The organism is Acinetobacter sp. C13 (assembly GCF_016809775.1).
Taxonomy (GTDB): Bacteria; Pseudomonadota; Gammaproteobacteria; order Pseudomonadales; family Moraxellaceae; genus Acinetobacter; species Acinetobacter pittii.
In genome coordinates, this window is the sequence record NZ_JAFBJL010000001.1 from 1,037,249 (window position 1) to 1,088,576 (window position 51,328).

General features: G+C 36.3%; 51 protein-coding genes and 1 pseudogene. 41 read left to right on the forward strand and 11 right to left on the reverse strand.

Features of this window, described 5'->3' with window-relative positions; translation table 11 throughout:
- Window positions 1-243 precede the first annotated feature (243 nt).
- The 14 genes and pseudogenes from JGE69_RS05050 to JGE69_RS05115 all read left to right on the forward strand — a co-directional run bounded on the left by JGE69_RS05050 (window position 244) and on the right by JGE69_RS05115 (window position 11,219).
- Window positions 244-648: a J517_1871 family lipoprotein gene (locus tag JGE69_RS05050; RefSeq protein ID WP_049836603.1), complete on the forward strand. Its 405-nt coding sequence runs from the start codon at window positions 244-246 to the stop codon at window positions 646-648.
- Between the two features lie 707 nt (window positions 649-1,355).
- On the forward strand, window positions 1,356-2,015 hold the full coding sequence (locus tag JGE69_RS05055; protein ID WP_064784143.1) for a YajG family lipoprotein: 660 nt from the start codon (window positions 1,356-1,358) through the stop codon (window positions 2,013-2,015).
- A gap of 439 nt (window positions 2,016-2,454) precedes the next feature.
- The gene (locus JGE69_RS05060; RefSeq protein ID WP_104074553.1) at window positions 2,455-2,793 is read left to right on the forward strand and encodes a hypothetical protein; all 339 of its coding nucleotides are present in this window, start codon (window positions 2,455-2,457) and stop codon (window positions 2,791-2,793) included.
- A 607-nt stretch (window positions 2,794-3,400) separates the two neighbouring features.
- Window positions 3,401-4,009, forward strand: a complete 609-nt coding sequence (locus JGE69_RS05065) for a hypothetical protein (RefSeq protein WP_199112513.1) — start codon at window positions 3,401-3,403, stop codon at window positions 4,007-4,009.
- A 220-nt stretch (window positions 4,010-4,229) separates the two neighbouring features.
- On the forward strand, window positions 4,230-4,583 hold the full coding sequence (locus JGE69_RS05070; RefSeq protein ID WP_104074710.1) for a hypothetical protein: 354 nt from the start codon (window positions 4,230-4,232) through the stop codon (window positions 4,581-4,583).
- Window positions 4,584-4,591: 8 nt separating this feature from the next.
- Window positions 4,592-4,783: a hypothetical protein gene (locus JGE69_RS05075; RefSeq protein WP_063098800.1), complete on the forward strand. Its 192-nt coding sequence runs from the start codon at window positions 4,592-4,594 to the stop codon at window positions 4,781-4,783.
- 136 nt (window positions 4,784-4,919) lie between these two features.
- Window positions 4,920-5,036 (forward strand): annotated as a pseudogene (locus tag JGE69_RS05080) (glutamate 5-kinase); the annotation flags it as partial.
- 41 nt (window positions 5,037-5,077) lie between these two features.
- Window positions 5,078-5,674, forward strand: a complete 597-nt coding sequence (locus tag JGE69_RS05085) for a hypothetical protein (RefSeq protein ID WP_063098801.1) — start codon at window positions 5,078-5,080, stop codon at window positions 5,672-5,674.
- 189 nt (window positions 5,675-5,863) lie between these two features.
- The gene (locus JGE69_RS05090; protein WP_081309813.1) at window positions 5,864-6,217 is read left to right on the forward strand and encodes a hypothetical protein; all 354 of its coding nucleotides are present in this window, start codon (window positions 5,864-5,866) and stop codon (window positions 6,215-6,217) included.
- A 102-nt stretch (window positions 6,218-6,319) separates the two neighbouring features.
- Window positions 6,320-6,655, forward strand: coding sequence for a hypothetical protein (locus tag JGE69_RS05095; protein ID WP_227602367.1), 336 nt, complete (start codon window positions 6,320-6,322; stop codon window positions 6,653-6,655).
- Window positions 6,656-6,782: 127 nt separating this feature from the next.
- Window positions 6,783-7,199, forward strand: coding sequence for a hypothetical protein (locus tag JGE69_RS05100; protein ID WP_151283150.1), 417 nt, complete (start codon window positions 6,783-6,785; stop codon window positions 7,197-7,199).
- Between the two features lie 465 nt (window positions 7,200-7,664).
- A complete protein-coding gene (locus JGE69_RS05105) occupies window positions 7,665-9,086 on the forward strand; it encodes a GntP family permease (protein ID WP_199112515.1) in 1,422 nt (473 codons plus the stop codon).
- Between the two features lie 33 nt (window positions 9,087-9,119).
- Window positions 9,120-9,905, forward strand: coding sequence for a 3-hydroxybutyrate dehydrogenase (locus tag JGE69_RS05110; protein ID WP_133480398.1), 786 nt, complete (start codon window positions 9,120-9,122; stop codon window positions 9,903-9,905).
- Window positions 9,906-10,232: 327 nt separating this feature from the next.
- Complete coding sequence (locus tag JGE69_RS05115; protein ID WP_069036033.1) at window positions 10,233-11,219, forward strand: AraC family transcriptional regulator; 987 nt, start codon at window positions 10,233-10,235, stop codon at window positions 11,217-11,219.
- A gap of 69 nt (window positions 11,220-11,288) precedes the next feature.
- Here the strand turns inward: JGE69_RS05115 and JGE69_RS05120 are convergent, their stop codons facing one another.
- Both JGE69_RS05120 and JGE69_RS05125 read right to left on the reverse strand, forming a co-directional pair.
- Window positions 11,289-12,632, reverse strand: a complete 1,344-nt coding sequence (locus JGE69_RS05120) for an MFS transporter (RefSeq protein WP_199112517.1) — start codon at window positions 12,630-12,632, stop codon at window positions 11,289-11,291.
- 16 nt (window positions 12,633-12,648) lie between these two features.
- Window positions 12,649-13,860 carry an OprD family outer membrane porin gene (locus JGE69_RS05125; protein ID WP_413784470.1) on the reverse strand — a complete coding sequence of 404 codons (1,212 nt, stop codon included), beginning with the start codon at window positions 13,858-13,860 and terminating at the stop codon, window positions 12,649-12,651.
- 367 nt (window positions 13,861-14,227) lie between these two features.
- Between JGE69_RS05125 and JGE69_RS05130 the strand changes: the two genes are divergently transcribed.
- Genes JGE69_RS05130 through JGE69_RS05150 form a run of 5 tightly spaced genes read left to right on the forward strand, consistent with a single transcriptional unit; the run spans window position 14,228 to window position 19,118 of the window.
- Window positions 14,228-15,478, forward strand: a complete 1,251-nt coding sequence (locus tag JGE69_RS05130; RefSeq protein WP_199112521.1) for a dienelactone hydrolase family protein — start codon at window positions 14,228-14,230, stop codon at window positions 15,476-15,478.
- A 12-nt stretch (window positions 15,479-15,490) separates the two neighbouring features.
- Complete coding sequence (locus tag JGE69_RS05135) at window positions 15,491-16,276, forward strand: SDR family oxidoreductase (RefSeq protein WP_199112523.1); 786 nt, start codon at window positions 15,491-15,493, stop codon at window positions 16,274-16,276.
- A 43-nt stretch (window positions 16,277-16,319) separates the two neighbouring features.
- Complete coding sequence (locus JGE69_RS05140; protein WP_199112525.1) at window positions 16,320-17,558, forward strand: styrene monooxygenase/indole monooxygenase family protein; 1,239 nt, start codon at window positions 16,320-16,322, stop codon at window positions 17,556-17,558.
- Window positions 17,559-17,586: 28 nt separating this feature from the next.
- On the forward strand, window positions 17,587-18,117 hold the full coding sequence (locus JGE69_RS05145) for a flavin reductase family protein (RefSeq protein ID WP_016654099.1): 531 nt from the start codon (window positions 17,587-17,589) through the stop codon (window positions 18,115-18,117).
- A gap of 53 nt (window positions 18,118-18,170) precedes the next feature.
- Window positions 18,171-19,118, forward strand: coding sequence for a transporter (locus JGE69_RS05150; RefSeq protein WP_199112527.1), 948 nt, complete (start codon window positions 18,171-18,173; stop codon window positions 19,116-19,118).
- A gap of 57 nt (window positions 19,119-19,175) precedes the next feature.
- Here JGE69_RS05150 and JGE69_RS05155 read toward each other — a convergent pair whose 3' ends face one another.
- The 4 genes from JGE69_RS05155 to antA all read right to left on the reverse strand — a co-directional run bounded on the left by JGE69_RS05155 (window position 19,176) and on the right by antA (window position 23,633).
- On the reverse strand, window positions 19,176-20,234 hold the full coding sequence (locus tag JGE69_RS05155; protein WP_199112529.1) for an AraC family transcriptional regulator: 1,059 nt from the start codon (window positions 20,232-20,234) through the stop codon (window positions 19,176-19,178).
- Between the two features lie 449 nt (window positions 20,235-20,683).
- Window positions 20,684-21,718, reverse strand: a complete 1,035-nt coding sequence (gene antC, locus JGE69_RS05160) for an anthranilate 1,2-dioxygenase electron transfer component AntC (protein WP_086395106.1) — start codon at window positions 21,716-21,718, stop codon at window positions 20,684-20,686.
- Window positions 21,719-21,723: 5 nt separating this feature from the next.
- Complete coding sequence (antB, locus tag JGE69_RS05165; RefSeq protein ID WP_199112531.1) at window positions 21,724-22,215, reverse strand: anthranilate 1,2-dioxygenase small subunit; 492 nt, start codon at window positions 22,213-22,215, stop codon at window positions 21,724-21,726.
- 2 nt (window positions 22,216-22,217) lie between these two features.
- Window positions 22,218-23,633 (reverse strand): anthranilate 1,2-dioxygenase large subunit, encoded by a 1,416-nt coding sequence (gene antA, locus JGE69_RS05170; RefSeq protein ID WP_000204410.1) that lies wholly within the window; start codon window positions 23,631-23,633, stop codon window positions 22,218-22,220.
- A gap of 221 nt (window positions 23,634-23,854) precedes the next feature.
- Here antA and JGE69_RS05175 point away from each other — a divergent pair, with 221 nt between their 5' ends.
- From JGE69_RS05175 to JGE69_RS05205, 7 genes are all read left to right on the forward strand, one after another.
- Window positions 23,855-24,205 (forward strand): winged helix-turn-helix domain-containing protein, encoded by a 351-nt coding sequence (locus JGE69_RS05175; protein ID WP_014206717.1) that lies wholly within the window; start codon window positions 23,855-23,857, stop codon window positions 24,203-24,205.
- Between the two features lie 470 nt (window positions 24,206-24,675).
- Window positions 24,676-25,461, forward strand: coding sequence for a molybdate ABC transporter substrate-binding protein (gene modA / locus JGE69_RS05180; RefSeq protein ID WP_199112533.1), 786 nt, complete (start codon window positions 24,676-24,678; stop codon window positions 25,459-25,461).
- Window positions 25,458-26,150: a molybdate ABC transporter permease subunit gene (gene modB / locus JGE69_RS05185; protein WP_199112535.1), complete on the forward strand. Its 693-nt coding sequence runs from the start codon at window positions 25,458-25,460 to the stop codon at window positions 26,148-26,150. The genes modA and modB overlap by 4 nt, the downstream gene beginning before the upstream one ends.
- A 4-nt stretch (window positions 26,151-26,154) precedes the next feature.
- Entirely contained in the window at window positions 26,155-26,775 is a 621-nt protein-coding gene (locus JGE69_RS05190) for an ATP-binding cassette domain-containing protein (RefSeq protein WP_199112536.1), read from the forward strand.
- 359 nt (window positions 26,776-27,134) lie between these two features.
- A complete protein-coding gene (locus tag JGE69_RS05195) occupies window positions 27,135-27,905 on the forward strand; it encodes an SDR family oxidoreductase (protein WP_068611467.1) in 771 nt (256 codons plus the stop codon).
- 67 nt (window positions 27,906-27,972) lie between these two features.
- A complete protein-coding gene (locus JGE69_RS05200; RefSeq protein WP_199112538.1) occupies window positions 27,973-28,635 on the forward strand; it encodes an isochorismatase family protein in 663 nt (220 codons plus the stop codon).
- A gap of 503 nt (window positions 28,636-29,138) precedes the next feature.
- Window positions 29,139-29,540, forward strand: coding sequence for a transcriptional repressor (locus JGE69_RS05205; protein ID WP_005069251.1), 402 nt, complete (start codon window positions 29,139-29,141; stop codon window positions 29,538-29,540).
- A gap of 66 nt (window positions 29,541-29,606) precedes the next feature.
- Here the strand turns inward: JGE69_RS05205 and JGE69_RS05210 are convergent, their stop codons facing one another.
- On the reverse strand, window positions 29,607-31,397 hold the full coding sequence (locus JGE69_RS05210; protein ID WP_199112540.1) for a bifunctional metallophosphatase/5'-nucleotidase: 1,791 nt from the start codon (window positions 31,395-31,397) through the stop codon (window positions 29,607-29,609).
- 248 nt (window positions 31,398-31,645) lie between these two features.
- Here JGE69_RS05210 and pqqA point away from each other — a divergent pair, with 248 nt between their 5' ends.
- The 8 genes from pqqA to JGE69_RS05250 all read left to right on the forward strand — a co-directional run bounded on the left by pqqA (window position 31,646) and on the right by JGE69_RS05250 (window position 37,218).
- Window positions 31,646-31,720 (forward strand): pyrroloquinoline quinone precursor peptide PqqA, encoded by a 75-nt coding sequence (gene pqqA / locus JGE69_RS05215; protein ID WP_001982218.1) that lies wholly within the window; start codon window positions 31,646-31,648, stop codon window positions 31,718-31,720.
- Between the two features lie 74 nt (window positions 31,721-31,794).
- Window positions 31,795-32,706 (forward strand): pyrroloquinoline quinone biosynthesis protein PqqB, encoded by a 912-nt coding sequence (gene pqqB, locus JGE69_RS05220; RefSeq protein WP_199112542.1) that lies wholly within the window; start codon window positions 31,795-31,797, stop codon window positions 32,704-32,706.
- An 8-nt stretch (window positions 32,707-32,714) separates the two neighbouring features.
- Window positions 32,715-33,473: a pyrroloquinoline-quinone synthase PqqC gene (gene pqqC, locus JGE69_RS05225; RefSeq protein ID WP_016145249.1), complete on the forward strand. Its 759-nt coding sequence runs from the start codon at window positions 32,715-32,717 to the stop codon at window positions 33,471-33,473.
- Window positions 33,470-33,754, forward strand: a complete 285-nt coding sequence (gene pqqD, locus JGE69_RS05230; RefSeq protein ID WP_004792407.1) for a pyrroloquinoline quinone biosynthesis peptide chaperone PqqD — start codon at window positions 33,470-33,472, stop codon at window positions 33,752-33,754. The genes pqqC and pqqD overlap by 4 nt, the downstream gene beginning before the upstream one ends.
- On the forward strand, window positions 33,751-34,905 hold the full coding sequence (gene pqqE, locus JGE69_RS05235; protein ID WP_199112544.1) for a pyrroloquinoline quinone biosynthesis protein PqqE: 1,155 nt from the start codon (window positions 33,751-33,753) through the stop codon (window positions 34,903-34,905). The genes pqqD and pqqE overlap by 4 nt, the downstream gene beginning before the upstream one ends.
- 15 nt (window positions 34,906-34,920) lie before the next feature.
- Window positions 34,921-35,973, forward strand: a complete 1,053-nt coding sequence (locus tag JGE69_RS05240; RefSeq protein ID WP_199112546.1) for a dipeptidase — start codon at window positions 34,921-34,923, stop codon at window positions 35,971-35,973.
- Between the two features lie 579 nt (window positions 35,974-36,552).
- The gene (locus tag JGE69_RS05245) at window positions 36,553-36,729 is read left to right on the forward strand and encodes a hypothetical protein (RefSeq protein WP_002113575.1); all 177 of its coding nucleotides are present in this window, start codon (window positions 36,553-36,555) and stop codon (window positions 36,727-36,729) included.
- A 252-nt stretch (window positions 36,730-36,981) separates the two neighbouring features.
- Window positions 36,982-37,218 carry a hypothetical protein gene (locus JGE69_RS05250; RefSeq protein WP_002113743.1) on the forward strand — a complete coding sequence of 79 codons (237 nt, stop codon included), beginning with the start codon at window positions 36,982-36,984 and terminating at the stop codon, window positions 37,216-37,218.
- Between the two features lie 80 nt (window positions 37,219-37,298).
- Here the strand turns inward: JGE69_RS05250 and JGE69_RS05255 are convergent, their stop codons facing one another.
- Together JGE69_RS05255 and JGE69_RS05260 are read right to left on the reverse strand one after the other, a co-directional pair.
- On the reverse strand, window positions 37,299-40,406 hold the full coding sequence (locus JGE69_RS05255) for an efflux RND transporter permease subunit (protein ID WP_199112548.1): 3,108 nt from the start codon (window positions 40,404-40,406) through the stop codon (window positions 37,299-37,301).
- Entirely contained in the window at window positions 40,403-41,569 is a 1,167-nt protein-coding gene (locus JGE69_RS05260) for an efflux RND transporter periplasmic adaptor subunit (RefSeq protein WP_199112550.1), read from the reverse strand. The genes JGE69_RS05255 and JGE69_RS05260 overlap by 4 nt, the downstream gene beginning before the upstream one ends.
- A gap of 143 nt (window positions 41,570-41,712) precedes the next feature.
- Here JGE69_RS05260 and adeR point away from each other — a divergent pair, with 143 nt between their 5' ends.
- The 3 genes from adeR to JGE69_RS05275 all read left to right on the forward strand — a co-directional run bounded on the left by adeR (window position 41,713) and on the right by JGE69_RS05275 (window position 44,205).
- On the forward strand, window positions 41,713-42,444 hold the full coding sequence (adeR, locus tag JGE69_RS05265) for an efflux system response regulator transcription factor AdeR (protein ID WP_002113657.1): 732 nt from the start codon (window positions 41,713-41,715) through the stop codon (window positions 42,442-42,444).
- A complete protein-coding gene (adeS, locus tag JGE69_RS05270) occupies window positions 42,434-43,498 on the forward strand; it encodes a two-component sensor histidine kinase AdeS (RefSeq protein WP_101663467.1) in 1,065 nt (354 codons plus the stop codon). The genes adeR and adeS overlap by 11 nt, the downstream gene beginning before the upstream one ends.
- A 119-nt stretch (window positions 43,499-43,617) precedes the next feature.
- Window positions 43,618-44,205: a uracil-DNA glycosylase family protein gene (locus tag JGE69_RS05275; RefSeq protein WP_199112552.1), complete on the forward strand. Its 588-nt coding sequence runs from the start codon at window positions 43,618-43,620 to the stop codon at window positions 44,203-44,205.
- A 17-nt stretch (window positions 44,206-44,222) separates the two neighbouring features.
- Here JGE69_RS05275 and JGE69_RS05280 read toward each other — a convergent pair whose 3' ends face one another.
- Window positions 44,223-45,788 (reverse strand): phospholipase D family protein, encoded by a 1,566-nt coding sequence (locus JGE69_RS05280; RefSeq protein ID WP_199112554.1) that lies wholly within the window; start codon window positions 45,786-45,788, stop codon window positions 44,223-44,225.
- Between the two features lie 225 nt (window positions 45,789-46,013).
- Between JGE69_RS05280 and JGE69_RS05285 the strand changes: the two genes are divergently transcribed.
- The 3 genes from JGE69_RS05285 to JGE69_RS05295 all read left to right on the forward strand — a co-directional run bounded on the left by JGE69_RS05285 (window position 46,014) and on the right by JGE69_RS05295 (window position 48,235).
- On the forward strand, window positions 46,014-46,448 hold the full coding sequence (locus JGE69_RS05285; protein WP_151283135.1) for a GFA family protein: 435 nt from the start codon (window positions 46,014-46,016) through the stop codon (window positions 46,446-46,448).
- A 193-nt stretch (window positions 46,449-46,641) separates the two neighbouring features.
- On the forward strand, window positions 46,642-47,097 hold the full coding sequence (locus JGE69_RS05290) for a hypothetical protein (RefSeq protein WP_151283134.1): 456 nt from the start codon (window positions 46,642-46,644) through the stop codon (window positions 47,095-47,097).
- A gap of 832 nt (window positions 47,098-47,929) precedes the next feature.
- Window positions 47,930-48,235 (forward strand): hypothetical protein, encoded by a 306-nt coding sequence (locus JGE69_RS05295; RefSeq protein WP_002113703.1) that lies wholly within the window; start codon window positions 47,930-47,932, stop codon window positions 48,233-48,235.
- Between the two features lie 64 nt (window positions 48,236-48,299).
- On the opposite strand, the gene JGE69_RS05300 is transcribed toward JGE69_RS05295, so the two are convergent.
- Window positions 48,300-49,457, reverse strand: a complete 1,158-nt coding sequence (locus JGE69_RS05300; protein WP_199112556.1) for a catalase family protein — start codon at window positions 49,455-49,457, stop codon at window positions 48,300-48,302.
- Window positions 49,458-49,640: 183 nt separating this feature from the next.
- On the opposite strand from JGE69_RS05300, the gene JGE69_RS05305 reads away from it, so the two are divergent.
- A partial coding sequence (locus JGE69_RS05305; RefSeq protein WP_203250350.1) for a phage capsid protein occupies window positions 49,641-51,328 on the forward strand: 1,688 nt, incomplete at its 3' end.

Genomic DNA, 51,328 nt, shown 5'->3' on the forward strand with positions numbered 1-51,328 from the left:
GCTTTACCCTTGTAATTTGCCAAAACTTTTTTGCTAAATCTAATCTAATTTGAAAACTTTGGCACTTCAATTCATTACGGATAATTCAAATTTTTTTTAATTATCTTGCTGGGCTAAGGATATGTGTGAGGTAGCTTTATAAAAAGTAAATTGAATTAATTAATTTTTCCATCAATTACCTTTTTGTGGTTTTTTATTTTCTGAACTGTTAAATTTTACTCACAATTAAAATGGATAATTATCATGCAAAAGATAATTGCATTAAGCTTAGTTTTTTTAATAAGTAGCTGTGTAAGTCCAACCGTTCATATGATGGCTAATAATAAATTTAACGAAGAGCAGCCTTCCATGCCTCTAGTCTCAGGCATATGGACGATTTCGATCGGTCCAAGCATATCAACCATAAAACTAGAAGCAGATGGCAATGGAATACTTTGTGACGATACGAGTGGACAGGTTGTATTCAACAAAATTAAGTATGCAAATAATATGATCTACATTCAAAATGGTATGGCCCTACAAGTTAAGATTCTGAACAAAGATATAATTGAAGCTAGAACAATTTTAAGTGCCTCTAATTCAAATATGCTCTACAAAGCTGATAATGACTTAAAGGTAGCTTCATTAAAGTGTGTAAAAGAATTATAGATACTACTTTCCGTATTTATAATTATATTTTCTCCTCTCTTAGATTGAACTTCATCTAAATTCCCTATCATCTTAATATTCTCTTTATTTGTATAGAGTTATTGATATATGATTGTTTTTTTAATATCTGTAAAATAAAATATTTTTTTCTATTCTTTTTCTATGCTGTTAGGTGTATGCACCGTAGGTATGATAATTGCTTTTAATGCAAGCCATATTTTTAACATAATGAATCCTTTTTCATAGCGTTATTTGGAATAGTGGCGCTGACTACTTCAGATTATATTTTCACTGCTAAAGCAACTGAAAATAAGTATAAAAGTGCTCTTTATATCTCAATCATTCTTTCACTTATACTGACGATATTTTCTGTAAGGAAAAATAACGATATTATTGGCATCTTTTCTAGTATTATTACTTTAGTAATAATACTCCAATTGGGTTCTCTTATTCATTATTTAATTCATCATACTAAAAAAACAATTGTTTAATTTCTAACATCTTTCATAGGGGTCAAGATGTGATTAATTACATCTTTTTTTATAAATTGGATGTAGCCTATGTAGAAGAGCCTTTGTCGATGGAACTTTAGTATGGAGTAGCTCTATTAGCTCATCATTAATTAGGATTAGCTGATTATTTCTTTATGTGACATTTAGTAACTATTTTGTTAAATTAAGTGAACTTTATAACAAAAGGTAAAAACCGTGAAGAAAGTATTGGCTACTACTTTAATTGCTTTAAGTTTAGTGGGATGTGCAACTTCAAGAGGTCTAATTGAAATACCCCAAGGCCAAAAACTAAATCAATCTCAAGAAATAGTAGCACAAGGCAAATCGATTATAGTCAATGTTGAAGATGATCGAAAATTTCAAGACAAGCCTGCATCTGCTGATATTCCATCTTTAAAAGGTGAGCAATCTCATGCTACAGCAGAAGAAAAAGCTCGAGCTGTTGCCCGTAAAAGAAATGGTTATGGAAAAGCTTTAGGGGATATCCTTTTAAAGGATGAGACTGTATCGCATTTGGTTGATAAACGTGTTTCTCAAGCATTGCAACAGTCTGGATATAAAGTTCTCGATAATAATACCAATAATGAAGCTAATGCTGATCTGATACTCAATATTAAAATTAATAAATTTTGGTCGTGGTTCCAACCTGGATTTGCTTCAATAAAAATTCATTCTGAAATTGATACCGAGATTTTAGATGCTAAACACCCTAACCGTCCGCCATTTAAAATCTATAGTAAGGTAACTAGATCAGCTCAAGTAGCGAACGAGTCAAAGTGGGTTGAGAATATTGACAACGTGCTCAATGACTACGAAAAGAAACTGATTGTCGAGCTTTCTAAACAAAGTCAGTAACTTTCATTAAGCATTTGATATTTCTTTAAATTAAAAAGCACCTTAGGGTGCTTTTTTGTATCTTAGTATTTTAATCCATAAGTGGTATTAATGTTAAGAGATGTAGAAAAGTGAGGTAAGAATTACAAACAACTTTTGTAATGAATTGTGGTAGATTTTTAATAATTAAGATTTTGATAATATTTTCGTATACCATTACTTGATTAAAAAATAATTAAAATCTCTAAGGTAAGATTAAATGAATAAGATAGCCGGAGTTTTGATAGTTGCTCTTCTTTTTTGTATTTTTGCTAACTGTGAAAGTTTCAAATTATTAAAATTTGATCAAAACACAAGTGCTAAAATTAACAAAACTCTTCCTAAAAACTAATCCATCTAAGGGTGGTTTTTTTATATCTTGTACCTTTAAATTTTATTTTTAATAATAAAGGGTAATTTCATGAGAACAACATTAATTGGAGCTTTATTCTTAACATTTGGAGCTTCAGTAAGTGCCGCATCAAAAATTGAAAAAGAGGAAACAAAAAACTTTTCAACAATGAAGCAGTGCATTGAATGGTTAGATTCTAAATATCCAAATAGTAAATGGCATGACAACAAAGGTACTTCTTGGAAATTAGAAAATAATAATTCAAATTTTCTATCTGGATTTACTCATATTCCTAGTGAGGAAAATCAAAAACTGACACATTCCGTTGCCATTTATTGCAAATTAAAAGAAACAAGCACCGAAGGCCTTTTCTATGAAGGAAAGTATATCGTTATAGAAGCTATTTAAACTCAAATTTTGATTGAAAAAACCATTCAATGAGTGGTTTTTTAATAGCTGAACAAATTTAACAAACTCATTACTAAAAAATTTCTATATGATTGTCTTTCTAATCCAGTAGTGATTTAAAAACTTTAAGGAATAACTATTTCCTAAGCTTTTATCTTATTCATACAACTATATGTTATGACGGCCTGACTTTAGCTTTCTTTGTCAAAATCTTGATAATTTTAAAAAATTTACAAAAGATTTCTGGATGTTAAAGTTTGTCATTTTCAAAACGATAATAATCTTTACTCTTGAAATACAAGGTTTTAAATAGGTCAGGTTGTAAGCGTGGAGTGTAGCTGTCAGAAGGAAGAGATAGCTATAGAAATGGCATTGGAGAGAGATTTTTTCTACCTTGAGAAACTGCAGAAGGTAAAAGATATTCGTGAAGAGCAGAAAGCTCTTTTACTAAAACATAAAGGTATTAAATAATCCTCAATAGAGCTCCTTTAAATTCATAATCTTTTAATTTTAAATTATTAATAAATTTGACTATTTCTTAGAGAATATATTTAACTTATAATTCAATTTATTAGCATAGCTCAGAAAATTAAAAACAAGGTTAGATATGAAAACTCAAATGAAAATATTATTTTTTCTCGTTGTATTTCTTTCTGGTTGTGCTCAGTTAAATATCAAATCGGGAAAAGTTCTATCGGAAAGTACCAACAAAGGAGTATTAGCTGTAGGACTCACTGCTGAAAATGATATTCCTAATTTTTATTGGAAACTCCGTAAAATAGGAACTAATCAGTCAAAGGATTTAACATTTTACACTCTGTACGATCCTTTAATTTGGAGTGATCCTCGCGGGCGTTTAGTAGTAATTGAATTAGATGAAGGTAATTATGAATTCTATGATTGGACTATTGCTCTTGGCCTAACTCCTACATCCTACTTCTCTATTCCTTTTACCATAGAAAAAGGTAAGGTGACTTATCAAGGACGGCTACATCTTAAAGCTGATAAAAAATCAATGATTTATGCAATTAGTGTATCTGATCATATATTAGAAGATAAAAAAATAATTAGTAATTATATTATTAATTTAGATGAAAAAAATATTACCAAACAACTAGCTACTATTCATAAATGCAGTGATTTTGAATGCGTAAAACCAAAAAAGCAGAATAATAGTTATTTCATATATCCAATTTTTATTCCCAGTACTCGATAATTTAAATAAAAACCCATAATCAAAGCCGGTTTTTTTATTGGATTAAATTTATGAAAAATGAAGTTGGCTTTCATGTTCTATTTAGGCCAATGCTTTTTTATAAAGTAGTCTGTTACAGTTGAGTCTGTAAATATTATAAGAGTTCCATATAGCTGATATTGTAATATTGATTCGTATTTGTGGAGATAGATGAGTGAAACTAAAACTTATAGTAATTTTAATGTCAGTTGGAAGTCTATTACATGCTGAAGAAAATGAATCAAAAGTCTGTGAAAAGCTTAATAGTGCAGCATATCAAATCATGTTAGAAAGACAGTCTGGTATTAAGTCTCTAGATTTGCTTGAAAAGCTAATGGTTCCATTAGATCAAGATAAGGAAAATGTAATAACGAATTACTATATCAATCACTTTTTTGGTCATGTAAGTAGTTTGGCTTATGAGACACCTCTATATACAACAGAAGATGAAAAACAAAAAGCAGCTACAGATTTTGGTTTGAGAATTCAAAGAATTTGTACAAAGGATAAGACGGCATTATTTGCTCCTCCGCGATTTCAGACTTTTGAGGAATAATTAGCCTAATGCAAAATCAAAATGAACAAATTATTAATGTTGAGCAATTAGATACCGAGAACGAGCAAAAGCAAGAAAACTCAGTGCTTAATTCTGTATACCCTGATCCAGTTGAAGTAACAGATTTAATTGTAGAAATCGGGAAAGATATAGCAGATTTTGCATCATCTATTTTAGATAACATCGATATCAATTTTTGACATTTGAGCTTACCAATCGGTGGGCTTTTTATTACCTATCGAAAAGTAATATGAATTTCATATATGAAGGTGAAAATATCAAATCACTCGATTGAGTAGTTTTTACTCCTAAAGTTATTGTTATTTATAATAAAATAATATGATTCCTAAAATTGATGATGAGTGGATAACTGCCTTAGGTTCATTTCGAATCATCCATATTCAGCAGGATCCTGCTGCGACAATTTGGAAATACCAGTTGAGGAAAATATAGGAAAAATTCTATATTATTAGGCTCGAAATATAGGAATTTTTATGAATAAGAAATTTTTACTATGGAGCATAATTTTATTATCAGGTTGTTCATCTGTTAATAATCCAGTGAAGCAAGAATTAACTCCAACTACTATCTCAAATGCGTATAAAGAAATTTCTGAAATCAAGGATTACAAATCTCGCTTATTTTTAAATTATGCAAAAGAAATAAAAACAAAATACCCTGAGATGAAGACGTCAACTTATGGTCGTCCAATGTCTATAAGATTTAATCCAGTAAGTTCGGATTACTATTATGAGCATACAAATGATAAAAAATGGTTGAATTTTTACCTATCACAGAGTTTTGATGAAAAAATATGGAGAGATCTTTATGTATATTCAAAACATTCAGGAAATTATCAAGCCTCTAAAGATGAAGCTATTAAATATTGTAAAGAAATTACCTCACTTATCTCTCCAAGCTTTAGCATTGTAATAGATAAATTAAGTCGTGATTTAGAAGTAAAAGAAAAGAAAGGATCTGTACGAGCACTCAGTACTTTCAGTGGAAGATTTAATATCTTATTAAATGGCGAAGAGTTTGATGAAGGTGGGCCCTTTATATGCAATATTACTCAGTTTGAAGATAGCTAGACTACTGAAAAAAGATAGCTGAATTGACTGATTTTCTATTAATTAAATATCCCTTTATAAATTTAATGAAATTATATGGCTACAACTACCCATAGCACACTTTATATTTCTCGTCCAAGCAATTACGAGGGAGATGGAACTGACGATAAAGAAGAATTCATTGAGACATGTAATATTCATTTTAAAGATCTGTTTAATGATCAAAAATCCATCTCTACGCTTTCTAAAACTGAAAAAAAGTATTTTGATAAATGTGTTTCAGCTTCAAATGATAAATATACTGCTGAAGAGGTTATTTATGATCTTGGAGTTGGTTTTGCGATACTAATTGTTTTGCTGGGTATAGGCTGGGGATTCTATGAGGCGAAAAAATCTTTAAATACTCCAATGATAATTAATCCCAAGGAAAATCCTGAGAATGATGCCAATGGAGATCATATTTCTGACGGAATTATCATAGTCTTTATTTCCGTAATTATTGCTGCATTTATTTATCTCATTTTTAGTTTTGTTTCTGGAATATGGATATCGATTAAATATTAAAGTTTCGAACAAGGTGGATACGGAACCAAAATGTATGAGGACATTCAAATTGTAATATTAATTTATAGATATAATTTCAACTCCACTTCGGTGTTTTTTAGTGTGAGCAATTTAGGAATTAAGTTGATAAGTACAGATTATATCCCTTTATGGCACTATCGCCATTTCAGCATGTGCAGTAAACGCTGGCTAGAAGTCAAAAAGAGAGACTTCACGGGGGCCAAAGGAGTTGATCAAAAAGCAATCTCTCTTTCTATGCCAATAGATGGCAAATTTAGAGTTGGACTTTACTTTAATCAGGTTAGTAAACAAATAGGGTATATCATCAACGGCACAAATTATGGATATCTTCATTTAATTGCTGAAAATGCTCTTAAAAATCCAAATCCTAATTATAAATTTTTAGGTAAAACTGTTTCAGTTCAGTACTGTATTTAACTTTAATTTAACACTAACTAAGTTTTTACTCTTACTACTAAAATATCATTAAATTTTAAGACACCTTTTGATGGTTTTTCGTTTTCTAAGCTGTTAAATTTTACACATTATTAAAATGGATAATTTCATGAAAAACATTATTTTTTTAGGAATAGTTCTCAGCTTAATTGGGTGTTCAACAGCTCCAGTTGCTTCAAATACAGCCAAGCCAGTACCTAATGAGAGAGTATACAATCAGAACTATCTAAAGAAACACAGTCCTGAACAAGCAAAAGTTACTTTTTTAAGAGATAAAGGTTTTTTAGGATCTGGCTGTAGCCATGATATGTATGTTAATAACGAAAAAGTATTCTCAATTCGTTCAAATGAAATAGCTACGATTTATCTTGAGCCCAAATATTATATTTTTAGATTAGAAACAGGTGGTGGGATGTGCCCAAATATTGCCACTTCTCAAGAAACGGAAGTCAAACCAGATGCGGAGATAGAATATCGAATCTTACTTCCATCTGACTTTAATTTAAGACTAACTCGAATGAAATAAAAGCGTAAGAGCTTGTGCCTAAGGCAGTTGAGTAATATTAAATTTTAATTGAACCCACTCATCATTAAGTGGGTTTTTTATTACTTATAAAAATTACTGCTTTTAGCTAAGAAAATATTTATCAGACTATTTTAAAAAACATATTATTTAATTGTCTTTATTAAATAATGTAGAAATATTAATTTAATTTACTCAATAATTAATAAGTTTTATAAAATAATAATATTTTTTAATTAATTAAATTTTACCAGTAGACTAACTTAAATATTTGTATTTTATGTATATTTTAAAATTTAAATAAATTGCATTGTTTTTAAATATTTTAGTGATATTTTATTTTTAAGCTAATTTACCTATTACCATTCATAGATATTGTGATTTTTATCATTATAGGTTTGGGATAACCTAAATATCTTTTGGTAATTTTATTGAACCTAATATCTATTCTTTAGGGAGAAAGAATATATGTGGGAATTATTTGTAATTCTACTTTCACTTGGGCTGTTAATGTATACAGCTTACAAGGGCTTTTCTGTCATTCTCATGGCACCAATTTGTGCCTTACTTGCTGTTTTACTCATTAACCCAGCCAATGTCTTACCATTTTATTCCGGTGTATTTATGCCCAAAATGGTGAACTTTATTAAAGATTACTTTCTTGTGTTTTTGCTCGGGGCAATTTTCGGTAAAGTTGTTGAAATGTCAGGAATTGCTGAGTCTATTGCACGAACCATTGTGAGATGGATTGGAGCAAAAAAAGCAATTTTAACCGTTGTATTGTTAGGTGCAATTTTAACATATAGCGGTGTAAGTTTATTTGTTGCTGTATTTGCCATTTATCCTTTTGCAAACCAGCTTTTTAGACAAGCAAACATTCCCAAACGTTTAATTCCAGGAACTATCGCACTCGGTGCATTTACATTTACCATGGATGCTTTGCCTGGTACACCACAAATCCAGAACGTAATTCCAACCACATTCTTTGGCACTAATATTTATGCCGCACCATTTCTAGGAATTATCGGTGCAATTTTTGTTCTATGCATGGGTTTGGCTTACTTGGAATGGCGTCGCCGTGCAGCTGTAAAAGCTGGTGAGGGCTACTCTGGTTTTGGTGTAGACAATACGCCGTCTCAAGAAATTGAAGCCGATATTAACTTGCAAAATAATGGAAGTACGGCGCGTCAGTTTTTAGCGTTTGTACCACTTATTCTTGTTGCAGTAATGAACAAATATTTGTCTAAAGCAATCAAAGAATGGTATCCAAATGGCTTTGATTTTGCCGCTGTCGGTCTAGCGGATTACACCGTTGATGTTGCAAAAACCGGTGCAATCTGGGCGGTGGGCCTTGCGCTTATTGTCGGGATTATTTCTGCAATTTTATTTGATTATCAGCGTGTAGTGACGAACTTCAAAGAAGGTATTAATACCAGTATTGGTGGCTCACTTTTAGCGGTGATGAATACAGCTTCTGAGTATGGTTTCGGTGCAATCATTGCGTCATTACCAGGCTTTGCTCTGATTAGCCATGCAATGAGCAGTACCTTTACAAATCCTTTAGTGAATGGGGCTGTGACCACAACCGTTTTAGCAGGTATTACTGGTTCCGCTTCTGGTGGTATGAGTATCGCTTTAAGTGCGATGGCTGAACAATATAACGCCGCGATTTTAGCTGCGGGCATTCCACCAGAAGTCATGCACCGTGTGGTTGCAATGGCATCGGGTGGTATGGATACCTTACCGCATAATGGTGCTGTTATCACTTTACTCGCTGTTACGGGTTTAACCCATAAACAGTCATATAAAGATATTTTTGCAGTTACGGTAATTAAAACGGTAGCGGTATTTGTGGTGATTACGGTCTTTACCGTAACGGGTATTGTTTAAGTCAGCACGTTATAAGTATTAAGGAGTAAATAAATGACGAAACTTTTAGACGGTAAGGTCGCTTTTATTACAGGTTCTGCAAGTGGTATCGGTCTAGAGATTGCTAAGAAATTTGCTCAAGAAGGTGCCAAAGTTGTTATTTCTGATATGAATGCTGAAAAGTGTCAAGAAACGGCGAACTCACTTAAAGAGCAAGGTTTTGATGCATTATCTGCACCATGTGATGTGACCGATGAAGATGCTTATAAACAAGCCATTGAGCTCACTCAAAAGACCTTTGGTACAGTTGATATCTTAATTAATAATGCTGGTTTCCAGCATGTTGCGCCTATTGAAGAGTTTCCAACTGCTGTTTTTCAAAAGTTAGTTCAAGTCATGTTAACGGGGGCATTTATTGGTATTAAACATGTTCTTCCAATTATGAAAGCTCAAAAATATGGCCGTATTATTAATATGGCTTCAATTAATGGCTTGATTGGTTTCGCTGGAAAGGCAGGTTATAACAGTGCTAAACACGGCGTAATTGGCCTAACAAAAGTTGCAGCTTTGGAATGTGCACGTGATGGTATTACGGTAAATGCTTTATGTCCGGGGTATGTAGATACACCATTGGTCCGTGGTCAAATTGCAGATTTGGCTAAAACCCGTAATGTGAGTTTAGACAGCGCACTTGAAGATGTAATTTTGGCAATGGTTCCTCAAAAGCGTTTGCTATCTGTTGAAGAAATTGCTGACTATGCGATTTTCCTTGCGAGTAGCAAAGCAGGTGGGGTAACAGGCCAAGCTGTTGTTATGGATGGTGGTTACACCACCCAATAATTTAAGTATTTTATAAAAGCCGCTTATTTAAAATAGGCGGTTTTTTATTCGTTAAAAATTTACGATAGTCTCCTGTTCAAAATAATGATTTATCTCTACTCTATTTGCTTATAAAAAATCTAATAAAATAAATTCGTTAAGGTATGAAATTATACTTTAAAGGTATTTAACTTATTTCTATTTTTAAAATTTAATAGAGTATGAGAAAGTAATCTTTACTCTCTTTCTTGATTCGATATTTTTCAGGAAAACTCGTCAATTAAAGGATATTAATTGGCATACAAGTTGCTTTTTAAGCAATAAGTTATTTAGCTAGGTGAAAAGGATATGATATCACTCAGCCAACAGATGGAACTCAATCATTATTCACGCAAAGCTGAATTTGCGCAGAATTTGATGTCCACAATTTGTGGTGAACACCGTCTAGACACAATTTACAAAGACACTCTCGATTTTCACTATGACGGAATGCGTTTGCCTAATAAAAAAATGGCGATCGGTACAATCAGTTATGGTGCAAACGTTGCCATCAACATCTCAAATTTAAAAGCGTATAGCATTAGTTTGCCGATACAAGGTCGACAAGCTCTTAATATTCGTGGCGCTCATTATCAATCTGATGAAAACAGGGGCCTTATTGTTTCTAATAACGATCAGCAAGATTTGATTATCGATAAAGATTGCAGAAAGTTTCAGGTGGTTATTCCTGAGCGAAGTATGCAGATTGTTCTTGCAGATCTACTGAATAAACCTATAGAAGCTCCCATTATTTTTAATCCTGAAATGCACTTAGACTCTGAGCAACTTATTGGTGCGTGGTGGAAAAATATTCAGAATTTTTTACAGCTAAAATCGCAATATAGTAATTTTTATGGTTTGCAGATGTTATCTGAAGACTATGAAAATTTTGTAATTAAAGCGTTATTGTTGTCTCAAGAAAACAACTATTCTGAAGCTTTAAAGTCACTTTCACATCAGGATGAGCCAGCTTATATCCGTAAGGTTCGTAATTTTATTATTGAACATGCACATGAAGAAATCTGTGCAGAAGACTTGCAGCGTCTGGCTGGGGTTTCAAAATCAAAATTGTATGATGAATTTCAACAATACTATGGCACCAGTCCAATGTCATATTTAAAAAAATATCGCCTCCAACAAATTTACAAGATCCTGAGCACAACAGGTGCAGATAGAAAGGTTTCTATTTCAAAGCTTGCCTATGACTGGGGCTTTAACCATTTAAGTCGTTTTTCTCAAGAATATCGTGAAGAGTTTGGTGAAAATCCAAGTGAGACCAAAGGCAAAATTTTCTGATATTTAATTTTCCCATTAAAAAAACTGATTTAGTTGCCTAAATCAGTTTTTTTATTTATCGATTGATATTTATAGACTTTCTTCTAGCTTTAACACTTGTTTGTTTTTAGATTTCTCATAAATCACTTTCAGGCTAAGTGCAATAAATGAGATGAAGGTTGGTAGTGCGAGAATAAAGAAAATACCGCTTAAGCTTAAGTTAAAAGTGAAAATGAGCGAGCCAAAGAAAGCGCCTAAAATTGCACCGATACGACCAATACCATGCATCCATGAAACACCAACTGCACGACACACTGCTGGATAGAACATAGCTGCAAGTGGCAGTAATGAAGATTGAGCGCCTGCGAGTAATGCACCAATTAAGAAAATAGTAAAACCTAATAATAAAATATTTGAGCTTACTAGACCTGCAACAATGAATAGGCCGAAGGCAATCAGATATGAATATTTAATGACTGTGGTTGGATTCAGCTTATCCATGTACCATCCCATAATGGTTGCGCCAATCACACCACCAAAAGGGAAAATCGCAGCAATTAAACTAAACTGTTGAGTACTAAAACCTGCTGTTTTTAAAATCGTTGGCATCCAGCTTGTTAAAAGATAGAACACCAAAAGACTGGTAAAGCAGCAAAGCCAAAGCATGCTTGAACCCCACAGATATTTTCCTAGAACCACTTTAACTGGATTTTCATCTGAAGCAGTTTCAGCCTGAGTTAAAACGAGTTTTACCGGCTCTTGAAAAGAATGACCTTGAATATTTTCTAAAATACGCTGTGCTTTGTCTTGTTGATGACGTGTGATTAAGTATTGAGTTGATTCAGGTAATTTAAACAACAAAGCAACCACTAAAATTAAGGGAATGCTTCCACCAATAATAATTACTTTTGCCCAGCCATAGCTTTCTAATAGATAAGCTGACAACACACCGCCACAAGAAATACCCAGCATAAAACCACAGCCAGCAAGGCCTGTAAGGAATGCTTTACGTTTTACGGGCATATATTCAGAGACAATCGTACTGATGTTTGGCATGGCTGCGCCTAAACCAACACCTGTAATAAAGCGATAAATCATTAAGTCTTGGGTTGAATTGGCAAAGCCACACAAAATGGTAAATATTGAGAACAAAAGACTTGTAAAAACAATCACACCTTTACGGCCAAATTTATCGGACAAAGGCCCAGAAATGATTGCACCGATCGACATACCGACTAAAGCAGCACTTAAAACTGGAGCAAGCTGAGGCTTGGTAATTCCCCAATCATCGAGCAATGCTGGAGCAACAAAACCAATAATTCCTGTATCTAGACCATCACAGAAGAAGACAAAAAAGCCTAGGATAAAAACCATCCACTGTAATGGAGACAGTTTTTCGCGATTGATAATCGTGTTTGCATCTATCGTTTTCATATGTATTCCTTATTCATTAAAATTTTTTGCTGTAATTGACGAAGAAACGGTTTTCTGAGAAATCATTTCCATGCTTAACGTCGTAATTGATGAAGATGTACTGAAGAGCTAAACCTTTGAGAAAAGGCTGTTGAAGGGCATAATTGACAATAACGTTTGCTTCACTTTCTTTGTTTTTTAAGCCATCTGCTGTTTTGAAGTGATCGCCGTATACATACTTCAAAGTGGTATTTAGGCCCGGCACATGATCTTTAAAGTCATAGCCATAAATGAAGTGATAAGACTTTTCATCTTGTTTGAAGAAACCAGTCGTATTCCAGTTAATGAAATAAGTTTCAGGCAAGAAACCATCAGGTAGTGGGTAGGCAGACTCGCCAATAATTTGTTGATAACCCACACCAAAGCTGTGATTTTTTATTTTGAGCGTTTCTAATAAACCTACATTTTGCGCATCGATGTCAAAAAGGTGTCCATTATCTTTGGCATTGAAATATTTGAATTTTGAATTAACTGAAAAATTAGCGTTTTTCCATAGGTGGTCAATGCCGACATAATGTTTGTTATATAAATCCTCCATATTTCCAAAGTAATATTCACCCTTCAATGTAGGCGTAAATTGATAACGAAGATCTATATAATTAAGTCCATCGGAGTAGCCAATCACACCTTTTGAAGTAAAAGAAAATCTGTGAAAGTCTTCTTCATTTCGCGGAGATACTTTTTCAATACGGCCAATTTCAGCAAAAAGTTTGTCGTTTAGCTGGCTCTTAAGATTAGTTCCCCAATAAGACGTCAGGAGTTGTCGACTTGCATCTACAGTGGTTACGGGTAAATCCAGCCATAATTCACCAATGCTGAGTAGCGTTTTGTTATAGCCTAACTTTAAGGTCGCTCCATATTTTAGATAATCAGGTGCTTGGGACTGCGTGGTTTTATCAAAAGGCAATACCGTATCTGCAACATGTTTATCTTGGCTTAAACGAACCGCATATTGTGCTGAAGCATTTGCGCCAATTTGAATTGGGGTTCCACCAATTTCTAACGGCGTATCATGCATATTTGAGTTGTAAAATAGAGAAACTGATTGTGACCAGCTACCTGTGTCCTTTACATCTGGGTTGTCATAGTTTCTGTCTATATATGCATTTTTTGATGTAAATTTCCATTCTTCATCCGCTGAATAAGCCTGAGTAGAAAATGCACTACAACATAAAATATTGATGAGCATTAACGTTTTTTGTTGTCCATAAATTGGCCATGGTCGATGCATAAATAAACGCCTTAATTTAGAAAATGACTGGGCTTTTTTTATGTAATCAAACGAATTACATGACTTGATTGAACTATTTTTAGCCAATTGTCACTATCCAATAAGTCCTAATCTTCATCCATTTTTTCCAAATTAGATAAAAAGCATTCATTTCATCTTTAATTTAAGGTTTTGAAATATAGGTGTTTCTTTGTTTTTAATTTTTTATCCAGTTTGATTGATTTTGATAATTGCGCAGAGATTGGATAGTGCTTGCAGCTTTTGGACAGTCTAAAAAAAAATTTGGATAGAAGATAAAGCCATAACAATGTCAGGAGTTGACACTATGGCAGGTCAAACCATTCAAATTAAAACTGCATCTGGAAAGCAGTTCAGTGCGTATTTAGCGACACCAGAAACAGGAAAAGGACCTGGAGTGGTGCTTTGTCAGGAAATCTTTGGAGTGAATGCCGCCATGCGGGAAAAAGCGGATTTTCTTGCGGAAGAAGGCTATACCGTTTTAGTTCCTGATTTATTTTGGCGTGTAGCACCTAATATTGAACTGAGTTATACACCAGAAGCTTTTCAAAAAGCTTTTGAACTTTATCAGCAATATGATGAAAACCTAGGTGTTGAAGATATTCAAGACAGCTTATCTTTTTTAAAGACTCGACCAGAATGTGACACTTCTACAGGCCTCGGCGTGGTGGGCTATTGTTTAGGTGGAAAGCTTGCTTATCTAGCAGGCTGCCGACTTTCTGACGTGGCATGTGCCGTAGGTTATTACGGTGTAGGAATCGAAAAAGCATTAGATGAGTTAGCTAACGTAAAAGGGCGTTTGGTTTTACATATTGCAGAACTAGACCAATTTACACCGTCAGATGCGAGACAAGCGATTGTCGATGCAGCTAACCAATATTCAAATGTACAAGCCTATGTTTACGAAGGTGTTGATCATGCTTTTGCACGACCAAAAAGCAATCATTACCACAAACCTTCAGCACGCTTTGCTCACGAGCGTACAGTAACCGCTCTACATGAAACCATTGGGCCGAGATATGACTTAGTTGCCTTATGGGAAGAGCATATACGCCATGAGTTCGATACACGTGACGTACCAGCAACCATGGCAACGATGGTCGCAGAACCTTATGTCAATCATATTCCAACCTTAACTGGTGGTGTAGGCCAAAGCCAGCTTGCCCGTTTTTATCAATATCACTTTGTTCATCAAAATCCGAAAGATATGAAGATTACCTCGATCTCTCGTACAGTTGGCTCAACGCAAGTGGTGGACGAATTCATTATGAGCTTTACCCACGACGCTGAAATTGACTGGTTATTACCAGGTGTAAAACCGACTGATAAATACGTCGAAATTCCAATGTTAGGTGTAATTCAGTTCAGAGGTTCAAAGCTGTGTCATGAACATATTTATTGGGACCAAGCGTCGGTACTCGTTCAAATTGGTTTATTAGACCCAACAGGCTTACCCGTTGCAGGTGTAGAGACCGCGCGAAAACTTCTTGATGAAGATCTTCCTTCAAATATGTTGATGCCGTCTTGGTCAAGTAGTGAAGGCAAGCCAGTCAATTAAGGAGTATCTGTAATGAATATAGATTTAAAAGGAAAAGTCGCTGTGGTGAGCGGCGGCGCAACACTCATTGGTAAAGCTGTTGTACAAGCTTTGGTATGTGCAGGTGCTCATGTCGCTATCTTAGATATTGATGCCAAAGGCAAGGCAATTTCAGAAAGCTTTAACCATGATGTGATGTTTATTCAAACCGATTTAACCAGCGATGCAGCTATCCACCAAGCCGTGGCGGATATTCACCAACATTTAGGTGAAGTGAGTTACTTGGTCAATCTGGCATGTACCTACTTAGATGATGGTTTTAAATCTTCACGTCAGGACTGGTTACAAGCACTCGATATTAATTTGGTCTCCACAGTTGAGCTGAGCCGTGCTTTATACACTGACCTAAAAAAGCAGCAAGGTTCAATCGTTAATTTTACTTCAATCTCGGCCAAAGTGGCACAAACAGGGCGCTGGTTATATCCAGTGTCTAAAGCCGCGATACGTCAACTCACACAAAGCATGGCAATGGATTTTGCTGCCGGTGGTATTCGCGTCAATTCAGTTTCTCCCGGTTGGACATGGTCTCGTGTCATTGCAGAAGTCAGTGGTAATAACCGTGAAAAGGCCGATAGCGTGGCAGCCGATTACCACTTGCTAGGCCGATTGGGCCATCCCGAAGAAGTCGCCAATGTTGTTTTGTTTTTATTGTCACCTGCTGCGAGCTTTGTCACCGGAGCAGATTACGCAGTCGACGGTGGCTATTCAGTGATGGGCCCTGAAGGATCACAGCCTGCTATTCCACGCTTAGCCGAATAGCACAGCGTTTTAAAAGTACATTTAGAAAATTATGGAGAATATTATGCGCCGTATTGCAATTGTTGGAGCAGGACAGTCTGGTTTACAGCTTGGTTTGGGGTTATTAGATACAGGTTATGACGTGACCATGATCACCAATCGAACTGCCGACGAAATCCGTCAAGGTAAAGTCATGTCAAGCCAGTGTATGTTTCATACCGCTTTACAAACTGAACGTGACTTGGGACTAAATTTCTGGGAAGAACAATGTCCAGCAGTAGAAGGCATTGGGCTAGCTTTAGTTAACCCTGAAAATGGCGGTAAAGCATTTGAATGGAGTGCTCGTCTTGAGCGCTACGCTCAATCAGTCGATCAACGCGTCAAAATGCCATATTGGATGGAAGAATTTGAACGCCGTGGCGGTCGATTGGTGATTCAGGATGTTGGTATAGAAGAGTTAGAACAACTCGCAAACGACTACGAACTTGTCTTACTCGCGGCTGGTAAAGGTGAAGTTGTTAAACAGTTTGAGCGTGATGATGCACGCAGTGTTTTTGATAAACCTCAGCGCGCTTTGGCTTTGACCTATGTCAAAAATATGAAGCCAATTTCACCATACTCTCGTGTGACTTTTAACATTATTCCCGAAGTCGGTGAGTACTTTTCATTTCCAGCACTTACCGTGAATGGGCCTTGCGACATTATGGTCTTTGAAGGTATTCCAAATGGGCCAATGGACTGTTGGCAAGATGTCAAAACACCTGAACAGCATCTGCAATGTAGTTTGGATTTGCTCAAAAAATTTGTGCCTTGGGAATATGAACGTTGTACAAATGTTGAGCTAACCGATGCAGGCGGATATTTGGCAGGGCGTTTCCCGCCGACAGTACGCAAACCAATTTTGACATTACCGTCTGGCAAGCAAATTTTTGGTATGGCAGATGCCTTGGTGGTCAATGATCCAATTACTGGTCAAGGCTCAAACAACGCTGCTAAGTGTAGCAAAATCTATTTCGATGCCATTTTAGCCAATGATAATCAAAGATTTAGCGAACAATGGATGGCTCAAACTTTTGAACGTTATTGGGCTTATGCAGAAAAAGTCGTGGCTTGGACTAATAGTTTGTTAGTACCACCGCAGCCACATGTTGTTGAACTATTAGCAGCCGCAAGCCAAAACCAGAGCATTGCTTCGATTATGGCCAATAACTTTGATGACCCACGCGCATTTGCTCCTTGGTGGTTTGATGCAGATCAGGCTCAGGCATTCTTGGCTTCAAAAACCGCAGCAAAAGTAGCTTAAGGGCAAAACAGCAAAGGGAGAATTAAAAATGGACACAATTGAAACTTTAGCTTTACAAGCGATTAATGCTGAAAACCCAAGAGAAATCCGTAATTTGCTTGGACAGTTTGCAACTGGCGTTACCGTGATTACAACTCGTGGTAAAGATGGTCGAAAAATAGGAATGACAGCCAATTCATTTTCGTCGCTGTCTTTAGACCCACCATTAATTTTGTGGAGTCTATCAAAAACAGCGCCAAGTTTGCCTGATTTTGTAGAAGCTGAATATTTTGCCATTCACATGTTGGCACAGGAGCATCATCAACTTTCTGGACATTTTGCTCGGGGTGCTGAAGATAAATTTGCAGGTATTGCCCATCAACAATGCAATGCAGGTGTTCCAATTTTATCAGATGCACTCGCAACCTTGGTTTGCCGCAATGTAAATCAGTATGAGGGTGGAGATCACCTGATTTTTATTGGTCAGATTGAACAATACCAACAACGCCAAGGTGAACCATTGGTATTCCACGCAGGAAAGTATCGGATTGCCGCAGAGCATCCAGAATTAGCACATTAATTCACCACAATCACGATCAATCCGGTCGTGATTTTTTTATAGGAAATAAAAAGATGAAAAGCACTTTAATTAAGCATGGATTTTTAGCAGGGACATTGTTGGGTTTGCCATTAGTTTCTCATGCCTATGATTTACCGACCGTAAACTTAGGTATGACCAGCTTTCTCGATGGCGGTTTACCCGCAGGGCCTGGCTGGTATGCTCAAACTTACTTTCAAAATTACGATAGTAATAAACTGGTCGATGCCAATGGACAAAAATTAGGTTTACCTAAAACAGATTTAAATTATCAAGTACTGGTTGAACAGATTAGTTATTTATCGAATGTCCGAGTAAAAGATAAAGCCAGTTTAGGTATAAATTTTTTAATTCCTTTTGTTAGCAAAATGGACATGGATGATGGCTTGAATAATGCTGCTATTAAGGCCCAAAGTGGCTTTGGGGACATTATGATTGGACCTTTTATTCAGTTCGATCCAGTCATGGGTGCACAAGGACCGAAGTTTGTACATCGTTTTGAGTTTCAGGTGAATTTACCTACTGGCGAATACGATCGGCAAAAAGATATTAACCCTAGTAATAACGCTGTTTCATTTGACCCTTATTGGGCTGCAACGTATTGGTTTAATCCTAAATGGACTGCATCCACACGTATCCATTATCTCTATAACTTTAAGAATAATGACCCAAGCTATGCTTTTGTTGGAGCAAATGATATGCAGGCAGGGCAAGCAATTCATGCAAACTTTGCAACGGACTATGCTATTACTGAACAGTTTCGCTTAGGACTGAATGGTTATTGGCTAAAACAAGTCACTGATACCGAAGTCGATGGTGAAAAAGTCAAAGGTCGACGTGAACAAGTTTGGGCAATTGGTCCTGGTGCGATGTACAGTTTTTCTAAAAATGATCACTTGGTTGCAAATGCATATTTTGAGCAAGATGCTGAAAACCGGCCAGAGGGAACACGACTACAAGTTCGTTATGTCCATCATTTTTAAATCATAAAAAAAGCCTTTTATATCAATCAATATAAAAGGCTTTCGTCTATTTTAAACTTAAGAAAAAATTGAAGTAATTAAGCCTGAACCTTCACTGTGACCAGAACGGCGAGTAGAAGAAGGTAACTCACCATAACGGCGTTTATATTCTTGAGAAAAACGACCTAAGTGAGTAAATCCCCATTTAAATGCAACGTCAGTAACCGACAGATTTTCATTATGCATCAGCTCTAAATGAGCTTGTTCAAAGCGTAATTCTTTTAAATAAGACATTGGGGTGGTTCCCAAATAATTTTTAAAACCAGTAAATAGAGTTCTTACGCTCACGCCTGCATGTTCAGCTAAAATCTCGACATTAAGCGGCTCATGTAAATGTTCTTTAATATAGGCTTCTGTGCGCTTCACGAAATAAGGAGAGACTGTTTTGTCTTTATGCTGATCTATTTTATGTAATGCGTTATTGGGTTGACCATAAATGAGGGCATTAAACAAATTTGACTCAAATTGTTTAAAGGCTAAAGGATGATGGAGCGGGTGTTGATCACATGCCAAAGCATCCATCAATGTTCTAACGAGCTGTAAAAAATAGGCTCCACTTTGTGTGGAAAAGTCTAATTTAGGGTCAAAAATGAGTAAGTTGTTTTCTGAATCGGCAATGTGTTGACGGCAATGGTAAGTAAAATCATCCTTTGAAACTTTTAGAATGAGCTGTGGTGAGTTTGCATGCCAGCGCATACGTAAAGATTGCTGAGGAGAAATAAGAGAAGCAACTTGAGAATAAGAAATAAACTTTTGTGAACCAAACTCGATTTCTGCGTAGCCTTGAGTTGGAATTTGAATTAGGTAAAAGCTATCAAGGTGATCTGGTTCAATAATGACATCCGCACCATATTCCAAGCGACTAATAGACAATGCGCCTGTTTTAACATGGTGCATGGTTGCACTGAAATCTCGCTTCTGCTGAGAGATTTTAAGATCATGCGGTTTAAAAATTTGCCCGACATTTCGGCAAGTTTCGCTTAAATCGTGGTGATCAAACACCAGATTACGATTGGTAAAGATAGACTCATTTTGAAAATGACGCCCACTGAGTTCTGGGGAGTTGGCTTGGTTCATATTTATCCCTTTTGGCTCACTCCTGTATTTACTTGTATTGCAAAAGCCTTAAAACTTCGCTGCACAGCAAGTAAATACGGCACTTAAAAAATTAAGTTACTCGCAAATTACAATGAGATATAAGCAAAATACAGACCAATTTAACCGCTAATTAATGTGATTTTCTCAAATTTTTACGTCGGATTTTGTCCATCAATTTAATACATTTGAGAAATAGAATAAGGGGATATAAAAGGTGCTATAAGTTAATCTCATCATGATCTTATTCCTTAAGATCTATCAAAATTTATAGCAAATCCGAGTGAGCTGGTCAATTTATTTTGTCGGAATTAACTATTTTATATTATTGATATATAAAAACTTTTAATTTAAATGCAAAAATTCAATATACCCCTTATAAGAGTATATTGAATGATTTCAGGTTTAGTGGTTTTTAAATTATTTATACTTCAACGTGATGTATTGCTCTGTAAAAACTTCTCGCTGTAAATACGATAGTTTTGCAAAGCTTGCTCATCTAACCAATTTTTAACGGCTTCAATCATTGGTGGTGGGCCACATAAATACATATCAAAAGCCTGCTCGGCCAGTTGATCTTTATTTAAGTGCTCATGGATATAGCCTGCTTTACCTTGCCAAGCTTCCGTTGCCTTAGTCACAATCGGGTGATAACTAAAGTTGGGTAGCTGTTCTGCATAGGCATGTAAACGCTGTTGTTCACACAAGTCGGTTTCACTATTTACGCCATAGTACAACTGAACTGCAGGTGAGTTAGGTTGATCAACTAAGTTATCAAGCATTCCCAAGAAAGCTGATAAACCAGTTCCACCTGCCACAAAAACCAGTGGTCGCTCTACTTCACGTAAATAAAAACTACCAAGCGGCGCTTCAATAAGTAGGCTTTGTCCAACCTGACAACGATCACGTAGGTAATTACTCATCACACCATCTGGCAAGAGACGAATTAAAAATTGCAATTGATTGGTTGCATTTGGTCTATTTGCAAAAGAATAAGAACGCCAATCTTCAGTATCTGGAATTTGCAAACGAGCATATTGACCCGGTAAAAACTGAAGTTGTTCAGTATGACTGCTTGCATCAAGATGTAAGATTGCTGTTGTTTCAGAAACCAGCTCAACCGCTGTCACTTTGGTTTCAATTTTTAAAGTATCACCAGCGTTACAAATAGCAGAATCATGATCGAAATAAAAAGCTGCATCTGATTTCACACGCGTCTGGCAAGCTAACATTTTACGCTCAGCCAAATCACGTTCACTTAATGCATCTTCATCAACATATTCTTGTTCATAAATACCGGTTTCACACTGACCCTGACAGGTACCACAAACACCTTCACGACAGTCTAGCGGTAGGTTAATTCCTTGGCGAACTGCTGCATCAAGCAACAATTCGTCGTTATTTACCGAAATGAAAAAGGTTTTGCCATCGGCAAAGTTAAGTGCAACTGAATGTCCCATTTTCATTCCCCTTAAACGTGATAGAAGTCTAAAACGGAATCAATTTTGTCATTCAGCAAAATGCTGTGCTGACGACGAATGCGGAAACCATCTGCTGTTTGACGTAAAAGATAAGTAGCATGTCCGTAAAAACAGCCTTCTAAACCTTGACGGTTATAAAGCGTTTGCCATGCAACTTTTGCTTCAATTAATCCATCTTCCAGTGTTTTAACTCGAATGTTATTCATGCTGTGCAAAGTACGTGGTAACGGCGTTGCAGATGCTGCTTTACCTGTACGAATACGGAATACACGGTCTTCGAGTCCAGTACGGTCCGCATAATAAATATAAGACAAACCCTGATTTGGATCTTGAACATAGTTATGGTCATCAATCCACTGTGGAATATGATATTCACTATCTTCATCGTAAAGATCTAGGTAGGCATCCCAGTCATAAGCATCGCAAAGCTCTGCCTTTTTGTACAAAAACTGAGATACAGCAAAATTTAGTTCTTGTGACATGGTTACACCTCATCCATTACGGCATTGTTTTCAAAAGTAATATCCTGCATTTTCAATGCTTTCTTGTTTAAGCCGTCGAGCATTAGACGTTGCCAATGTCCATGCTGGTTTACATAGAGTCCTTCATGGGTAAATTCACGGCCAGTAATAACGGGTTGAATGCCTAAATCTTGTGAGTTTTTGGTCGCGCCATATTCCCAAGATTGACAACCACGCGAAATATCGCTCCAACGTTCAAGACGTGCTTGGAAACCTTTTTGCTGTTCACGGAATTCAACTAAATCGTCTGGTGTACCAAGGCCTGATACGTTAAAGAAATCTTCAAACTGGCGAATACGATTACGGCGTGCTTCAGCAGACTCACCCTTAACCCCAATACACTGGCTAATGACTTCAGTTTTGTTCCATGCCACAGGGCGAACAATACGAAGCTGAGAGCTAATCTGGTCCATAAAAAATAGGCTAGGGTACAAGTTCAAGTTTCTTAAACGGTGCATTGCCCATTCAGCATATTTGTCGCCATATTTTTCGACCATATATGGCATAACTGTGCTGTAGCCCGGACGAACTGTCGGATTTGGCATGTCACTAAACAATACGCTATGGCCATTCTTAAAACTAAACCAGCCATCGTCAGTTTCTGAGTCACCGGCACCCAACTTGCTATAGTCAAGCGTGTCGAGCTCGGCACCTTTTGATGCATTGACTTGCTGGCGGTGTTGGACTGTAGAGACGTAGTTATAATGAACAGTACTGACATGGTAGCCATCTAGACCATTTTCATTTTGTAGCTTCCAGTTACCTGCAAAGGTATAAGATGACTTGCCTTGTAATACTTCGAGTTCACCTGTTGGCGACTGGTTTACCATTAAATCAAGGAACAGTTTTGCATCGCCCAAAAAGTCTTCTAGTGAATCTGTTGCTTGTGTATCAAGGCTCACAAATACAAATCCACGATAGCTGGCAATACGGCCTTGTTTTAAACCACGGCTTGATTTATCAAAGTCTTCACAGTACTCGCTAGGCGCTTTTACTTTAACCAAACGGCCATCTGACTTGTAGCACCAAGCATGGAACGGACAAGTAAATGTAGATTGGTTGCCTTTAGCAACCCGTGTTAAAGTCGCACCGCGGTGTTCACAAGCATTGACCATGGCATGTAGTTCGCCTTTACCATCACGGCTCACAATAATCGGCTGACGGCCAATTTGAACGGTCAGGAAATCATGATTGTTTGGAATCTCACTTTCGTGACATGCGTAAATCCAAACCTTTTCAAAAATAAGTTCCATTTCCAAGTCAAATAGTTCAGGCTCGGTAAACATATTACGTGCAATACGAAACACGCCATCGTTAGGACGGAAGTCGATACATCCATCTATAAAATCATTCCATTGTTTTAAATTAGATGAGGTCATTGCTCAATCCTCCAATCAATCAGCTTTTAACTGATTGAACCGCGATTAGGCCTTAGCCTCTATCCGTTTTTTCCAGATCTTTATCCACTTTGTGCAGTTTTGATTTTTTGATCGAACTCTTTTTAGGAAAGAGTATAGATTTAAAAATTCTATGTGTTTTAACCTATCAAAGTTCCTTATAATGTTAAGGAGCATAAAATGAAATTTTGTGAACTAAGTCTATGAAAGAACAAAACTTAAAATTACAAATTAGAATTCTTTTAGAGCAAAATATTGCATTTGGTCCGGGTAAGGCAGACTTACTTGAAGCAATTGAGAGAACTGGTTCGATCTCACAAGCCGCAAAATCTATGAATATGAGCTACCGCCGTGCATGGCAGTTGGTCGACACCATGAATCAGTGCTTTGAAACAGCTTTAGTGGAAACACAAACGGGCGGAACACATGGTGGTGGGGCAGCCGTTACAGCTTTGGGCCAGAAAGTCTTAGAGCATTACCGCCAAATGGAAATCAATGCTCGACAAGCCTTAGAACATGATTATCAAATTATGAGTAGCTATTTAAAAGGTTAAGATAAAAGATTGTTTAGGTATGAAATCTTTTAATTTGGTATAGCTTTTGCTTAATTCAAATTACGTGCTGAAAAAGCACTGCTGCAATTTCAGTTACACAGACAATGGCGTCTATTCTGCACTATCGTAAAAGATGGTTTGGGATAGGCGTTTTTTTATTGCGTATCTAAAAAGTAGCTGGCATAAACGACTGATCTTTATGGTTATCTCTATGTGTTTTTTGGCATAGGGATAACCATAAAACCAATTAAATTATTCACTAAAGTTTAAAAGAAAATAAGTTTTATATAGTGTTCTTAAATGGTTAGTTCTCACTACCGAGTGCACCAAAATGAAGTTCTAAATACAAATTGCGCTATTTACCTTCATTCTGATCATCTATATTTGACGAATTATACTTTTCATAATCTTTATGTAGCGCTATATTCTTGGGTATATATCGCTGCAAAAACGACAAAAAGGTAAAAATAATGGTAAGTGATACGAAGATAAAAAAATTGGCTTTAGCTTGTTCAATGCTCAGCATAGGATTGGTCTTTAATGTTCCCGCTAAGGCTGAATCGGTTACCGTTTATGCAGCAGCGAGCTTAACGAATGCAATTAACGATTTAAAAAAAATTTATGAAAAACAGAATAAAGTAGAAGTTAAAACTTCGTATGCTGGTTCATCAACCTTAGCTAAACAAATTGAAGCTGGAGCACCAGCTGATATTTTTATTTCAGCAGATACCCAGTGGATGGATTATCTACAAAACAAAAAACGAGTTGCAGCAAATGACCGTATAAATTTACTAGGCAACCGTTTGGTTCTAATTATCCCTAAAGGGCAGTCACTAAATATAAAACTAGATAAAACAACCAATCCCAATAAAATATTTACAGGTAAGATTTGTACAGGGGATACCAAAAGTGTGCCTGTAGGCAAATATGCTAAACAAGCTTTTACCAATTTAGGTTGGTGGAGTCGTATTGAGCCAAAATTAGTCGAAACAGAAGATGTTCGAGCTGCATTAAACTTTGTTGCACGTGGTGAATGTCAGGTTGGGATTGTTTATGCAACCGATGCAGCAATTAGCAAAGACGTGAAAGTAGCTGGTGTATTTCCGCAAAATACACATTCACCAATTATTTATCCTGTAGGGTTGATTAAAAAGAACTCAAACTCAGCAAAGTTCTATCAATTTTTACAAAGCAACCAAGCCAAAGCAGTCTTTAAAAAATATGGCTTTAGTGTGTTGGCTTCAGTTAAACCATGATGCTTTCTTTAACTCCAGAAGAACTCAGCGTTCTGCAACTTTCTTGTAAGGTTGCAGCAAGTTGTCTTGTGGTCAGTATTATTCCTGCAATTTGTGTGGGATGGTTTTTGGCACGTAAAGAGTTTTGGGGTAAGTCATTTATTGAAACATTGGTGTTTTTACCTTTAGTGCTACCACCAGTTGTACCTGGTTATTTGCTTTTACAAGTTTTTGGCAGTCGCGGCATTATTGGGCAATATTTGGCACCGATTGGAATTGATTTTGCATTTAACTGGAAAGGCGCTGTTCTTGCTTCGGCAGTGATGGGTTTTCCGCTTTTGGTGCAATCTATTCGACTAGCAATTGAATTGGTCGATCAGCGTTTAGAAATGGCAGCAAAGACATTAGGAGCTTCATCTTTAGGGGCATTTTTTCATGTCACTTTACCTCTTGCCAGCAGTGGCATTTTAGTTGGTGCTATTTTATGTTTTTGCCGTAGTTTAGGTGAGTTTGGTGCGACCATTACCTTCGTGGGTAATATTTCAAATGAAACACGGACTTTGCCTTTAGCTATGTATAGCTTAATGCAACAACCAGATACAGAGGCCGCTATTCAACGGCTTATTGTTTTATCGTTAAGCGTGGCTTTTCTGGCATTATGGTTTGCGCAGTGGTTTCATCGTTATCAAAAGAAGCGTTTAGGGCGGTAAAATTATGTTGATTGATTGCCATTTTGAGCTACAAATGGGTCAATTTCATATTGAACCTAGTTTCCAGTCAGATGCTTCTGTTATTGGCTTATTCGGTGCATCGGGTTCAGGTAAAACATCGATTTTACATGCCATTGCTGGCCTGAACACTCCGCGTAGTGGGCTCATTAAAATACAGGACCAAACATGGTTTGATTCAGATCAAAAAATTAACTTGAGTACCCAAAAGCGGCATGTTGGATTGGTTTTTCAAGATGCTCAGCTTTTTCCGCATAAAACGGTAAAGCAAAACTTATTATTTGGTCTTAAGCGTCTATCCCAACAAGAACGTCACTTCGAAGCAGATTACATTATTGAGTTATTAAAGTTAGGGCACTTATTACAACGCATGCCCATTAAACTCTCAGGAGGGGAAAAACAGCGCGTAGCACTGGGTCGAGCATTGTTATATTCACCTAAGCTGTTACTGCTTGATGAGCCTTTATCGGCACTAGATAAGAATCATAAAGCTGAAATTATTCCTTTTTTTCAGAAAGTAAAAGAGGAAATAAAAATTCCGATGATTTATGTGAGTCATGATATTCAAGAAATTAAACAACTGACCGAAACAATGTGGATTTTATAATTTTTCATTTTTTATACGCATTTCCGAACTTACGAGAGTCGGAGTTATAGAGAACTCATTCTGAGCCTGCGGGAGATTGAACCCTAAAAAGTTACTGGGTTTGATAAACCATAAACCTGATTTTAGCCGAATAAACCAAAACCTGCCTTATTGAAAATGATTATTAATAATAAAATATTTCTGACCTTATAATTTAATAAAACACATATAAAACAACAATTTAATTTAAAATTTTAAGCTAAAGCTCATTTGCCTTAGATCATAAATTAATCTTTTATCTCAATTTGCTCTTGATAAGAATGATAATTATTTGCAATTATATTTATAGATTTCTTTATAATATAAATTGGAGTATCCACATGCGCTCTACCATCGTGGTCACAGGTGCTGCAAGAGGGATAGGAGCGGCTATTGCCAAGCAACTACTAGATCAGGGCTATCATGTTATTGGTATTGACCGACAAGAAAATCCTAAACAATGGGATATCAGCAAAACAATAACGCCAGATCAAACTTCACAATGGCAAGGCATCTCACAAGACATTACCCATCAACAAGAAACACAAACTTTAATTTCAGAGCTTTTAGAAAGATACGAAATTACGGGGTTAGTAAATGCAGCAGGAGTATTAATTATGCGCTCCATGCTTGAAGCCAAAACGGAAGATTGGGAAACACTTTTTGCGGTCAATGTCATGGCACCTATCGCGATCAGCCAACAAGTTGCTAAACATTTTTGTGCAAAAAGGCGGGGTAGCATTGTCACTATTAGTTCAAATAGTGCGCGTATGCCGCGTATGCAACTTGGTATGTACGCCACCACTAAGGCTGCACTGAGTCATTTTTGTCGCAATCTGGCACTTGAAATTGCACCTTATCAAGTCAGGCTAAATATTGTTTCACCTGGATCTACTCTCACTCAAATGCAGCAACAACTCTGGACTGATAATACACCTCCACCTGCAGTAATTGATGGTGATTTGAGTCAGTACCGAACAGGTATTCCCTTAAGAAAACTCGCGCAACCAGATGATATTGCCAATACCGTGAGCTTTTTACTTTCGGACCGAGCGGCCCAAATTACGATGCAAGAAATAGTGGTAGATGGTGGAGCTACACTTGGGGTCTAAAGATTACTTCAGCACAACAACCATCTGAAATTAAAAATATTTTGAAAGATATAAAAGGAAAATACTAATGAGTATTCCAAAGATTGCAAGTTATAGTATGCCCCAAGCCCATGAATTTACTCCCAACAAAACAAATTGGTTATTGAATACCAATCGAGCTGTTTTATTGGTTCATGATATGCAGCAATATTTTTTAGATTTCTATGACTTAACTCAAGAACCTATTCCAGAGTTAATTAAAAACACCAAAGCATTAATTGATGCTGCTCATCAATCTAATATTCCCGTTGTTTATACAGCACAACCGGGTAATCAATCACCTGAACATCGACAGTTATTAACTGATTTTTGGGGACCTGGTTTAAAGAACGAGCCGAGCTTTACGCAGATTTTGCCAAAAATTTCACCTCAAAAAAATGATACGGTGCTTACCAAGTGGAGATATAGTGTTTTTAAATTTTCACCTCTCGAACAACTCATGCGGGAGTCTGGTCGCGATCAACTAATTATTTGTGGGGTATATGCACATATTGGTTGTCTTATGAGTGCTGCTGAAGCTTTTATGCTAAATATCCAACCATTCTTATGTGGTGATGCACTAGCTGACTTTAGCCGCGAAGAGCACGATATGGCATTAAAATATGCTAGTACACGATGCGCTCAAGTCATGACAACACAACAAGTGATTCATGCATGGATGCAAGAACAAGATGTACCATCCTTAGCATAATAGTCATTTAACTTATTCTATTTAAAATATAAAAAGCAGATCATCGATCTGCTTTTTATATGGGTGGAAATGAATACTTATAATAGAGAATTGATGCAACTCATCATCATTTAATCAGTAATATATAATGGTTATCATTATGTATTTGATAATTACTTAATATTGAATATTAAAACTTATATGTATATGATACACCGCTAAACATAAATGATAATATTTATCATGTGTTAATCATTATATAGAATAAGGTCGAAAAATGACTTAATGAAGAGGGTCGCAATATGGTTCAGCTCAAGAATTCTTTTATTCGCCAAGTGCGTACATGTAGATAGTGAATTAGGAATAATATTAAATTATTCAGAATCTTATAATCAGCTCAAAGCTTATTTATAGGGTAATAAGCTCTGATTTATACATCAAATCATTTCCATAATTTTCAAGTAAGTATAGACAAAATAATTTAAAAAATTTCAATATTTTTTCAACATTAAGGTTAATTAATCATGACAGCAACTTCAAAATCATTATTAAATGGACTACCAATAAAAAAATCAAGAATACAGGTTTTTGAAATTTTAAATCAAAATCCACAAGGCTTAAGTGCTGTGAGTATTTATACGCAAATTAAAAATGAACATAAAATAACGCTAGGAACGATTTATCGAATCTTGTCGGAATTTGAAAACCGTAAACTCATCAAAAGGGTGTTTTTAGGAAAAAGCAAAAGTATTTATAAGCTTAGAAAAGACAAGATGAGTTGTAACCTCATTTCGCTCAAAACCTCTGAAGCCTTGAACTTTGAACATGACAAAGTTAAAGAATTACTTCATGAGGTTACTGATATTATTTTTGCAAATACCGGAGTCGATATCAGTAGTGTTGAGCTCAATCTATATACCGAATAAAAATCTTTTAAACTGCCATAAAAATAAAGGACAGCATCATACTGTCCTTTATTGTCATTAAATCAGTTACTTGATAACTTTAATTCGAGTCGTAGCTGGAATAGTTAAAGGTGAATCTTTAGAGTTTTCAGCAACATAGTTTTCAAGCGCATCAATATCTTGACCACCACCGACACGGTTTTGGCCTTCTTTTAATACCGTAAAGTTGTCACCACCATCTGCCAAGAAGCTATTTACCGTCACGCGATAGACTTTAGTGTCAACCAACGGCGAACCTGCAATCATAATATTACTTGCTCGTGGTGAAACAGATGTATTTGCCGCATATTGATAACTCAACTCCTTAGACGGTTGTAAAATTCTAGGCGAATTTGCATTTGCACCAGACCATTGCTGTTCAAGCACATCTCTAATCTGTTTACCGGTTAAGCTCAAAGTCACAATAGAGTTACCGAAAGGTTGAACTGCAAAAACATCGCCAAAGGTAATCTGGTTACTACTATTAATGAGTAGATCCGCACGCACACCACCTGGATTCATTAGCGTAAAGTCTGAGCCTTGATTACTTGCTTTTAAGGCAGCCGCTTGCTGAGCATCGGCAATCATAATACCTAGCGGACTTTCACCACTTTCGACTTGAGTACGACTTATCACCGCTGTTGCAGTCCCAACCACACGACTTGAAATGGTAGTCACAGCTTGGCGATATTTATCTAAAATTGCTTCAATGCTTGGGGTCTTACTAAATTTTTGATAGAGATCGGTAAGGCTTACCGTGGTTGTACCGGATGTATATGCTTCACTTTGTACAGGAACCTGTTTCGCATCTTTTTTAATGACATCACCAGTTTTACCATCTAATTCAATCTTGATGTCAGTAATGAGCGTGCCATATTGTCCAGCTGAAGTAAGTAAGAATGGTTTAGCCGGATTTTTTGTCGCATAGTCACAAATATAAGATTGATGTGTGTGACCTGACACAACAATATCAACTGCTGGATTAAGCTTATCCAAAATTCCTAAAATCGGACCACTTAAACCATCACATGTTTTTTGATTGAGCTTCGTACTTGGTGCTGCACCTTCATGGACAACGACTACAATCGCTTCAATTCCTTGTTTTTTTAATTCAGGAATCAAAGCATTTACCGTATCTGCTTCATCACGGAACTCAACGTCTTTAATACCTGCCGCAGAAACAATACTTGGCGTCGCTTTAAGAGTTAAACCAATAAATGCAACTGGAATTCCACCATAACTTTTGACTTTATAGGCTGGGAAGATTGTTTTACTAGCGTCATTTTTCATTGCTACGTTAGCAGCAAGGAAATCAAACTTTGCACCACTAAAATTTTTATTAATTTGACAAGGTGCAGTGCTGGTATATTGCTGACATCCACCATTTTTTAAACGGCGTAATTCGTCTGTACCCCGATCAAATTCATGGTTACCTACAGCATTAAAGTCAATTTGAATATCATTCATGACTTCAATGGTTGGTTCATCTAAAAATAAAGAAGAGGTGAGAGGGGAGGCGCTAATTAAATCACCTGCCGAAACCACAGCATTATTTGGATTTTCTGCTTTAAGTTTTTTAATCGCATCGGCGAAGTAACTCACTCCTCCTACAGGAATACGAACAGATTGAGCAGCATCATTTGGATTTGGTGCCTCGACATAACGCTTAGGTGGCTCAAGATTTCCGTGAAAGTCATTAAAAGCTAAAATATTTACGGTTTGATTGCTTCTTTGGGCAGGTGGTGCTGTGTCATTATCATCATCGTCATTACATCCCGCCAATAATGCTACAGCCAGAGAAAGTGTTGTTACTTTAAAAAGTATTGTTAAATTTTTCATTTTTTTATCATTTGATCAATTAAGACGGATAAAAAATACGCTTTTAGTATGAATGTTTGATGAAAGACCCAATAAGTAAATATGTTCGAAATATTAAAATTTGGACAAAAAACACAATTATCGAACAATATCTTAGCTAGGGGTGGTCTACAAACCCAATTTTTTTATTTAGAATAAATTTTTAATTGCCTTATAAATCTTAATCAAGTGATTCATTTCATAAGATTAATATGAACCGGAGATAATTTATGCAATGGACTAAACCAGCTTTTACTGATTTACGCATTGGTTTTGAAGTTACAATGTACTTTGAAGCACGTTAATCAGTTTCATCAAATATGTCATAAGCCCTAGTCTTGTTCTAGGGCTTATCTCTTTCTAATAAGATATTAATTTTATGTATATTTATGTTTTAGGTTCAGCTGCCGGAGGCGGGTTTCCGCAGTGGAATTGTAATTGCCCGAATTGTCATGGTGTGCGCACAGGTACAATCCAAGCCAAAGCCCGTACTCAATCATCAATTGCTATTTCTGAAAATGGGACAGACTGGGTTTTATTAAACGCGTCACCTGACATCCGTCAGCAACTCTTCGAATTTAAAGCAGCTCAACCAGCGCGTAAATTACGTGATACAGGAATAACAAGCGTTATTTTAATGGACAGTCAGTTAGACCATACCACTGGGCTTTTAACCTTACGTGAAGGTTGTCCAATGAAGGTATGGTGTACAAAAATGGTCCATCAAGATTTAACGAGCGGTTTTCCAGTATTTAATATGCTCAAACACTGGAATGGTGGTCTTCAATATCATGAGATTAACCCTAAACAAGCTTTTAAAATTGATGGTTTCGAAAATTTAGAATTTTTACCCTTAATTATTAAAAGTGCAGCTCCACCATATTCACCGCATCGAAATGACCCACATGACGGCGACAATATTGCTTTAATTATCAAAGATCATAAAACACAAAAGCAGTTGTTTTATGCACCGGGTCTTGGAAAAATTGACGATCAAATCATGCAGATTATGCAGAGTTCAGACTGTGTCATGATTGATGGTACGCTTTGGACAGACGATGAAATGCAGCAAACTGGGGTTGGAACTAAAACTGGCCGAGAAATGGGGCATTTATATATTAGTGGCGAAGGTGGTTCACTGTCTTATTTAAACCAATTGAATACACCTAAAAAAGTGCTGATTCATATTAACAATACCAATCCAATTTTAAATGAAAACTCTAGCCAGTTTGCTGAGCTTAAAGCAAATGGTGTAGAAGTTGCCTATGATGGCATGCAGATTGAACTCTAAGGTGAAACATGACTCAAACACCTGAAGCTTTAACGACTGAACAATTCAAACAAGCCATTATCGATAAAGGCCAGTATTATCATATTTATCACCCATTTCACGTGATGATGTATGAAGGTAAAGCCACCCAGCAACAAATTCAGGCTTGGGTTGCAAACCGATATTACTATCAAATTAATATTCCGCTCAAAGATGCCGCAATCATGGCAAATTGTCCTGATCAACGTGTGCGTCAAGAATGGATTCAACGTATGATCGATCAAGATGGTGAATATCCAGATGGCGGTGGTCGAGAAGCATGGCTACGCTTAGCCGAAGCTGTGGGCTTGAGTCGTGAACAAGTTATTTCCGAAGAATTAGTTTTGCCGGGTGTACGTTTCGCAGTAGATGCATATGTGAACTTTGCACGTCGTGCTTCATGGCGTGAAGCAGCAAGCAGTTCTTTAACAGAACTTTTTGCTCCTCAAATTCATCAATCACGTCTTGATTCATGGCCACAACATTACCCATGGATTGATGATAAAGGCTATGAGTATTTTCGTTCTCGTTTGAGTCAGGCACGCCGTGACGTTGAACATGGTTTAACGATTACGCTTGATTCATTTACAACTCATGAACAACAAGAACGAATGCTTGAAATATTGCAGTTTAAGCTGGATATTTTATGGAGCATTTTAGATGCTTTAACTTTGGCATATGTTCACAATGAAGCACCGTATCACAGCGTGACAAGCAAACGAGTTTGGCACAAAGGACTATTTAAATGAATAAAGAGCAGTTTGATTTAAACCTTGTGCCAACTTGGAGACAAGGTTACCGTTTTCAGTTCGAGCCAGCTCAAAATGGTTTTGTGATTTTATATCCTGAAGGCATGATCAAATTAAATGAAAGTGCAGGGGCAATTGGACAATATATTGATGGGCAGCAAAATGTTTCTGCAATTATTGCTCAGTTAAAGCAAAAATTTGGTGATATTGCTGAGATTGATCAAGATGTAGTGGATTACATGCTGGTCGCAAAGCAGCAACACTGGATTGATTTAGTATGACAGAAGGTGTTGGCCTGCCTTTATGGTTATTAGCGGAGTTAACTTATCGTTGTCCGCTACAATGCCCATATTGCTCAAACCCATTAGACTACGCTCAGCATAAAAATGAGCTAACCACCCAAGAGTGGTTTGATGTTTTTGATCAAGCACGTCAGATGGGTGCTGTTCAACTCGGTTTCTCTGGTGGTGAACCACTGGTACGTCAAGATTTAGAACAACTCGTTGCACATGCTCATCAGCAAGGGTTTTATACCAACTTAATTACCTCTGGTATGGGCCTTACCGAACAACGTATTGCCGATCTAAAACAAGCGGGTTTAGACCACATTCAAGTGAGCTTCCAAGCGAGTGATCCTGTTGTAAACGATGCCTTGGCAGGTTCAAAGCATGCTTTTGAACAAAAGTATGAAATGTGCCGATTGGTTAAGAAATACAATTATCCAATGGTGCTTAACTTTGTTATTCATCGACATAACATTGACCAGATTGAACAAATCATTGAACTTTGCCTTGAGCTCAATGCAGATACAGTCGAGTTGGCAATTTGTCAGTTTTATGGATGGGCTTTTCTAAACCGCCAAGGTTTATTACCCACCCAAGAACAACTGACACGAGCTGAACGGATTACCAATGAATATCGAGAAAAATTAAAAGCGCAAAATCATCCTTGCAAACTCATTTTTGTAGTGCCTGATTATTATGAAGAGCGACCAAAAGCCTGTATGAATGGTTGGGGTAAAATCTTCTTTACAGTTGCTCCAGACGGTATGGCGCTACCTTGCCATGCAGCACGACAATTGCCAATTTCGTTTCCAAATGTCCGCGAACATAAATTGTCAGATATATGGTACAAGTCAACTGGATTTAATCATTTCCGTGGCGATGCATGGATGCCAGAAGGGTGCCGTAGCTGTCCCGATAAAGATCGTGACTTTGGCGGATGTCGTTGTCAGGCCTATATGTTGACTGGAGATGCGGCTAATGCCGATCCTGTATGTGGGAAATCGCCGTATCATCAAATGATTGAACAAGCGCGAGCAGAAAGTCAATTGGCTGCACCTTTGCAAAATTTAGTGTTTCGTAATAGTAGAAACTCTAAATCTTTAAGCGCCACCCAAAATATTCCAGTCCACACGATTACAGATATATAGCAAGTAGGAATACTCATGAAGCCTCGCCATATTCCAGTTTTTGATGGACATAATGACGCATTAACACGTTTATGGCTAAGTGACCATCCAGATCCTGTACATGCTTTTATTCATGAACGTTTAGTAGGCCATCTTGATTTAAAACGCTGTCAAGAAGCTGGTTTTATTGGTGGAATGTTTGCGATTTTTTTACCGCCATATAGCTATGTGCAACAGCATCATCCCAATAAATTATTTGATCCGAATGCTTCTGATTTTACGCAACAGCAAATTGAACAAATTTGTTTAGAACAACTCGATTTAGCTCACCAACTCGCTCAGCATTCTAAAAATATTAAAATCTGCACATCAGTTCAAAATATTCAGGATTGTTTAGCAGGGCAAAAGCTAGCAATTGTATTGCATATGGAAGGTGCCGAAGCTTTACAACAAAATCCTGATTTACTCGATGTATTTTATGAAAGAGGCTTGCGTAGTATTGGCCCCCTGTGGAATAGACCTAGCCGCTTTGGACATGGTTTAAATGCTAAGTTTCCGCACTCACCTGACACTGGAGCAGGTCTCACGAGTGATGGCAAATATTTTATAAGACGCTGTGCTGATAAAAAGATGGTGATTGATGTTTCACATATGAATGAGAAAGCTTTTTGGAATACTGTAGATATATTGCAGCAGCCAATTGTAGCAACACACTCTAATTCACATGCTTTATGTCCTCAAGCTCGCAACTTAACTGACCCACAGCTTAAAGCAATACGGGAAAGTAAAGGGATGGTGGGGGTAAATTTCGATGTCGCTTTTTTACGATCAGATGGACAACGCAATGCGGATACACCCATCGATGTAATTTTGGAACATTTAGAATATTTAATGGATCATTTGGGCGAAGAACATGTGGGTTTTGGTTCGGACTTTGATGGTGCACTTATTGGCAATGAACTTGAAGATGTGACAGGCCTACATCGCTTAATTGAACGTATGCAACAGCGTGGTTATTCAAAAACACTGATTGAAAATATATGTCTTAATAATTGGGTGAGGGTGCTTTATAGAATTTTTGGTCAATAATGAATGACTAAACAGAGTTAATCTACAGAATCATAACTATTTTTTTATTGGCCGAAATGACTAAAAAAAATACAAATAGTTTAATTGTCAACCATTCGGTATATTCACTACACTCAACCTTACTGAATGTAAGAACATTTGGTATTTCAGGTCTTTTGTGGTTTTCACATCACCCATTTCTTTATGAGAAGTAGAAATGGGTTTTTTCTTATCCTAATCATATAAACGTGACAGTCATCACAATAATCGCTAATTATTGGTAAAAAACCTCAATCCCATCTTGACTAAAAGTTCAGCATTAAATACATTTGTAATGTATTTTTAAAGATAATAAGATTGCCTAAAGCGATTCATAATACTGCTTAATCCTGAAATATAGTGAAAAGCCTATTCTTTTTTAGAATAGGCTTTTTACTTTGTATCAAAATTTATTTTTCGGGATGATTTTACTCTTTAATTAACATAAAAAATAAATACCTTACAAAAGCGGCGCAAATGAAAGCCGATAAATAACAAATTTTGTGCTATTAATTTAAGCTAATTTCTCAAAAGTTATTCCGTTAATCGAAGAGGTGCAAAATGTTAAAGTCAATTATAGTATTGGGAACAGGTATCGCGATTGGGATGTGCATGTACAAGAAAAAGCAGAAAAATAGTAAAAGCTTTACCACAGATAGTGATACAGACTCATTGATTAGTAAAGACACTGCTAAAAATAAAGATGATGGTTCGCTGGATAACGCAGTACAAGTTTAGAATTAAATAAAAAGGGTTCAGTTAATGAACCCTTTAATTTTGATTAAAAGTAAATTTTTTAATAAGTAATATTTACATTGAATAGATTAACTTAAAAATAATATTTAAATTAAATAATCACTCAACTATTCATTTAATTATTACAAAAATATGATTAAAACAAAGAAAACACTTTCATTATTAAAATTTACATATTGTATCAGTGCAATCTTTATTATTGTCGATGCGGATAATAAAAAAATGGAGACTAGTATGTCAAAACGCCATATCTTAAAAGAAGTGAATGCTAAAAGTATGTGTGGTATGGAAATCGTTGTCGAACAAATTTATGAAAATATCAATGAAAAAAACTTTGTAGACATTGAAATGGAACAGAGCTGGTTACCACTTTCTAAAATTGTGATTTCGGATAAAGTCATCAATTTAGATCCAGATAATAGCTTTGCTCATCCTAGAACAGGTAAAGTCTTTAAAGTCCTTAATTCTTAATCGTTTTTCTGTAAGTACATTTTTCATATTTCTAAGTCATTGAGGCGAAACATAGATACGTTTCGCCTCAATCCATTTAACTAAGAATTAATTTTCTTTTTGGAAAATAGTTTCTCTGCAGCTCCCAACACAAAAATAAAGAACACGGGAACAAAAAAGATGGCCAAGATGGTGGCAGATATCATACCTCCAAATACCCCTGTACCTAATGCATGCTGAGTTTCCGAACTTGCTCCAGTTGCAATGACCAATGGGATAACACCACAAGTAAAGGCAAGGGAAGTCATCAAAATTGGGCGTAGGCGTAACTTTGCTGCTGCAACGGCTGCTTCAATTAAAGTCATGCCTTCTTCTTTGAGCATCTTTGCAAACTCAACAATTAAGATCGCATTTTTGGCAGATAAACCAATAATAGTGATAAGACCAATTTTGAAGAAAATATCGTTTGGCATTCCTCTTAATATAATGGCTAATATTGCACCAAAGATTCCTAAAGGAACAACAAGCATGACAGATAACGGAATTGACCAACTTTCATAAAGTGCAGCTAAAACTAAAAACACGACTAACATTGATAAAGCAATAAGAAATACCATTTGAGATTCAGATTGCTTTTCTTGTAGTGAAATGCCTGTCCACTCATAACCAATACCTTGAGGAAGTTTAGCAATTAACTTTTCCATTTCTCGCATCGCATCACCTGAAGATACCCCTATGTTAGGCACTCCAGCGATACTTAATGATGGTCGGCCATTGTAGCGATTATATTGCTGCGGCAACTTATTCCACTGAGGAATCACGACCTCGGATAAAGACACCAGTTGTCCGTTTGCGCCTGCAACCTTTAAACTCAAGATATCTTTTAAATGCATTCGTGATTTTGCATTGGCTTGAACAATAACTTGCTGCATTCTGCCTTGATTTGGAAAATCATTGATATACATCGATCCCATTGAGGTAGAAATAATATCTGAAACAGAAGCAAAGCTTACTCCTAGAGTGTTTAGTTTTTCGCGGTCGATCTTCAAGCTAATATTGTCACCTTGAGGTAAACCTTCTGGGTAAACCATATAAAACTTTTTGTTTTGAGCCGCCATTTCCACAAGCTTCTCTTGCGCTGAAATTAAAGCAGGCATTCCTAAATTTGCTTTATCTTGTAAACGTAAACTAAAGCCTGAAGATGTACCCAATTCATCAATGGCAGGAGGAAGTACAGACATAGTTGTACCTTCTTTACTGTTTGCCATTTCTGTATTTATTAAGTTGGTATAGTCAGTAGTAGATTTATCACGCTCACCAAAATCTTTTAAGGTTGTAAAAGCGAGTGCAACGTTTTGGCCAGCGCCACTAAATCCCCAACCCATAATTGAAATATTGCTTTTAACATCCGACTGCTCATTTAAATGGTTTTCAAAATCTTTCACAATTTTTGTTGTACGTTCAGCAGTCGCATCTGAAGGTAGTTGGAACGAAGTTAAAAACCAGCCTTGATCTTCCTCTGGCATAAAAGCAGTTGGCCAATATTTCATGCCTGCAAAAGTTAAACCTGTAATCACCACAAAAATAATTAAAGTCGGAATAGTATGTTTAACGACTTTAAGTAAAATCGCTTCATATTTTTTTGTGACTTTATCAAAGCTACGGTCAAACCATGCATAAAAACCTTTCTTTTGATGATTTGCATCAACTGGTTTTAATAAGGTTGCACAAAGTGCAGGGGTAAGCGTTAAAGCTAAAAATGCCGAGAATAAAATTGAGACTGACATCGTAATGGTAAATTGGCGGTAAATAATACCGACTGAACCACTTGCTAAAGCCATTGGTAAGAATACGGCTGCCAGTACCAAAGTAATACCAATAATCGGGCTGGTAATCTCTGTCATGGCTTTGGAAGTCGCTTCTTTAGGCGATAGACCTTCGGTTGCCATAATTCGTTCTACATTCTCAACAACTACAATCGCGTCATCGACAATAATCCCGATCGCAAGCACCATACCGAACATAGTTAACACATTAATTGAGTAACCAGTTAAAAGCATGATGGTAAAGGTGCCAAGCAGGGCAATTGGAGCGACAATCGCAGGAATTAAGGTATAGCGAACATTATGAAGAAATAGATACATCACAATAAAGACCAAAACCATGGCTTCAATTAATGTATGAACGACCTTTTCTATCGAAATTTTAACAAAAGGCGCAGTATCGTAAGGAACGCTAAATTGCATGCCTTCAGGTAAATTTACTTTTAGTTCTTCGAGTTTCTGTTTTACCGCATCTGCTGTTTTTACTGCATTCGCACCAGGGCTCAACTGAATGGCCGCGGCTGTTGCAGGTTTACCATTTTCTAAAATCGCAAAGTTATATGACTGAGCTCCCATTTCTACGTCGGCTACATCCGACAACTTAATAGTGGCACCGCTAATATTGCTCTTTAGACTAATATTTTTGAACTGCTCTACATTTTCAAGCTGTCCTTGAGCGGATAAAGGTATAGTAATTAATTGACCATTAACTAGAGGACGGTCACCAAGTCTACCTGGTGCAATATCGATATTATTGTTACGAATCGCATTATTTACATCACTAATCGATAGACCATAAGAAACTAATTTATTTGGATCTACCCAAATTCGCATCGCTTTTTCAGCACCAAATGACTGAATTTTTCCGACACCTTCAACACGTTTAAGCTCTTCGACCACATTACGAACCAGATAATCGCTCAAATCGACTTCTGAATAACGATGGTTAGGTGAGTTTAAACCAACAAGCATTAAAAAGCCTGAGGAAGATGCCTCTACAGCTAAGCCTTGTTGGCGGACGACTTGGGGTAAGCGTGCTTCAACCGCTTTAATTTTATTTTGTACGTCGACTTGTGCCATATCCACATCGGTACCGGGTTTAAATGTCGCGGTAATTTCAGCGGTTCCTGAAGAATCCGTTGTAGCACTATAGTAGAGTAAGTTTTTTACTCCTGACATTTCCCGTTCAATGAGGGTAATTACACTATCATTAATCGTTTTTGGAGTAGCGCCAGGATAACTTGCTGTAATGTTCACTTCGGGTGGTGCAACACTCGGAAAGCGTGCAATGGGTAACTTTGGAATACTCAGCACACCAAATAGAATAATAAAAATTGCAATTACCCATGCAAAAACAGGACGGCGAATAAAGAATTGAGACATCATTTAGCATCTCCTTGCTTCACCGTATTTTCTGTTGAGGCCGCTTTCCATGCTGAAATTGCCAGTTTTTGATTGGCCTGGATACGCTCTATGCCTTCAACAACAACTTTTTCGCCTGCTTTCAACCCTTTATTGATGAGATAAAACTGCTCATATTGTTGCCCTAACTCTACTGAGCGAACATCTGCGCCACCTTTGGCATTCACTACATAAACTTGAGGATCGCCATTCATATTGCGCTGAATAGCTTGTTCTGGCACGAGTAAGGCCTGAGGAACCGAAGCACGCTCAATATTAACGCGGACATACATACCCGGCAGTAATTTTCTTTCAGGATTGGTCACTTCAATACGAATGGTGACATCCCCAGTTTCAGGGTCCACATTAATATCTTCAAACAACATTTTTGCTGTAACGTTATAGGGCTGTCCCAAACTATTCAAAATCTGTACAGCTTTTTGATTGTTGGCAGATAACTCACCACTTTGTAGAGCCGCCTGTAGGCGCTCATATTCTCCAATAGACTGCTTTACATCGACATAAACGCGGTCAATTTGTTGAATGGTCGCCATAGTATTGCTATCAGCCTGACTAACCAAAGCGCCTTCCGTTACGAATGATTTACCAATACGTCCGGAAATTGGTGCTCGCACTGTCGCATACTGTAAATTAAGATTTTGACGAGCCAATACCGCTTTCATTTGAGCAACATCTGCAATCGCTTGTCGATATTGCGCTTCGACATTACTTACTTCTTGCTTACTAATCGCATTACTTGGTAAAAGTTGCTGATAACGCTCAAGTTGTATTTTTAAGCGGTTTACTTCTGCTTCAGCTTTATTTAAACCCGCTCGATTACTATTTACATCAGCCTCAAATGTTTCTGAGTTTATTTTGTATAGAGGTTGTCCAGCTTTAACTTCACTACCTTGAGCGAATAAAACTTTTTCGATAATACCGCCAACTTGAGGACGAATTTCGGCAGTTCTGAAAGCTTGAACGCGCGCCGGTAGATTTTCACTAAAGTTAATAGACTGCGGTTGAATTGAAATAACGGTAACCTTAGCCGTAGATACCTGTGTTTGATCACTTACTTGTTCATTGCCACAGCCATGTAATACAAGACCGAAAGATAGAATGAATGGAACTAAAAAATGCTTTTGCACTTTTATAACACCTAATGGATTTCTAGATGCTGGCATTATTTTTGATGTGTGTGTAACCAAAATCACGAATATGTGGAAAAAGTGTGGAGATCTATCAAAAAATACGAGTATGATAAATCAAATTTTTCCCGCGTTTTATTGCTATGTTCGAGTCAACCTTTACGTTTAATTGTCAGGATAAGCTTATTCTTGTTGTAGAAGATGAATATGATATTGGCGATATTATTGAACATTATCTTAAGCGTGAAGGTATGCGTGTTGTACGGGCCATGAATGGTAAGCAGGCAATTGAAATACACGCAGCGCAGCCTATTGATCTGGTGATTCTCGATATAAAAATGCCGGAACTGAGTGGGTGGGAAGTACTGAATAAAATTCGGCAAAAAGCAGCGACACCAGTCATTATGCTTACGGCTTTAGATCAAGAAATTGATAAAGTCATGGCTTTAAGAATTGGAGCAGACGACTTTGTCGTAAAACCCTTTAACCCAAATGAAGTGGTCGCACGTGTACAAGCAGTACTAAGACGTACTCAACAAAACCAGCAAACTCCTAACCGAAATCTGATTTATAAAAATATTGAGGTCAATACCGAAATTCATACTGCTTACATCCATTCGGGCGATCAAAAACAAACACTCAATTTAACTCTAACTGAGTACAAAATTTTATTACTGATGTTACCGCATCCTCATAAAGTCTTTACTCGTTCAGAGCTCATGAATCAGTGTCTACCAGACCGAGATGCATTAGAACGTACGGTCGATAGTCACGTCAGTAAGCTACGAAAGAAAATAGAAGATCTTGGTTTACGAAATATGCTCATTAATGTTCGTGGTGTAGGCTACAGGTTGGATCATCCACATGAAAAATAAAACGGGAATTAGTAAACAACTGATTATTGCACTGAGCTTTACCAGCCTAAGTGTTACGCTGAGTTCGCTAATTTTAGGTTATGGCACCTACTATGTTGCAATTGAAGTAGGGCTTATATCTCTCGAAAAGCTGAAAGAAAGTGATGAGTTTTTTCACTATCTAGATGGTATATGGTTATTCGCCGTGCTTTTGTTTGGCACAGCATTATCAATTATTTTAGGCATCAAGCTTGCTCAACGCTTTATCGTGCCTATTAATCTATTAGCAGATGCAGCCAAGAAAATTAGTCATGGGGATTTAAGCGCACGAGTTGAAAAACCGACGCATCATTCTTCTGAAATTGGTGAGCTCATGGATAATTTTAATGATATGGCTCAAAAACTAGAGATTTCAGTTGAAAATGCTCATGTCTGGAATGCCGCAATTGCACATGAGTTAAGAACGCCAGTCACCATTTTGCAAGGTAGGTTGCAGGGGATTATTGATGGTGTTTTTGAAGCTGACCCTATTTTATTTAAAAACTTACTGAATCAAGTAGAAGGTCTTTCAAACCTAGTCGAAGATTTACGTACATTGAGTCTTTTTGAAAACCAACAGCTTAGACTTAACCTCGAAACGATTTGTTTTAATGAAACTGCTCACAAAGTCGTGCACATGTTTGAAGAAAAATTAGAAAAAGCTCAGCTTAAAGTCATTTTCGATATTGAAGCGCCAAAAGTTGAGTGTGATCAACGGCGAATTGAACAGATTTTAATTGCTTTACTGGATAACGCTACACGTTATGCAAATCCGGGAAAGTTAATTGTTTCAACGAGACAAGAACAAACTAGCTGGATTCTTGAAATAGAAGATGAAGGACCTGGCATTTCAGCTGAGCATCGCAAAGATTTATTTAACCCTTTTTTCAGGTTAGAACAATCAAGAAATAAAGAGTTAGGCGGCACTGGGTTAGGTCTTTCGGTTGTACAAGCTCTTGTCATTGCCCATAAAGGTCAAGTCGATTATTTAAATCAACATTCACATAGTATTTTTAAAATAAGCATTCCTCAATAATGATCGCTTTTGTACAACCTTTAACGCTTTAATTAAGAGAAATTGCATTTCATGACTCGTGATTAACTAAAAAATAGGTTAATTTGTTTATAAAATTTTTAAGTAAATACTGATTTTTTATGATAATTGAGATAGAAACTCATCCACTTGAGCCATTTTTACCTGAGAATGCCCGTTTATTAATGTTGGGCAGTTTTCCACCGCCACATAATAAATGGAAGATGGATTTTTACTATCCCAATTTCCAAAATGATATGTGGCGTATTTTCGGTTTAATTTTTTTCCAAGACAAAACTTACTTTTTAAGTGAAAGCCAAAAAAATTTTAATGAAGAACGTATTCGAAACTTCTTGATTGAAACTGGTATCGCAATCTTTGATACCGCTTATCAAATTAAGCGGTTGAAAGGGAATGCCGCAGATAAATTTCTTGAAATAGTAACACCAACAGATCTTGCAGTTTTACTTCAGCAGATTCCTCTATGTCAAACCATTATGACTACAGGCGATAAAGCGACTGATACTTTAATTTCAGTTTTACCAGAGCACACCGAAAAACCGCTTATAGGAATGTCTACCTCGACTTACTTTGCTGGACGAAATATTAATTTATATCGTCTACCATCTTCTTCTAGAGCATATCCATTAGCGCTAGAGCAGAAAGCAGAGGCTTATCAAAAATTCTTTAAAGAGATAGGCATTTTATAAGTAAACTTGAAATGCTGTTACATCATCCATTCAACTGGTAAATATGAAACAGCTTTAATCATGGTACGTTGGAAAAGGCTCGTATCTGGGTCTTTTTCATATTCAACAATCTTTCCATCCGACTGATAATCTAACCAAATGATCTTTCCTTCACTATTTAACTTAAGCTGGTAAGCAACTTGAGGTAAGTGCTGATCGAGCATGACCGAAATTTGCGCTTGTAATTGACTCGACTCAATAACCAGACCGACCTCAGTATTTAAGTAAGTCGAACGCGGATCAAAGTTAAAAGAACCAATAAATACTTTACCGTCTACATCAAAAAACTTGGCATGTAAGCTTGATTTATTTTTACCTTTTGCAGGGATCACACTTCCAGTCACCACTTCATACCAAGTTCTGCGTCTGCGTTCTAAAAAGGGCTTAAACTCAAATAATTCTACACCACTTTTGAGCATCTCAACTCGATATTGACTATAAAAGGCATGCACAATTGCTACGTCATTTGCAGCAAAAGAGTTGGTTAAAACCCTGACTTTAACACCTTGTACCTTGAGTTGTTTTAAATAGTAAGTGCCTTGTTGAGTAGGAACAAAATAAGCAGAAGCTAATTCAATATGCTGCTTTGGTTCACCCATAATGGCCATAACTTGCCCATAAAGCATTTCTTCTTTAGCGGCCAGTCCTAAGATTTTTTTAGGTGAATCTGCAACAAAGTGCGCTTTTGACCACTGGATTGGATAGTGCTCTAAAAGTTCTTTTAAATAGCTTTGAGCATCGTAAAGCTTATCTTCGGTTTGAGTATGATTTTCACTTTCATGAATTAAATCATGGTAGTGCTGCCGTAACGATTGTAAGTGATGTATGGCACATGTACCCACCAGCTCAATAGCATTTTGGCTTAAATCACTTTGCCAAAAATCATTAAAGACAGACTGTGCATGTTGTACCGTATGCCCATAAAATAAAATATCTAGATCTGTAAACTGAAACTTACTACTTGCGTCAAAATATTCACTACTAATATTTCGACCACCCGTTACGGCAATCACACCATCTGCAATAATTAATTTATTATGCATGCGATGGTTCACTTTCTTGAACCGGAAAATATAGTCTAAAATTCTTAAATATCTAAACTTGTAGGGATTGAATAATCGAATTTCAAAGTTAGGATGGTGTAGAAGGCTTCTTAGAACACCATCAAGTTTTACTCCATTCTGATCGTCAATGAGTAACCGAACTTTTACGCCACGATCTGCCGCCGTTAGTAACTCGTGCAGCATTAAGTTTCCAACAAAATCATTTGTCCAAATATAATATTGTAAATCGATTTTTTCTTTTGCATTTCTAATGAGATACATACGAGAAGCGATACTGATAAAGGCATCATCTAATGCCACAAAAGCAGTCAGTCCTTGTTCTGTTTTTTTTGTAGCTTGTTCATCATTCAACCAATTAAAGCTATTCGTCACTGTATCATTCTCATCAGGGTTGTATGTACCTTTATACGATGGTGTATTTTTAAAGCCCCAAGCATCTAATGCCATACTACTATACTGCTGATAGAGTTGATTAATCATGTAAGCTTTGAAGTCGCATCCAAGATAAACACATCACAGCATTTTTATATTCAATTTATATGTCAAAATTCATATTAAACTCTACAAATACTATAAGCCAAGCCTCAACGCTAGCAATTCCATAATATTTATAGGAGGCTCTAAGAAAACATATCCATTAAAAAATATAAAGTTAAATTTAACCATATTAAACCTAATGCTATATTTAATATTATTTTTCTAAGGATGCTTGAGATGAGTCATATAGGTTCTTGTCTATGCAATGAAGTTAAATTTTCAATTACTAATGAAATAAACACAGTCTATCACTGCCACTGTAGTCTTTGCCGTAAACAAACCGGAACGGGGGCAAATGCAGCAACATTAGTAAGCAAAGATAAATTTGAGTGGTTGTCAGGTTTAGAACTTGTCCGCACTTATAAAAAAGAAACAGGCTTCACATCTTCATTTTGTAGTCAATGTGGATCACCAGTACCTAACTTAGTAGGTAGCACTCAGTTTATGTGGATCCCTTTAGGTCTTTTAGATCAAGAGCTTACCGTACTAAAAAAACTTAACTTTTGCATTGTTTCAAAGTCAAATTGGGTCAATACAATTGCGGCTGACGAATCTTATAATCAACTTCCAACTTTGGATGAACTAAAAATATTTTTTGGTTAAAGTAGTTTTCATCTACAAAATGAGACTTAGTTTGCATTATTCTGAATTTTTTCGGATGGTTATGCTTGCAGATTTCACAAAAACACATTAATTACAATTGGCAGTACAACAATTACATTAGAAAACATGATATCTATCATACTTCCTTAAAAGGCTGAGTGAGTAGCTTAACTATAAAAGGGAGAAAATAGAGATGCCACAATATTTAATCATCGCTGAGAATGTGTATAAAAAAATTGAGGACAAAAATTTATTTTCAGAAAGCTCAGCAGAGAACTTAAATCATTTAGTTGGTGCAATCCGTAACGAAATTAAAGGAACCAAGTTTAAACTTAAATATAATTTTATAGATTTTGAAGAATGCTTAACCAAGCCATTAGAGGAATGTGCCATAAAGTTAGACATGAGCTTGATGCCAAAATATAAAAATAAAGATGAATATATTCTTTGGCTTGCGGGTTTTATTGAAAGAATCACAACAGGAGGTGAGGCGAAGCTTCCACCAATCTCAAAATTTATTCCTCCAGATTTTAAGTTTACTTATGAAGAACCCCTCAAAGTATCATCTTCTACAGGGGATGATGGAGAGATGATCATTAATTATTTCAAATCAGATGCCTTTAATAAAATTATAAGCCAAGAAAAATAAGTACATAAAAAATATAGAAGTGATCGTCCACTACACTTCTATATCTCGCTGTAAATTCAGCAACCGCCTACTGGGGCGGTTTTTTAATTTTATCCACCTTATTCATAAAAAATATATTGTTATAACTTTTCACAAAAGTTTGCATAACGCACAGAATCAGTCTCATTGGCCTAAAAACAGATACAACCTTCAATGTTAATTTTAAATTTACTTAATTATCGTTTGGAGATAAGTATGTTCAAGGCTATGTTTTTCTTTAGTGCTGGTGCTGTTTTCGGATACTGCTGTAAACACAAGGAGGATAAAGCTAAAGAGGAAAACTCATCAAAATAAGCGAAGTGCATTCATAAAGAACTTACTAATGAGTTGGTTTTTTATAAGGAGGTGTCTATGCTCCACAACCTTAGACAGGTTTTCTGTATTCATGTCTGGGAATATGACTTTGATATTACTCATGACGAAATTAAAGAATGCAGAAAATGTGGGAAAATTCATAAAATCAAGAATTTCCCAAAATTGACTTAAGATGTGAATTTTTAATTTTAGTCTTAAGTGAATATTAAAAATTAAATAGGCTCAAAATTTTAAATATTGAGCCTATTTAATATAAAATTTAGTTAATTACCTTTAAATGAGATTAAAGAATACCTACCAATTTAATCAGAATAAAATCCCAAATAAATCACATTTTAAAACAATAAAATAGTTATATTACACATAACTTATCAATAAAAATTAAAAATACAGAAACAATTTAATAAAAATTAAAAACTTATTTTTATAGCTTTCAACTTATACTTATATTTTACAAATAATTAATAAGGAGATAGAAATGCCAAAATACTTACTATTAGCAGAAAAAATTAATAAAAATATTAAAAGTTCTTATTCAAACAATCATTTTAGAAATTTAAATAATCTTATTGTAGAAATAAAAAAAGCTATTGCAGGCACTGAACTAAAGTTTTTATATAACTTTGTGAACTTCGAAGGTGTTGTTATTAGTGTAAAAAATGAACTTCCTATTAAGTTAGATATGAGTTTAATTCCAAAGCATAAAAGCGAGGATGATTTTATTTTATGGTTGGCAGATTTCATTGATCGAATCACTATAGATACAAGCAAAAATCTCCCTTAAAAAGAAGCAATTGCAAACTCTCATCTGTAAAAAATTTTATACCAAACCACAATGGATAAGGTATTTAAGGTTCTTGTCTAGGAGCTGAATTCATATCATGTCGAACTTTGCTGATGTTTTCATAAATGACTTTACGCATTCGGTTTATTGCGCCTAATGGTTTATGCTCAGGTAGGGCATGCCACGGTGTAAAAGACAGATTCTCACAAAACTTATTTTGTTCTGGTGTGTCAAAGTTCTGCTTGGGAATATGAATAGTTGCTACTTGATAGAAAGGAGCTGCTTTTTCATCCCATTCTGACATTGAGTCTTCTACCAACATTTGATTTGAAGTTCGTGGTTGAATAAGGAACTCCATACACGCATCTGTACTTTGCAAAGTATTCTTTAAAGCTTCTCTTAAAAAATCATGACTAGGATTCTTGGGTAGATTGTTTGGCTGCATTGAACAAGCACGTACTGAATATTTAACTGCTTGTCGATCATTGCCAAGTCCTAACTGATAGGGAACCATAGACCAATAACGTGCGTATAATGGATTTGCAATTTGTGAATTACGTGCTCCAAGAGCATTCATTGTTCCCTTAAAACCTAACGCAAATGGAATGTGAAGTTTTCTGACCATATTATGGCTATTCACGTCATGCATAAAAGAAAGATACCGTTTAGCATCGTTTGCAAAAAAGACTGGATGATTAATCATAATAAAATCTTGAGTGGTTGCTTGCTTTTCACTTTCTAAAATTTTCTGTCCAGACACACCTAAAATTTTTATTGCTATGCCACGTGCATCTTTTTTAATGTCGGCATTAGAGGCATCATTTGAAGCATTAGAAAATCGAATCCATGCTTGATAACTTCGATCTGGAATAAACATTCCTTTAGCAAACTGGGCAGGTATATTTTTTGAGACATGAAAATCGGCACGAACACAACCATGCGCCTTAGGATGTGCATCACGTAAAGCATTTCCTGCCGTATATTGTTCACGAATCGACTTTTCAATGACTTGAGTTATGTGATGGGCTATTAGTTCTTCATTAGGCTGCAACTTTTCTCCTAATACTGTGTCAATCTCTGGATAAGCGTTACTTTCCGAAGAGATCTTTGTGGTCGACGTTGTGTTGGAATATAAAGTTTCAGTACAACCTGATAATGCAAATACAAGAGGAGTAAATAAAAACAAACCTTTAAAATTTATAGGCTGTATAAAAGTTGCCATTTATTAACTCCTCAGTGTAAAAATATTTTAGGATAATATTAAGATTTCATGTTTAATTTTATTTTGAACTTTATGAAAAATATAAACTGTAAATAATTTAAACGTCATTGTTACTTATCTGAACAATAAAATAGGAATTATTATTTAATATAAAACCTCTTAATACATTAAGAGAATGTAGACATGATAACTAACTCACAAAATGTACAAAATAATACTAATACATCACCTCGCCCAATCACTCAGAATACACTTATTGATCGGTTTAGCCCTATTTATTGGAGAATAGACGGCCCGCAAACGATGTCTTTCGCCATTACGAAGTATGGAAATGGTTTTGAAGCATCTTTTAGATCACGTATGACAAATGATTTGGTAGGAATTACTTGGGATTCTTATGACACTAAAGATCATAAATTTTTAGCGTATCAAACCAAATATAGCTATGCAGGGGTGGTTTGGGATTTTGATATTGAGTTATCTGCCACGATGCCAGTGCTTAATAATCCAAGTTTAACTCCCACTTTAACGGTGTACTATAATGAAAATGGCGTAAATAAAATTGCATATATTGTTCTATTTAATTACGCAAATAATCCTTCCTCGCGAACGGCGCATATTCGTATTAATTGGGATACCGTAAAAGCAGGCTTCTCTGCTACAGATAGCTTTCCAGTTACTAATATTCAGCGGATTTCATTTTCAGCTTTTACAAGCAGCTATAACGCACACTCATCATTGCCTCTCAGTCAAGCAGAAGATGGCTATATTCGTATTACCAATTCAGTTGTAACAGGGGCGAATGCCAAGTTAAATCTAAGCCGAGTTGTAGTACCACAGCATAATTATGGCATCTGTACAAGCTATGATGACCACTATGATTTAAATCCTCAGCGCTTAGTCAACAATATGGTGACTTTGGGATATAAAGGTTTGGTCAATCACTATTGTGGAATGTCGCACTATCCTGAAATGACGTGGAAAAGCGATATTAATAAATGGCAAATACCAGATACATTGGTGACAGGCGAGACGGTTGTTAATTCATGTACTCGTAAATGGCATGAAAAATATGCCCAAGCTTTGCATAATGCCAGTATGCAACCTATCTTTGGGGTCAGCTTTGAAATGTATTCCTTGGGAGCTAATGAATATTGGGCACAGCGTGACTGGAACAGTAATTTAGGTAAAACAGGCTATCAACCACCGAGCTATTTTTTTAGTTTAAGTCATCAAAATGCTTTGGCATATCTACATAAAGTCTTTATCGAGTTTGCAGATGCAATGGTCGTAGGGGGATGTGATGTAAACATGCAAATTGGTGAACCTTGGTGGTGGTATAACACTGACACCAATCTACCTTGTGTATATGACTACCCAACAAAATTGGCCTTTAATGCAGATACAGGTTTATATGCACTAGATTTGGGGACAATTTATGAAGCAATGAATAAAACAGGAACGCCATATGATGAGTTTAAAACATGGCTTAGAAATAAATTAGGTCAAACCTGTCAAAATATTCGTACCGTGATCAAAGCAAAATATTCCAGTGCCAAAGTTAGTCCTCTTATTTTCTTTCCTTCCATTCAGTCCCCAATTCAGACTTTAGCCACTTATATTAACTATCCAAGCCAACACTACTCATATCCTAATTTTGATTACATGATGACAGAAGCTTATGACTGGCTATTAGAAGCTCGCTTAGACTTGGCACATCAGGCAGTTTCCCAAATACCTATACAAGGTCTAAGCTATCCTGCCAATAAAGTCATTTATTTATCCGGATTCGTTCCCGATGCATCTATTGCTTACATATATGGATTTGATAAAACAAAGCCATATCGAACACCCATTTGGCAACGAATTTT

Excerpts from the sequence above, each read along its gene's own strand:
- JGE69_RS05050 (WP_049836603.1), top strand. The coding sequence starts at position 244 with ATGCAAAAGATAATTGCATTAAGCTTAGTTTTTTTAATAAGTAGCTGT.
- JGE69_RS05060 (WP_104074553.1), top strand. The coding sequence starts at position 2,455 with ATGAGAACAACATTAATTGGAGCTTTATTCTTAACATTTGGAGCTTCA.
- JGE69_RS05065 (WP_199112513.1), top strand. The coding sequence starts at position 3,401 with ATGAAAACTCAAATGAAAATATTATTTTTTCTCGTTGTATTTCTTTCT.
- JGE69_RS05070 (WP_104074710.1), top strand. The coding sequence starts at position 4,230 with ATGTCAGTTGGAAGTCTATTACATGCTGAAGAAAATGAATCAAAAGTC.
- JGE69_RS05075 (WP_063098800.1), top strand. The coding sequence starts at position 4,592 with ATGCAAAATCAAAATGAACAAATTATTAATGTTGAGCAATTAGATACC.
- JGE69_RS05085 (WP_063098801.1), top strand. The coding sequence starts at position 5,078 with ATGAATAAGAAATTTTTACTATGGAGCATAATTTTATTATCAGGTTGT.
- JGE69_RS05100 (WP_151283150.1), top strand. The coding sequence starts at position 6,783 with ATGAAAAACATTATTTTTTTAGGAATAGTTCTCAGCTTAATTGGGTGT.
- JGE69_RS05105 (WP_199112515.1), top strand. The coding sequence starts at position 7,665 with ATGTGGGAATTATTTGTAATTCTACTTTCACTTGGGCTGTTAATGTAT.
- JGE69_RS05110 (WP_133480398.1), top strand. The coding sequence starts at position 9,120 with ATGACGAAACTTTTAGACGGTAAGGTCGCTTTTATTACAGGTTCTGCA.
- JGE69_RS05115 (WP_069036033.1), top strand. The coding sequence starts at position 10,233 with ATGATATCACTCAGCCAACAGATGGAACTCAATCATTATTCACGCAAA.
- JGE69_RS05120 (WP_199112517.1), bottom strand. The coding sequence starts at position 12,632 with ATGAAAACGATAGATGCAAACACGATTATCAATCGCGAAAAACTGTCT.
- JGE69_RS05125 (WP_413784470.1), bottom strand. The coding sequence starts at position 13,860 with ATGCTCATCAATATTTTATGTTGTAGTGCATTTTCTACTCAGGCTTAT.
- JGE69_RS05130 (WP_199112521.1), top strand. The coding sequence starts at position 14,228 with ATGGCAGGTCAAACCATTCAAATTAAAACTGCATCTGGAAAGCAGTTC.
- JGE69_RS05135 (WP_199112523.1), top strand. The coding sequence starts at position 15,491 with ATGAATATAGATTTAAAAGGAAAAGTCGCTGTGGTGAGCGGCGGCGCA.
- JGE69_RS05140 (WP_199112525.1), top strand. The coding sequence starts at position 16,320 with ATGCGCCGTATTGCAATTGTTGGAGCAGGACAGTCTGGTTTACAGCTT.
- JGE69_RS05145 (WP_016654099.1), top strand. The coding sequence starts at position 17,587 with ATGGACACAATTGAAACTTTAGCTTTACAAGCGATTAATGCTGAAAAC.
- JGE69_RS05150 (WP_199112527.1), top strand. The coding sequence starts at position 18,171 with ATGAAAAGCACTTTAATTAAGCATGGATTTTTAGCAGGGACATTGTTG.
- JGE69_RS05155 (WP_199112529.1), bottom strand. The coding sequence starts at position 20,234 with ATGAACCAAGCCAACTCCCCAGAACTCAGTGGGCGTCATTTTCAAAAT.
- antC (WP_086395106.1), bottom strand. The coding sequence starts at position 21,718 with ATGAAAATGGGACATTCAGTTGCACTTAACTTTGCCGATGGCAAAACC.
- antB (WP_199112531.1), bottom strand. The coding sequence starts at position 22,215 with ATGTCACAAGAACTAAATTTTGCTGTATCTCAGTTTTTGTACAAAAAG.
- antA (WP_000204410.1), bottom strand. The coding sequence starts at position 23,633 with ATGACCTCATCTAATTTAAAACAATGGAATGATTTTATAGATGGATGT.
- JGE69_RS05175 (WP_014206717.1), top strand. The coding sequence starts at position 23,855 with ATGAAAGAACAAAACTTAAAATTACAAATTAGAATTCTTTTAGAGCAA.
- modA (WP_199112533.1), top strand. The coding sequence starts at position 24,676 with ATGGTAAGTGATACGAAGATAAAAAAATTGGCTTTAGCTTGTTCAATG.
- modB (WP_199112535.1), top strand. The coding sequence starts at position 25,458 with ATGATGCTTTCTTTAACTCCAGAAGAACTCAGCGTTCTGCAACTTTCT.
- JGE69_RS05190 (WP_199112536.1), top strand. The coding sequence starts at position 26,155 with ATGTTGATTGATTGCCATTTTGAGCTACAAATGGGTCAATTTCATATT.
- JGE69_RS05195 (WP_068611467.1), top strand. The coding sequence starts at position 27,135 with ATGCGCTCTACCATCGTGGTCACAGGTGCTGCAAGAGGGATAGGAGCG.
- JGE69_RS05200 (WP_199112538.1), top strand. The coding sequence starts at position 27,973 with ATGAGTATTCCAAAGATTGCAAGTTATAGTATGCCCCAAGCCCATGAA.
- JGE69_RS05205 (WP_005069251.1), top strand. The coding sequence starts at position 29,139 with ATGACAGCAACTTCAAAATCATTATTAAATGGACTACCAATAAAAAAA.
- JGE69_RS05210 (WP_199112540.1), bottom strand. The coding sequence starts at position 31,397 with ATGAAAAATTTAACAATACTTTTTAAAGTAACAACACTTTCTCTGGCT.
- pqqB (WP_199112542.1), top strand. The coding sequence starts at position 31,795 with ATGTATATTTATGTTTTAGGTTCAGCTGCCGGAGGCGGGTTTCCGCAG.
- pqqC (WP_016145249.1), top strand. The coding sequence starts at position 32,715 with ATGACTCAAACACCTGAAGCTTTAACGACTGAACAATTCAAACAAGCC.
- pqqD (WP_004792407.1), top strand. The coding sequence starts at position 33,470 with ATGAATAAAGAGCAGTTTGATTTAAACCTTGTGCCAACTTGGAGACAA.
- pqqE (WP_199112544.1), top strand. The coding sequence starts at position 33,751 with ATGACAGAAGGTGTTGGCCTGCCTTTATGGTTATTAGCGGAGTTAACT.
- JGE69_RS05240 (WP_199112546.1), top strand. The coding sequence starts at position 34,921 with ATGAAGCCTCGCCATATTCCAGTTTTTGATGGACATAATGACGCATTA.
- JGE69_RS05245 (WP_002113575.1), top strand. The coding sequence starts at position 36,553 with ATGTTAAAGTCAATTATAGTATTGGGAACAGGTATCGCGATTGGGATG.
- JGE69_RS05250 (WP_002113743.1), top strand. The coding sequence starts at position 36,982 with ATGTCAAAACGCCATATCTTAAAAGAAGTGAATGCTAAAAGTATGTGT.
- JGE69_RS05255 (WP_199112548.1), bottom strand. The coding sequence starts at position 40,406 with ATGATGTCTCAATTCTTTATTCGCCGTCCTGTTTTTGCATGGGTAATT.
- adeR (WP_002113657.1), top strand. The coding sequence starts at position 41,713 with ATGTTCGAGTCAACCTTTACGTTTAATTGTCAGGATAAGCTTATTCTT.
- adeS (WP_101663467.1), top strand. The coding sequence starts at position 42,434 with ATGAAAAATAAAACGGGAATTAGTAAACAACTGATTATTGCACTGAGC.
- JGE69_RS05275 (WP_199112552.1), top strand. The coding sequence starts at position 43,618 with ATGATAATTGAGATAGAAACTCATCCACTTGAGCCATTTTTACCTGAG.
- JGE69_RS05280 (WP_199112554.1), bottom strand. The coding sequence starts at position 45,788 with ATGATTAATCAACTCTATCAGCAGTATAGTAGTATGGCATTAGATGCT.
- JGE69_RS05285 (WP_151283135.1), top strand. The coding sequence starts at position 46,014 with ATGCTTGAGATGAGTCATATAGGTTCTTGTCTATGCAATGAAGTTAAA.
- JGE69_RS05290 (WP_151283134.1), top strand. The coding sequence starts at position 46,642 with ATGCCACAATATTTAATCATCGCTGAGAATGTGTATAAAAAAATTGAG.
- JGE69_RS05295 (WP_002113703.1), top strand. The coding sequence starts at position 47,930 with ATGCCAAAATACTTACTATTAGCAGAAAAAATTAATAAAAATATTAAA.
- JGE69_RS05300 (WP_199112556.1), bottom strand. The coding sequence starts at position 49,457 with ATGGCAACTTTTATACAGCCTATAAATTTTAAAGGTTTGTTTTTATTT.